The organism is Roseovarius tibetensis, assembly GCF_050896375.1.
In the GTDB taxonomy this organism is placed as follows: domain Bacteria; phylum Pseudomonadota; class Alphaproteobacteria; order Rhodobacterales; family Rhodobacteraceae; genus Roseovarius; species Roseovarius tibetensis.
Genome location: NZ_JBPBBB010000015.1, coordinates 1 through 56200, shown reverse-complemented (window position 1 = coordinate 56200; position 56200 = coordinate 1). Strand labels below are relative to the sequence as shown.

Annotated in this window: 53 protein-coding genes and 1 riboswitch (1 of these 54 cut by a window edge); of the genes, 33 read left to right on the top strand and 20 right to left on the bottom strand. The window is 64.3% G+C overall.

The features are described 5' to 3' along the window. The 3 genes from ACROSR_RS11520 to ACROSR_RS11510 all read left to right on the top strand — a co-directional run. A protein-coding gene (locus ACROSR_RS11520; RefSeq protein WP_432685157.1) for an AMP nucleosidase crosses the window boundary here: on the top strand, nucleotides 1-1104 show its 3' portion. 381 nt of this gene lie to the left of the window's left edge; only the last 1104 of its 1485 coding nucleotides appear in the window; the start codon falls outside the window, past its left edge; it ends in the stop codon at nucleotides 1102-1104. A gap of 133 nt (nucleotides 1105-1237) precedes the next feature. Beyond that, nucleotides 1238-1525: an HU family DNA-binding protein gene (locus ACROSR_RS11515; RefSeq protein ID WP_336417964.1), complete on the top strand. Its 288-nt coding sequence runs from the start codon at nucleotides 1238-1240 to the stop codon at nucleotides 1523-1525. Between the two features lie 221 nt (nucleotides 1526-1746). Next, nucleotides 1747-2619: a DMT family transporter gene (locus ACROSR_RS11510; protein WP_432685155.1), complete on the top strand. Its 873-nt coding sequence runs from the start codon at nucleotides 1747-1749 to the stop codon at nucleotides 2617-2619. A 123-nt stretch (nucleotides 2620-2742) separates the two neighbouring features. On the opposite strand, the gene aroC is transcribed toward ACROSR_RS11510, so the two are convergent. Beyond that, a complete protein-coding gene (gene aroC / locus ACROSR_RS11505; protein ID WP_432685153.1) occupies nucleotides 2743-3846 on the bottom strand; it encodes a chorismate synthase in 1104 nt (367 codons plus the stop codon). Nucleotides 3847-3962: 116 nt separating this feature from the next. Then, on the bottom strand, nucleotides 3963-6443 hold the full coding sequence (locus ACROSR_RS11500) for a penicillin acylase family protein (RefSeq protein WP_432685151.1): 2481 nt from the start codon (nucleotides 6441-6443) through the stop codon (nucleotides 3963-3965). 98 nt (nucleotides 6444-6541) lie between these two features. Between ACROSR_RS11500 and ACROSR_RS11495 the strand changes: the two genes are divergently transcribed. Further along, a complete protein-coding gene (locus tag ACROSR_RS11495; RefSeq protein WP_432685149.1) occupies nucleotides 6542-7414 on the top strand; it encodes an NAD(P)-dependent oxidoreductase in 873 nt (290 codons plus the stop codon). A gap of 84 nt (nucleotides 7415-7498) precedes the next feature. Here ACROSR_RS11495 and ACROSR_RS11490 read toward each other — a convergent pair whose 3' ends face one another. Continuing rightward, the gene (locus ACROSR_RS11490) at nucleotides 7499-8716 is read right to left on the bottom strand and encodes an MFS transporter (protein WP_432685147.1); all 1218 of its coding nucleotides are present in this window, start codon (nucleotides 8714-8716) and stop codon (nucleotides 7499-7501) included. An 86-nt stretch (nucleotides 8717-8802) separates the two neighbouring features. Between ACROSR_RS11490 and ACROSR_RS11485 the strand changes: the two genes are divergently transcribed. The 3 genes from ACROSR_RS11485 (at nucleotide 8803) to ACROSR_RS11475 (ending at nucleotide 10803) form a co-directional block, all read left to right on the top strand. Then, nucleotides 8803-9432 carry a DNA-3-methyladenine glycosylase family protein gene (locus tag ACROSR_RS11485; protein WP_432685145.1) on the top strand — a complete coding sequence of 210 codons (630 nt, stop codon included), beginning with the start codon at nucleotides 8803-8805 and terminating at the stop codon, nucleotides 9430-9432. Further along, nucleotides 9429-10094, top strand: a complete 666-nt coding sequence (locus ACROSR_RS11480; protein ID WP_432685143.1) for an alpha/beta hydrolase — start codon at nucleotides 9429-9431, stop codon at nucleotides 10092-10094. Before ACROSR_RS11485 ends, ACROSR_RS11480 begins: the two co-directional genes overlap by 4 nt. 223 nt (nucleotides 10095-10317) lie before the next feature. Continuing rightward, nucleotides 10318-10803, top strand: a complete 486-nt coding sequence (locus ACROSR_RS11475) for a fasciclin domain-containing protein (protein WP_432685201.1) — start codon at nucleotides 10318-10320, stop codon at nucleotides 10801-10803. Between the two features lie 80 nt (nucleotides 10804-10883). On the opposite strand, the gene ACROSR_RS11470 is transcribed toward ACROSR_RS11475, so the two are convergent. The 4 genes from ACROSR_RS11470 to smpB form a co-directional block, all read right to left on the bottom strand. Next, nucleotides 10884-12068 (bottom strand): amino acid aminotransferase, encoded by a 1185-nt coding sequence (locus tag ACROSR_RS11470; RefSeq protein ID WP_432685141.1) that lies wholly within the window; start codon nucleotides 12066-12068, stop codon nucleotides 10884-10886. Then, the gene (gene sseA / locus ACROSR_RS11465) at nucleotides 12068-12925 is read right to left on the bottom strand and encodes a 3-mercaptopyruvate sulfurtransferase (RefSeq protein WP_432685139.1); all 858 of its coding nucleotides are present in this window, start codon (nucleotides 12923-12925) and stop codon (nucleotides 12068-12070) included. The genes ACROSR_RS11470 and sseA overlap by 1 nt, the downstream gene beginning before the upstream one ends. Nucleotides 12926-13014: 89 nt before the next feature. Beyond that, a complete protein-coding gene (locus ACROSR_RS11460) occupies nucleotides 13015-13305 on the bottom strand; it encodes a hypothetical protein (RefSeq protein ID WP_432685137.1) in 291 nt (96 codons plus the stop codon). A 111-nt stretch (nucleotides 13306-13416) separates the two neighbouring features. Then, on the bottom strand, nucleotides 13417-13893 hold the full coding sequence (gene smpB / locus ACROSR_RS11455; RefSeq protein WP_432685135.1) for an SsrA-binding protein SmpB: 477 nt from the start codon (nucleotides 13891-13893) through the stop codon (nucleotides 13417-13419). A gap of 184 nt (nucleotides 13894-14077) precedes the next feature. Between smpB and ACROSR_RS11450 the strand changes: the two genes are divergently transcribed. After that, nucleotides 14078-14911, top strand: coding sequence for an LOG family protein (locus ACROSR_RS11450; protein ID WP_432685133.1), 834 nt, complete (start codon nucleotides 14078-14080; stop codon nucleotides 14909-14911). 61 nt (nucleotides 14912-14972) lie between these two features. After that, a complete protein-coding gene (locus ACROSR_RS11445) occupies nucleotides 14973-15632 on the top strand; it encodes a hypothetical protein (RefSeq protein ID WP_432685131.1) in 660 nt (219 codons plus the stop codon). Nucleotides 15633-15671: 39 nt separating this feature from the next. Here the strand turns inward: ACROSR_RS11445 and der are convergent, their stop codons facing one another. From der to ACROSR_RS11430, 3 genes are read right to left on the bottom strand one after another with little or no spacing between them, the layout of a single operon-like run. After that, entirely contained in the window at nucleotides 15672-17135 is a 1464-nt protein-coding gene (der, locus tag ACROSR_RS11440; RefSeq protein ID WP_432685129.1) for a ribosome biogenesis GTPase Der, read from the bottom strand. Nucleotides 17136-17185: 50 nt separating this feature from the next. After that, nucleotides 17186-18514 (bottom strand): PQQ-like beta-propeller repeat protein, encoded by a 1329-nt coding sequence (locus ACROSR_RS11435; RefSeq protein ID WP_432685127.1) that lies wholly within the window; start codon nucleotides 18512-18514, stop codon nucleotides 17186-17188. Between the two features lie 48 nt (nucleotides 18515-18562). Continuing rightward, the gene (locus ACROSR_RS11430; protein ID WP_432685125.1) at nucleotides 18563-19252 is read right to left on the bottom strand and encodes a tetratricopeptide repeat protein; all 690 of its coding nucleotides are present in this window, start codon (nucleotides 19250-19252) and stop codon (nucleotides 18563-18565) included. 180 nt (nucleotides 19253-19432) lie between these two features. Here ACROSR_RS11430 and ACROSR_RS11425 point away from each other — a divergent pair, with 180 nt between their 5' ends. Both ACROSR_RS11425 and ACROSR_RS11420 read left to right on the top strand, forming a co-directional pair. Next, complete coding sequence (locus ACROSR_RS11425) at nucleotides 19433-20665, top strand: efflux RND transporter periplasmic adaptor subunit (protein WP_432685123.1); 1233 nt, start codon at nucleotides 19433-19435, stop codon at nucleotides 20663-20665. After that, on the top strand, nucleotides 20662-24447 hold the full coding sequence (locus tag ACROSR_RS11420; RefSeq protein ID WP_432685121.1) for an efflux RND transporter permease subunit: 3786 nt from the start codon (nucleotides 20662-20664) through the stop codon (nucleotides 24445-24447). The genes ACROSR_RS11425 and ACROSR_RS11420 overlap by 4 nt, the downstream gene beginning before the upstream one ends. 185 nt (nucleotides 24448-24632) lie before the next feature. Here ACROSR_RS11420 and irrA read toward each other — a convergent pair whose 3' ends face one another. Further along, entirely contained in the window at nucleotides 24633-25052 is a 420-nt protein-coding gene (gene irrA, locus ACROSR_RS11415; RefSeq protein WP_432685119.1) for an iron response transcriptional regulator IrrA, read from the bottom strand. 178 nt (nucleotides 25053-25230) lie between these two features. Between irrA and fabA the strand changes: the two genes are divergently transcribed. The 4 genes from fabA to ACROSR_RS11395 all read left to right on the top strand — a co-directional run bounded on the left by fabA (nucleotide 25231) and on the right by ACROSR_RS11395 (nucleotide 29325). Continuing rightward, the gene (fabA, locus tag ACROSR_RS11410; RefSeq protein ID WP_432685117.1) at nucleotides 25231-25740 is read left to right on the top strand and encodes a bifunctional 3-hydroxydecanoyl-ACP dehydratase/trans-2-decenoyl-ACP isomerase; all 510 of its coding nucleotides are present in this window, start codon (nucleotides 25231-25233) and stop codon (nucleotides 25738-25740) included. Nucleotides 25741-25851: 111 nt separating this feature from the next. Further along, the gene (gene fabB / locus ACROSR_RS11405) at nucleotides 25852-27081 is read left to right on the top strand and encodes a beta-ketoacyl-ACP synthase I (RefSeq protein WP_432685115.1); all 1230 of its coding nucleotides are present in this window, start codon (nucleotides 25852-25854) and stop codon (nucleotides 27079-27081) included. Nucleotides 27082-27088: 7 nt separating this feature from the next. Continuing rightward, nucleotides 27089-27880, top strand: a complete 792-nt coding sequence (locus tag ACROSR_RS11400) for an enoyl-ACP reductase FabI (protein WP_432685113.1) — start codon at nucleotides 27089-27091, stop codon at nucleotides 27878-27880. Between the two features lie 113 nt (nucleotides 27881-27993). After that, nucleotides 27994-29325 carry a glycine cleavage T C-terminal barrel domain-containing protein gene (locus ACROSR_RS11395; protein WP_432685111.1) on the top strand — a complete coding sequence of 444 codons (1332 nt, stop codon included), beginning with the start codon at nucleotides 27994-27996 and terminating at the stop codon, nucleotides 29323-29325. Between the two features lie 22 nt (nucleotides 29326-29347). On the opposite strand, the gene ACROSR_RS11390 is transcribed toward ACROSR_RS11395, so the two are convergent. Together ACROSR_RS11390 and ACROSR_RS11385 are read right to left on the bottom strand one after the other, a co-directional pair. Beyond that, entirely contained in the window at nucleotides 29348-30112 is a 765-nt protein-coding gene (locus ACROSR_RS11390) for an ADP-ribosylglycohydrolase family protein (protein ID WP_432685109.1), read from the bottom strand. A gap of 73 nt (nucleotides 30113-30185) precedes the next feature. Further along, nucleotides 30186-31061 carry a hypothetical protein gene (locus tag ACROSR_RS11385; protein ID WP_432685107.1) on the bottom strand — a complete coding sequence of 292 codons (876 nt, stop codon included), beginning with the start codon at nucleotides 31059-31061 and terminating at the stop codon, nucleotides 30186-30188. Nucleotides 31062-31174: 113 nt separating this feature from the next. Here ACROSR_RS11385 and miaB point away from each other — a divergent pair, with 113 nt between their 5' ends. The 9 genes from miaB to trmB all read left to right on the top strand — a co-directional run bounded on the left by miaB (nucleotide 31175) and on the right by trmB (nucleotide 39667). Further along, complete coding sequence (gene miaB / locus ACROSR_RS11380) at nucleotides 31175-32500, top strand: tRNA (N6-isopentenyl adenosine(37)-C2)-methylthiotransferase MiaB (RefSeq protein ID WP_432685105.1); 1326 nt, start codon at nucleotides 31175-31177, stop codon at nucleotides 32498-32500. Nucleotides 32501-32701: 201 nt separating this feature from the next. Further along, on the top strand, nucleotides 32702-33241 hold the full coding sequence (locus tag ACROSR_RS11375) for an OmpA family protein (protein ID WP_432685103.1): 540 nt from the start codon (nucleotides 32702-32704) through the stop codon (nucleotides 33239-33241). 12 nt (nucleotides 33242-33253) lie between these two features. Then, a complete protein-coding gene (locus tag ACROSR_RS11370) occupies nucleotides 33254-33559 on the top strand; it encodes a hypothetical protein (RefSeq protein WP_432685101.1) in 306 nt (101 codons plus the stop codon). 143 nt (nucleotides 33560-33702) lie between these two features. Continuing rightward, the gene (locus ACROSR_RS11365; RefSeq protein ID WP_432685099.1) at nucleotides 33703-34710 is read left to right on the top strand and encodes a PhoH family protein; all 1008 of its coding nucleotides are present in this window, start codon (nucleotides 33703-33705) and stop codon (nucleotides 34708-34710) included. A 6-nt stretch (nucleotides 34711-34716) separates the two neighbouring features. Continuing rightward, complete coding sequence (ybeY, locus tag ACROSR_RS11360; RefSeq protein ID WP_432685097.1) at nucleotides 34717-35205, top strand: rRNA maturation RNase YbeY; 489 nt, start codon at nucleotides 34717-34719, stop codon at nucleotides 35203-35205. 41 nt (nucleotides 35206-35246) lie between these two features. Beyond that, nucleotides 35247-36134: a CBS domain-containing protein gene (locus ACROSR_RS11355; RefSeq protein WP_432685095.1), complete on the top strand. Its 888-nt coding sequence runs from the start codon at nucleotides 35247-35249 to the stop codon at nucleotides 36132-36134. After that, complete coding sequence (gene lnt / locus ACROSR_RS11350; protein ID WP_432685093.1) at nucleotides 36127-37653, top strand: apolipoprotein N-acyltransferase; 1527 nt, start codon at nucleotides 36127-36129, stop codon at nucleotides 37651-37653. The genes ACROSR_RS11355 and lnt overlap by 8 nt, the downstream gene beginning before the upstream one ends. 39 nt (nucleotides 37654-37692) lie before the next feature. Beyond that, a riboswitch (SAM-SAH riboswitch) is annotated at nucleotides 37693-37739 on the top strand. 5 nt (nucleotides 37740-37744) lie between these two features. Continuing rightward, a complete protein-coding gene (metK, locus tag ACROSR_RS11345; protein ID WP_432685091.1) occupies nucleotides 37745-38911 on the top strand; it encodes a methionine adenosyltransferase in 1167 nt (388 codons plus the stop codon). Between the two features lie 42 nt (nucleotides 38912-38953). Next, nucleotides 38954-39667, top strand: coding sequence for a tRNA (guanine(46)-N(7))-methyltransferase TrmB (trmB, locus tag ACROSR_RS11340; RefSeq protein WP_432685089.1), 714 nt, complete (start codon nucleotides 38954-38956; stop codon nucleotides 39665-39667). Nucleotides 39668-39702: 35 nt separating this feature from the next. Here the strand turns inward: trmB and ACROSR_RS11335 are convergent, their stop codons facing one another. Together ACROSR_RS11335 and argE are read right to left on the bottom strand one after the other, a co-directional pair. Beyond that, complete coding sequence (locus tag ACROSR_RS11335) at nucleotides 39703-39852, bottom strand: sulfotransferase (RefSeq protein WP_432685087.1); 150 nt, start codon at nucleotides 39850-39852, stop codon at nucleotides 39703-39705. Between the two features lie 253 nt (nucleotides 39853-40105). Then, complete coding sequence (gene argE / locus ACROSR_RS11330; protein WP_432685085.1) at nucleotides 40106-41269, bottom strand: acetylornithine deacetylase; 1164 nt, start codon at nucleotides 41267-41269, stop codon at nucleotides 40106-40108. A gap of 459 nt (nucleotides 41270-41728) precedes the next feature. On the opposite strand from argE, the gene ACROSR_RS11325 reads away from it, so the two are divergent. After that, nucleotides 41729-42292: a L,D-transpeptidase gene (locus ACROSR_RS11325; protein ID WP_432685083.1), complete on the top strand. Its 564-nt coding sequence runs from the start codon at nucleotides 41729-41731 to the stop codon at nucleotides 42290-42292. A 212-nt stretch (nucleotides 42293-42504) separates the two neighbouring features. Beyond that, entirely contained in the window at nucleotides 42505-42711 is a 207-nt protein-coding gene (locus tag ACROSR_RS11320) for a cold-shock protein (RefSeq protein WP_336418002.1), read from the top strand. Between the two features lie 46 nt (nucleotides 42712-42757). Here the strand turns inward: ACROSR_RS11320 and ACROSR_RS11315 are convergent, their stop codons facing one another. Then, nucleotides 42758-43384 carry an arylesterase gene (locus tag ACROSR_RS11315; protein WP_432685082.1) on the bottom strand — a complete coding sequence of 209 codons (627 nt, stop codon included), beginning with the start codon at nucleotides 43382-43384 and terminating at the stop codon, nucleotides 42758-42760. Nucleotides 43385-43436: 52 nt separating this feature from the next. On the opposite strand from ACROSR_RS11315, the gene ACROSR_RS11310 reads away from it, so the two are divergent. Together ACROSR_RS11310 and ACROSR_RS11305 are read left to right on the top strand one after the other, a co-directional pair. After that, the gene (locus ACROSR_RS11310) at nucleotides 43437-44114 is read left to right on the top strand and encodes an ABC transporter ATP-binding protein (RefSeq protein WP_432685080.1); all 678 of its coding nucleotides are present in this window, start codon (nucleotides 43437-43439) and stop codon (nucleotides 44112-44114) included. Beyond that, nucleotides 44111-46633: an ABC transporter permease gene (locus ACROSR_RS11305; protein WP_432685078.1), complete on the top strand. Its 2523-nt coding sequence runs from the start codon at nucleotides 44111-44113 to the stop codon at nucleotides 46631-46633. The genes ACROSR_RS11310 and ACROSR_RS11305 overlap by 4 nt, the downstream gene beginning before the upstream one ends. Before the next feature lie 12 nt (nucleotides 46634-46645). Here ACROSR_RS11305 and ACROSR_RS11300 read toward each other — a convergent pair whose 3' ends face one another. After that, nucleotides 46646-46849, bottom strand: coding sequence for a hypothetical protein (locus ACROSR_RS11300; RefSeq protein ID WP_432685076.1), 204 nt, complete (start codon nucleotides 46847-46849; stop codon nucleotides 46646-46648). A gap of 96 nt (nucleotides 46850-46945) precedes the next feature. Next, nucleotides 46946-47590, bottom strand: a complete 645-nt coding sequence (locus ACROSR_RS11295) for a pyrimidine 5'-nucleotidase (protein WP_432685074.1) — start codon at nucleotides 47588-47590, stop codon at nucleotides 46946-46948. 107 nt (nucleotides 47591-47697) lie between these two features. On the opposite strand from ACROSR_RS11295, the gene ACROSR_RS11290 reads away from it, so the two are divergent. Further along, entirely contained in the window at nucleotides 47698-48342 is a 645-nt protein-coding gene (locus tag ACROSR_RS11290) for a GntR family transcriptional regulator (protein ID WP_432685072.1), read from the top strand. On the opposite strand, the gene ACROSR_RS11285 is transcribed toward ACROSR_RS11290, so the two are convergent. Together ACROSR_RS11285 and carA are read right to left on the bottom strand one after the other, a co-directional pair. Then, nucleotides 48283-50226 carry a glycosyltransferase gene (locus ACROSR_RS11285; RefSeq protein ID WP_432685070.1) on the bottom strand — a complete coding sequence of 648 codons (1944 nt, stop codon included), beginning with the start codon at nucleotides 50224-50226 and terminating at the stop codon, nucleotides 48283-48285. The two genes, ACROSR_RS11290 and ACROSR_RS11285, sit on opposite strands and share 60 nt — an antisense overlap. 293 nt (nucleotides 50227-50519) lie before the next feature. Next, nucleotides 50520-51668 carry a glutamine-hydrolyzing carbamoyl-phosphate synthase small subunit gene (gene carA / locus ACROSR_RS11280; RefSeq protein WP_432685068.1) on the bottom strand — a complete coding sequence of 383 codons (1149 nt, stop codon included), beginning with the start codon at nucleotides 51666-51668 and terminating at the stop codon, nucleotides 50520-50522. 156 nt (nucleotides 51669-51824) lie between these two features. Between carA and ACROSR_RS11275 the strand changes: the two genes are divergently transcribed. The 4 genes from ACROSR_RS11275 to msrQ all read left to right on the top strand — a co-directional run bounded on the left by ACROSR_RS11275 (nucleotide 51825) and on the right by msrQ (nucleotide 55522). Continuing rightward, on the top strand, nucleotides 51825-52283 hold the full coding sequence (locus ACROSR_RS11275; RefSeq protein WP_432685066.1) for a GatB/YqeY domain-containing protein: 459 nt from the start codon (nucleotides 51825-51827) through the stop codon (nucleotides 52281-52283). A 147-nt stretch (nucleotides 52284-52430) separates the two neighbouring features. Then, nucleotides 52431-53924 carry an FMN-binding glutamate synthase family protein gene (locus tag ACROSR_RS11270; RefSeq protein ID WP_432685064.1) on the top strand — a complete coding sequence of 498 codons (1494 nt, stop codon included), beginning with the start codon at nucleotides 52431-52433 and terminating at the stop codon, nucleotides 53922-53924. A gap of 75 nt (nucleotides 53925-53999) precedes the next feature. Further along, nucleotides 54000-54905: a protein-methionine-sulfoxide reductase catalytic subunit MsrP gene (gene msrP, locus ACROSR_RS11265; RefSeq protein ID WP_432685062.1), complete on the top strand. Its 906-nt coding sequence runs from the start codon at nucleotides 54000-54002 to the stop codon at nucleotides 54903-54905. After that, entirely contained in the window at nucleotides 54905-55522 is a 618-nt protein-coding gene (gene msrQ, locus ACROSR_RS11260; RefSeq protein WP_432685060.1) for a protein-methionine-sulfoxide reductase heme-binding subunit MsrQ, read from the top strand. Before msrP ends, msrQ begins: the two co-directional genes overlap by 1 nt. The last annotated feature ends 678 nt before the right edge of the window (nucleotides 55523-56200 follow it).

Below are 56200 nucleotides of genomic sequence, written 5' to 3'. Positions count from 1 at the left end.
CCCATTCCGGTGCATTTCGCCGTGGCGGCCGCTGCCGATCTCACGGTGCCGCAGGAAGGGGCGGCGGAGTTTACCCTGCGTGACATTTTCGACGTTCCGGACCTCGAGACCACCAACGACGATATCGTCAACGGTACCTCGGGCCGGGGTCACGGAGATGCCGCGCCGCTGGCGCTGTTCACGGCGCAGCGGGTGGATTATTCGCTGGCGCGACTGGCGCATTATACCGCGACCGACCCGAAGCATTTTCAGAACCACGTTCTGTTCACCAATTACCAGTTCTATGTCTCGGAATTCGAGGCCTATGCGCGTCGCATGTTGGCCGACAAGGCCAGCGGATACACCGCCTTTGTCAGCACCGGCAATGCCGAGATCACCGAGGCCGAGGCGTCGTTGCCCGTGCCCGACCGGCTGCCGCAGATGCCGACCCATCATCTCAAGCGCGCGGATGGTTCGGGCATCACGCTGGTCAATATCGGCGTGGGGCCCTCGAATGCCAAGACGGCGACGGATCACATCGCGGTGCTGCGCCCGCATGCCTGGGTGATGGTGGGCCATTGCGCGGGGCTGCGCAATTCGCAGTCCCTGGGCGACTTCGTGCTGGGGCATGCCTATCTGCGCGAGGATCGCGTGCTGGATGCCGATCTGCCCGCCTGGGTGCCCATTCCCGCGCTTGCCGAAATCCAGATCGCCCTGCAAGAGGCGGTGGCGGAGGAGACGAAACTCGAAGGGTTCGAGCTCAAGCGCGTGATGCGGACCGGCACGGTGGCCAGTGTCGACAATCGCAACTGGGAGCTGCGCGATCATAGCGGTCCGGTGCAGCGTCTGTCGCAATCGCGCGCCATCGCGCTGGACATGGAAAGTGCCACGATCGCGGCCAACGGGTTTCGTTTTCGCGTGCCCTACGGCACGTTGCTGTGCGTGTCCGACAAGCCGCTGCAGGGCGAATTGAAACTGCCCGGCATGGCGTCGGATTTCTATCGGTCACAGGTGGCGCGGCACCTGATGATCGGCATTCGCGCGATGGAATTGCTGCGCCGGATGCCGTTGGAGCGCATCCACAGCCGCAAGTTGCGGTCTTTCGAAGAGACGGCGTTCCTGTGACTTGGGAAAAAAACCTGCACAAAATACGCGGAAATTACTAGTGTGTGCCCACCAGACGTTGTGTTTCACCACAAAATGTCATTAAATCGCGATCACGGGGCCCAAGAGACGGGCAGTTGAAGGAGACCAAGAAATGGCAAAACCCATGACAAAGACCCAACTTGTGACCGCTCTGGCCGAGGAAATGGGCAGTGACAAGAAAACCGCGGGCAGCGCTCTGGATGCGGTCATCAACGTGATCACGCGAGAAGTGTCCGAAGGTGGGGCCGTGACCCTGCCGGGGGTCGGCAAGATCTATTGCCGCGAGCGTCCCGAACGCATGGTGCGCAACCCCGCCACCGGCGAGCAGATGCCCAAGCCTGCCGATCGACAGGTGAAGGTGACCATTGCCAAGGCGTTGAAAGACAGCGTCAACGGTTGATCCCGGTCCGGGATGCGTCAAGAGGCTGTCCCTTGGGGATGGCCTTTTGGCGTTTTCCCCTTGCATGCGGGCACGGACGCCGGAATGACTGCGACACAGCCGGGCCCGTGGACCCAAGGCGTCGCGCGGGTTCGGGTGCCTCTCATCCGGGCATCAGGGCGCCGAAGCAGGGCGCGTGTCTGGAAGGGGGCGCCACAGGCACTGAAACGGCAGGGGCGTGAATGGATATCCGGGCAATCTTGATGGGGCTGACCTTCGCGGTGATGTGGTCGTCGGCCTTCACATCGGCGCGGATCATCGTGGCCTCGGCCCCGCCGCTAACGGCGCTCAGTCTGCGGTTTCTGTTGTCGGGCCTGTTCGGTGTGCTGATTGCGCGCGCGCTTGGTCAAAGCTGGCACCTGACGCCCGCCCAATGGCGCGCGACCATCATCTTCGGCATCTGCCAGAACGCACTTTATCTCGGGCTCAATTTCATGGCGATGCAGACCGTCGAGGCGGGGCTGGCCGCGATCATTGCCTCCACGATGCCGCTGCTTGTCGGCCTTGCCGGCTGGTTGATCTTCGGCGAGCGGATCGGCGTGATGGGGGTCGTCGGGCTCGTGTCGGGGGTGATCGGGGTGACGATCATCATGGGCGCAAGGCTGGATGGCGGGGTGGACCTGTACGGGCTCGGGCTTTGTGTGGCGGGTGTGATCGCGCTGACGTTTGCCACGCTGGCGGTGCGCGGTGCCACGTCGGGGGGCAACTTCCTGATGGTGGTCGGCCTGCAAATGCTTGTGGGCAGCCTTGTTCTGGGGGTCGTGGCGGTGCCGCTGGAAACCTTCGAGGTGGACTGGTCGTGGACCCTGGTCGCGGCGTTTGTCTACACCACTCTGGTGCCGGGGCTGGCGGCGACGCTCGCATGGTTCTGGCTGGTGAACCGCATCGGCGCGGTCAAGGCGGCGACCTTTCACTTCCTCAACCCGTTCCTCGGCGTGGCGATCGCGGCGCTGATCCTTGGCGAAACCCTGAGCGTGCAGGACCTTGTCGGCGTCGCGGTGATCATGCTGGGTATTCTAGCGGTCCAGCTGTCGCGGCAGAAACGCGTGGTGTGAGGTCAGATTCGGGGCCAACCCCCAAACGCCGCATAATTGGGGGCCAGCCCCCAAACGCTGCATAATTGGGGGCCAGCCCCCAAACCCCCGGGGTATTTCAACCAAGAAGAAACAGCCGCCTTGTCATCCGATCCGGCCGCGCGGCCCGTCGCCCACCTGGCCGCGATGCAGCAGCAGATGGTCGAGGAGCACGCAGGCCATCATCGCCTCGGCCACCGGGACCGCGCGGATGCCCACGCACGGATCGTGCCGCCCCTTTGTGACGACCTCTGTCGGTGTGCCGTCGACGGTGATCGAACGGCGGGGCGTCAGGATCGAGGAGGTCGGCTTGACCGCGAAGCGCACGACAATGTCCTGTCCGGTCGAAATCCCCCCGAGAATGCCGCCCGCGTGGTTCGAGCCGTATTCGGGTCCGGCCTCGCCCATGAAGATCTCGTCGGCATTGGCGCTTCCGGTTAGACCTGCCGCGGCCATGCCCTCGCCGATCTCGACCCCTTTGACGGCATTGATCGACATCATCGCCGCCGCCAGTTCGGTGTCTAGTTTGCCGTAGATCGGCGCACCAAGCCCGGCGGGGGCACCGCGCGCCACGACCTCGATCATCGCGCCGACAGAATCGTGCCGTTTGCGCAGATCCTGCAGGTAGGCTTCCCAGTCCGTGGCGGCCGCTGCATCCGGCAGCCAGAAGTCGTTGCCGTCGATGGCATCCCAGTCGAACCGCGCCCGGTCCAGTTCAATGTCGCCCATGGCGACCATGTAGCCCTTGACCGCCAGCCCGGGTGCAAGCTGGGCAAGCGCCGCGCGGGCCACGCCGCCCGCGGCCACCCGCGCCGCCGTCTCGCGCGCCGAAGACCTTCCGCCGCCGCGGGGATCGCGCAGCCCGTATTTCAGGTGATAGGTGATGTCGGCATGGCCCGGCCGGAAGGTTCGCGCGATGTCGCCGTAATCGCGGGACCGCTGGTCGGTGTTCTCTATCATCAACTGGATCGGCGTGCCGGTGGTCTGTCCCTCGTAGACACCCGACAGGACACGTACCGCGTCGGCCTCCTGGCGTTGCGTGGTATTCTTGTTCTGGCCGGGGCGGCGCCTGTCCAGCCAGTGCTGCAGCGTTCCCTCGTCCAGCGCGATACCGGGCGGGCAGCCGTCCACCGTCGCCCCGAGGGCAGGACCGTGGCTCTCGCCCCAAGTGGTAAAACGAAACAGGTGGCCGAATGTATTGAGGCTCATGCGCGGAACTCCTTTCGCCATGACCTAGACGTGCCAAGGGTGCGCCTCAAGCGATTTTACCCCAACATGCCGCCGCGCGACGATGCTTTTTGCGACGAGGTCCGCGACACTGCCGGTCAGTCCGTCGCCGGCAACATCTCGGTCACGCCCACGGATGCGGCCCGTGCGAGGCCAGGATCAAGGGACATCGGGATGTATTCGCCGCGGCGCCACAACTCGGCGAGATTGTCGTAATACCGGCTCAGGAAATGACCGGACTGACCCGTCGACATGATGAACACGCTGCTGTCGGGATCGGCAAAGTCGTAGGCCCCCCGATAGCCCGCGCCGTGGACGTTCTCGAACGGGTTCGGCCCGTCGCCGCCGCGTGTGCGTCCGCGCATCAGCGTGTTGTCACCGCCGGATGTGGATTGCCGGATGTTGACGAAATAGCGCAGCAGCGGCACGTCGCCGAGAACCTGGTGATCGTGCGTCGCCTGGTGCGCATCCCCCCACCGCAGACTTTCGAGCGATGATCCATAGCGCTCGGATATCCACAAGAGCGCATCGTCAAGCGCCAGGCGTGCAATATCCGAGCAGCGTTCCGTCGCGGCCGACTGGCGCACGTCGCACCACGCCGAGGCGCCGTCCACGTCGCGGAACACGCGTTCGATGAAGACAGGGTCGGGATGATCGAACTCGCGGGCGAGCGGGCCCAGATCGTCGCGGATCAGCCGGTCCATCAATGCGCGCATCCAGGCGGCATATATCAGCGGTTCGGGCAGATGTTCGTTCATCTCGCCGTTCCAGTCGGCCAGAAGGTCCAGCGCGCGCCGGCGCAGTCGCGCCTGGGTGCCCTCGGGGGCGGCCTCGCCGGTGAACCACAGGTCCGCGCCGATAAGCGGAAGCAGCGAGCGCGCGGTAAAACTGACCGTATCGAGCTGGGCCTCGATGAAACTGTCGCGGGTATGCCCGGCGCGATCCTGCATCAGCTTGCGCCAGCGGTTGATGCGCTGTGTGTCGCCCCAGAAATGGCTGACATGCAACGGAAAGGGGCGATCGACCAGCTTGTTGTTGGTGTTGCCAAGTATGCCGCCCCGCGGGCCCACGAATTCGGGGTTGGCGGCATCCGGCAGCATGCCTTGCCAGCGGTTCTCGGGGGCCCATCCGCGTGACGGCATGCGGCCCTCGCTTTCATGCCGGGCGGTGCGTCGTGGCATCGCGCCAATCAGGCGCATGGCGATGGTATCCTGATCAGCCAGTATCAGGTTCTGCGAGGGGGCGATGAAATCGCGGCTCTGCTCCAGCGCGTCCTCGACCGTCTGCGCCCGCATCAGCCCCATGGCCGCGCTCATGGTGGTGTCCGCGCCGCTGAGCGCGGTCCAGGCGACCGAGGCGACGTGGCCCTGCGGGGTCACCTCGTCCAGGTCGTAATGACTGCCGGGCAGGACCGGGCCATTTTCGGTCCAGCGCAGGGTCAGCGTGATCGGATCCGCATCCTTGATCTCGATGATCGTCCGGGCGGTCCGGAACGGCGCCCAGCCGTCCGGCGTGCGGTATTGGTCGGTGTCGTCGGGGTTGACCTCTTCGATATAGACATCCTGATCGTCGAGATACGAGGACGTGATCCCCCACCCCAGCTGCGCATTGCGCCCGGTCAGGATTGCGGGAATACCGGGGATCGTGCCGCCGATGACGCCGCCGGTCTCCAGTTCCAGCCGCGCGAGATACCAGATCCCCGGCGCCGAGAACCCCAGATGCGGATCGTTGGCGACAAGCGTACCCCCCGAGGCCGACCGGGATGTGGCGGCGGCAAAGGCGTTCGAGGCACCGGCAAAGGCGCGCCTGTGGAACGGTGATAGCGGATGGTCGGTCACCTCTGCGGCGGCCGTTGCCGTGTGCCCGAATTCCGAGTCCGGAAACAGGCTGGCATATTCGGGCAGCGCCGCGATCCCGCTGCCCGGTGCAAGCGGAATGATATCATCAAGGCGTGCGGGGTCGTCCAGTTCCAGAGAGGTGCGCGCGAACAGCACCTCGTTGGCGAGGTGCCCCGATAGTTTCACCGCCATCAGCTTGATCAGGGCGATGGAATCGGCGGGCTGCCACGGCGCGATCGGCGCGTTGAACACGAACTGTTCGGGCGCGCCCCGGCCCAGAGCCTCGCGGTTGATCTCTGTCAGGCGCGCGTTCACACCATCGGAATAGGCCCTGAGCGCCGCGCGCGTCCCCGCGTCCTGCGCCGCAACCGATTGGCGGGCCACTGTATAAAGACCAAAGCGGCGCATCGTGGTGTCGATCCTGACCGTGCGCGGGCCGAACACCTCCGACAGGCGTCCTTGCGCCGTGCGGCGCATCGTCGTCATCTGCCACAGCCGATCCTGCGCATGGGCATATCCGAGGCCAAAGAAGCTGTCGGTATCGGTCTGCCCGAACACATGCGGGACGTTCGCGGTGTCGCGCACGATTTCCATCGGGGCATCGATGCCGGTCACCGACAGCGTCTTGTCATATTCGGGCAGCGAGCGTGACAACAGCATGTACCCCGCCAGCACGGCCAGCAGCACCAGCAGCACCGACGCCCCGGCCGCCCGCAAAAGCCATTTCATCACCACTGCCACGGGGTTTGCCCTCTCCGAGTTTCCGCTTGCATCCCTGGCGGGGATAGTCAGAAATCACTGACGTGACAATGAAAACACACGATACGAGGAGGGGAAGAATGACAAAGCTTGCATTTCTGGGGCTCGGTGTCATGGGCTACCCGATGGCTGGGCACCTTCAGGCCGCGGGGCATGATGTCTGTGTCTACAACCGGACCAGCTCCAAGGCGGAGGCGTGGGTCGCCGAGCATGGCGGCCGACACGCGGCCACCCCGCGCGAAGCGGCGGCCGGCGCGGAGGTCGTCATGGCCTGCGTCGGCAATGACGACGATCTGCGCAGTGTCTGTCTCGGCGCGGATGGCGCATTAGCCGGAATGGCCGACGGTTCCATCTTCGTCGATCATACCACGGTTTCGGCCAAGGTGACCGAAGAGCTTTACGCCGGCGCGCGCACCCACGGGGCGAGTTTCGTGGACGCGCCCATTTCCGGAGGCCAGGCCGGCGCGGAAAACGCGCAGTTGTCGATCATGTGCGGCGGCGACGAGAGCGCCTATGCCGCGGCCGAGCCGATCATGAACACCTATGCCAAGCTGTGTCGCCGGATCGGTGACAGCGGCGCGGGGCAGATGACCAAGATGTGCAACCAGATCGCAATCGCGGGACTGGTTCAGGGCCTGTCCGAGGCACTGCATTTCGCGGAAAAGGCCGGGCTTGACGGGCGCGCGGTGGTCGAGGTGATCAGCCAGGGCGCAGCCGGCTCGTGGCAGATGGCGAACCGCTACGAGACGATGCTCGACGACAAGTGGAACCACGGCTTCGCGGTGGACTGGATGCGAAAGGATCTGGGGATCTGCCTTTCGACCGCGGACGAAACCGGCGCGGCCCTGCCGGTGACAGCCCTTGTCGATCAGTTCTACAAGGACGTGCAGAACATGGGCGGTGGACGGTGGGACACCTCAAGCCTGATGGCCCGGCTGCGCAAACTGGGCTGATCTGACAGCATCCGGCGGGGCCTCAGACGCTCCGCCGGTTTCTTCTTGGCAAAAATACCCAAATCCCGCCCGAAAAGCCGGCGATCACGCCTCTCTGGGGCGCATCATCAGCCAGATGAGCGCGCCTCCGGCAAGCATCAGGAATGGGGCCATGGCGATGTTGACGGCCGCCCAGCCCATCTGCGCGCTGCTGCCGGAACAGTTCATCAACCCGCCCGACGCAAGCGAGGCGAAGGTCACGCCCCCGAATACCAGAAGATCGTTGAGCCCCTGCATCCGGCCGCGCTCATGCGCGCCGTGAGCCCCGGCGAGCATGGTCGTCGCTCCGATGAAACCGAAATTCCAGCCCAGACCCAACAGGACCAAGGCGATGAAGAAATTTCCCAGGTCGACACCCTGCAAGGCCACGGCCCCGGCGCCTGCAAGGATCACAAGACCGGTCGCCACGATCTTCTCTACCCCGAAGCGGGCGATCAGGTGCCCGGTGAAAAACGACGGGACATACATCGCCAGCACATGGGCGGTGACGATGTCCGCCGCGTTGCCCTCGTCGAAACCGCAGCCGACGACCGCCAGCGGGGTCGAGGTCATCACCAGGTTCATCAACGCGTAGGACACCATGGCGCAGATCACCGCCACGGCAATGCGCGGGGTCTTCAGAAGCTCGATCCGCGTGCGCCCGCGCGGTGCGTCCTCGGACGGCATCGGCGGCTTGGGGATGTCGAGCATGAGAAACAGGAACGCCCCCACGAGGTTGAGCGCGATCACCGCCAAGTACGTGCCGAAGAACGGGATCACCATTGCCTGCGAGGTGATCTTCACCAGTTGCGGTCCGATGATCGCGCTCAGCAGCCCGCCGGCCATCACATAGGAAATCGCCTTGGGCCGGAACGCCTCGGTTGCCGTGTCGGCCGCGGCAAAGCGGTAGAACCCCTGCGCCGACATGTAGGTGCCGGTAATCAGGCTGCCTGCAAGGAAGATGGGGAAGGACGCGACATACAGCCCGTAGGCCCCGACCGCGCCCCCGAGCGCCCCGGCCATCGCGCCGATGATGAAGCCTGCGCGCCGGCCATAGCGCTGCATCACGTACGAGATCGGCGTCGCCGACAGCATTGATCCCAGCACGATCAGCGAGATCGGCAGGGTCGCGAAACACGGGTTGCCGGCCAGCGATTGCCCCGCCAGACCGCCGACCACGAAGATCATCGGCATCTGCGCGCCGAGGATCGCCTGTGCCGCCACAAGCACACCCACGTTGCGCTTGGCTTGACTGTCATCCTGGTGGAGGGCGGTATCGGTCATGCAGACGTGCTAGCCCCGGCCGCTGTCGGGTGCAAGCGTGATATCGCCCCCTTGGTCTTTGGCCCAAAGCCTCTATGCTCGCCCCCATGACTGGACGCATCATCGAGACCGAAGCCGACGTCGCCGAGGGCGCGCAGCATCTTGCACGCTGCTGCCCGCGCATGGCGCATGCGTATGAAATCACCGGAGAATTGCCCCTGCGCCGCCGCGCCGACGGCTTTGCGGAACTTTTGAACGCGATCATCAGCCAGCAGGTCAGCGTGGCCTCGGCCAACGCGGTTCAGGGCCGGATGGAGACGGCGGGGCTGACCGAGCCGCGCGCGATCCTTGCCGCAAGCGACGAGGCGTTGCGCGCCGCCGGCCTCAGCCGTCAGAAGGCGCGCTATGCCCGCGCGCTTGCCGATGCGGATATCGATTATGCCGCGTTGCGCACCGCGCCGGATGACGAGGTTGTCGCCACGCTGACGCAAGTTCCGGGGATCGGTGTCTGGACGGCGGAAATCTATGCGATGTTCAGCCTGGGCCGCGCCGATATCTTCGCCCCCGGCGATCTTGCGATGCAGGAATCCGCGCGTCTTCTCTACGATCTGCCCGCGCGTCCCAAGCCTGGCGCCTTTCGTGAGATGGCGCAGGCCTGGTCGCCGTGGCGTGCGGTTGCCGCGCGCCTCTTGTGGGCGTATTACCAGAGCGTGAAGGACAGGGAAGGGATCAGATGACACGGGTATTGACGGCGAACCGCAGGGGGCCACACTCGGGCGAGACACGGTCGGCGGTGGTGTTCCTGCACGGCTACGGAGCGAATGGCGCGGATCTGATGGGCTTGGCCGATCCGCTGGCCGAGCATCTGCCCGACACGCTGTTCGTGGCCCCCGACGCGCCCGAGATCATCCCCGGCATGCCGACGGGCCTGCAATGGTTTCCGATCCCCTGGATCGACGGGTCGAGCGAGGAAGAGGCCGAGCGCGGGATGATCGCGGCGGCCGCGGACCTGAACGCGTTTCTCGATGCGTTGATGGTGGACGAGGACCTGTTGCCCGAGCAGGTGGTCCTGTTCGGCTTCTCGCAAGGATCGATGATGGCGCTGCACGTAGCGCCGCGGCGCGAGGACGAGGTCGCGGGCGTCGTCGCATTTTCCGGACGCATCCTGTCGCCCGACATGCTGAAAGACGCCACGCAAAGCCGCCCGCCCATCCTGCTGGTGCATGGCGATGCCGATGATGTGGTGCCGGTGCAATCCATGCCCGAGGCAGCCGAGGCGTTGCAGGAAGCCGGCTGGAAGGACGTCTTTGCCCATGTCATGAAAGGCACGGGGCACGGGATCGCGCCCGACGGTCTGAACGTGGCACTGGCCTTCATGCGTGACAAGCTGGGTCTTTGAGATACCGGCGCTCGGCCCGTGTGCCAAAGCCGCGTTTTTCCGGCCCGCAATCACAAGACCGTGAGTTGATTTTTCAAGGCACCGTGGCTTAGCGCAAGGATCTGCGGCGTCAAACCGCGTCGGCGGGAAACCCCGGTGAACCAACGCGATCGACCGCGCGTATTGTGTTTGATGATGCCGCATCCGGTGTCATCGAAACCGATACTCAAGGGAGTTCAAAATGATGTTTCGCAGAACCTATCTCGCCCTCGCGGCCGCGACACTGATGACCGGTCCGGCCTTTGCCGACAACCACGGAGAGGCGAAGGACATCGTCGATATCGCGGCTGGAAACGAGTCGTTCTCGACCCTCGTAGCTGCGGTCAAGGCCGCGGACCTTGTCGACACGTTGAAGGGGGAAGGCCCGTTCACCGTCTTCGCGCCGACCAACGACGCCTTCGCGGCACTGCCCGAGGGCACGGTCGAAATGCTGCTCGAGCCGGAGAACAAGGACCAGCTGACCGCAATCCTGACCTATCACGTGGTGCCGGGCAAGGTGATGTCCGGCGATCTGTCCGACGGCATGATGGCGACGACCGTGCAGGGCGGTGATGTGACCATCGGCACCGAAGGCGGCGTGACCGTCGACGGCGCGAATGTTGTCGATGCGGATATCGAGGCCAGCAACGGTGTCATTCACGTGATCGACGCCGTGATCATGCCCGAGTGATCTGACCGATCAGCACCATGACGAAGGGGCGGTCCTTGCGGGCCGCCCCTTTTCGTTGCCGATCGCGACTTCGCGCGTATTCAGACACCCACGTCGATCATCGCGCGCGCAAGGATCGGCACGGTCCGGTCATTCAGCCCGGCGATGTTGATCCGGCTGTCGCCGACCATGTAGATGCCGTGCTCTTCGCGCATCTTCTCGACCTGCGCGGGCGTCGCGCCAAGCCGCGAGAACATGCCGCGGTGCTGCGCGATAAAGCCAAACCGGTCCGATCCCGAAAGCTTTTGCAATTCGCCGGCCAGTTGTTCGCGCAGCTTCAGCATGTTCAGCCGCACGTCCTCCAGCTCGGCCTGCCAGTCGGCGCGCAAGTCGTCATCCGTCAGCACCATGCCCACCAGTCGCGCGCCGTGATCGGGCGGGAAGGAATAATTCTGCCGGTTGAGATAGGCGAGATTGCCTTGCGTCACCTTTTGCAGCGCCTTGTCCTGGGCGACCGCCATCAAGATGCCGGTGCGTTCACGGTAGATGCCGAAATTCTTGGAACAGCTTGCCGCGATCAGCGTCTCGGGGCAGTTCGCCGCGACATGACGGACCGCCGCCGCGTCATCCTGCAACCCGTCGCCAAAGCCCTGATAGGCGATGTCGATCATCGGCAGGGCGCCCTTGGCGTTCAGCAGATCGACGACCCGCTGCCATTCGGTCATGTTCAGGTTCGCGCCGGTCGGGTTGTGGCAGCAGCCATGCAGCAGCACCACGTCACCTGCCCGCACCTGATCCAGATCCGACAGCATCGCCTCGAAATCCACCGCGCAGGTGGTGCTGTCGAAATAGCGATAGGGCACCATCTCCATGCCCATATGCGCAAGGATGCTCAGGTGATTGGGCCAGGTCGGGTCGGACACGAAGACGCGCGCACCGGGATTGACCATCTGGACCAGTTCGAACGCCTGCCGCACCGCCCCGGTCCCGCCCGGCGTGGCGATGGTCGAGACCTGATCGCGCGCCACCGCGTCGCCCAGCACCAGCCCCACCATCGCGTCGGTGAACACCGGATCGCCCGCAAGCGCCGTGTAGGCCTTGGTCGTCTCGGCCTCCCACAGCTGTTTTTCGGCCTGCTTGATGGCGCGCATGATCGGGGTCACGCCCTCGGGTGTCTTGTAGACGCCGACGCCCAGATCGATCTTGGTCTCGCGGGGGTCATCGCGGTAGGCTTGACCCAATGCGATGATCTTGTCGGCGGGTTTTTCCTTGAGATGTTCGAACATCATGCCTCTCCTGTGGCGACGGGCAGCGTCGGAAACGCGCCCCATTCGGTCCATGACCCGTCATAAAGCGCATGGTCGTTCTTGCCGATCCGCTCCAGCGCCAGATTTATCACCGCGGCGGTCACACCCGATCCGCAGGACGTGATCACCGGCTTGGACATATCGACCCCGGCATCGGCAAAGACGGCGCGCAGCGCGTAAGGGTCCTTCATCGTCTTGTCGTCGTTCAACAGCGCGGTATAGGGCACGTTCCGCGATCCCGGAATATGCCCGGCGCGCAGCCCCTCGCGCGGCTCCGGCGCCTCACCGCGAAACCGCGCGGCGGCACGGGCATCAAGGATCTCGTGATCGCCCAACTTGGAGGCCGACGACACCTGCGTCACGTCCCGCACCATGTGGTTCTGACGGCGCACGGTCATGTGGCGATCGCGCACGACCGGGGGCAGATCCTCGACGGGGCGGCCTTCGGCCTGCCATTTGGGAAACCCGCCATCGAGGACGGCGATATTGTCCTGTCCCATCAGGCGGAACAGCCACCAGACCCGCGCGGCGGAAAACAGGCCCTTGGTGTCGTAGACCACCACCTGATGCCCGTCGCCGACCCCCATGGCCCGCAGGCGCGACATGAATTTCTCGACCGGCGGCGCCATATGTGGCAGTTCCGAGCGGGCATCGCTGACATCGTCGATATCGAAGAACCGCGCACCGGGAATATGGGCGACCTCATACTCGGGGCGTGCGTTACGATCTTCGTCGGGCATGAACAGCGTGGCGTCCAGAACCCGCAAGTCCGGGTCTTTCAGGTGGGCTGCCAGCCAGTCAGTGGAAACAAGGGTCTTCGGATCATCTGTTGCCATTGGCACCCCCGGATTGCGACACCTAAGTGCTACAGTCTGGGACCGCGAAGGGCAAGACCGCGCCACCCGCGCCAGGCCGTGGCAGGCGCTTATTTGACCAGCCGTTTGCGGATCGCCCCGAGGATTACGAGGATCAGGGCGCCACCGATGCCACCGATGACGAAGGGGCCCATGATCGCGCCGACCTCACCGATCTGTCCGCCCCCGGCAATCCGGGCAAGGGCCGTCGCCCCCAGCATCGACAGGACCTGTGCGCCGATCCCGCCGCCGACGATCCCGGCAAGCGAATTGCCGATCGTGCCAAGGCTATAGCGTTTCAAAAGCCCCCCGGCGACATTGCCGCCGATGGCCCCCGCGATCAGACTGATGATGAGTTCCATGATATCCCATGACCCGATGACTTGCGCGACGCGCGTCGGATGTCACCCCGGCGGCACATCGCCTTGCTACACAAGCCTTTGCTGCCCGTGCAAGCCCCGTGCGGCACCGCGTCACTCGCGCTGTTTCAGCAGCCTCTGCTTCTGGCGGTTCCAGTCGCGCTCTGCCTCGGTGTGGCGCTTGTCGTGCTTCTTCTTGCCCTTGGCGATCCCGATCTTGATCTTGGCGATTCCGCGGTGGTTGAAATACAGAACCAGCGGTACCAATGTCATGCCCTTGCGCTGCGTCGCGTTCCACATCCGGGCCAGTTCGCGGCGCGAGGCCAGCAGCTTGCGCCGCCGCCTGTCGTCATGGCCGAACCGGCCCGCCTGCTCGTAGGGGGCGATATAGGCGTTCACAAGCCACAGTTCGCCATGCTCGACCGCTGCGTAGCTTTCGGCGATGTTGGCACTGTTGACGCGCAGGGACTTGACCTCGGACCCTTCAAGGATGATGCCGCATTCGAGATCGTCCTCGATGTCATAATCGTGCCGCGCGCGCCGGTTCTCGGCGATCACCTTGTAGTTCGGATTGTCCTTTTCCTTGGTCATTCCGACCCTCTATCGCCACGCGCCGGCCCTGTCCAGCGGCGCCGCCCGTTCGGGCCGGGCATCGCATGCGATTGACGGGGTGGATGCCGTGCCTGCTACGGCTTTTCGCAAATCGGTTTGCCTTTTCTTGTCTTTTCAAAGCCGATAGGCGTAAGATCCGAGGCCCAGACAAGGATCCCCCGCGATGCAAGATGACCGACCAAGCCAGTTCCGCGATGCCCAGGCGGATCGGTCCACCGCCGAACAGGTGCCCGACACCGCCCAGACCCGCGCGCCGGCCTATCGCCTTGCCTTCGCCGATGATGATTTCCTGTGCCGTGACGAACTTCGCCCGGTGCGACTTCAGCTCGAATTGCTGAAACCGGAGATGATCCTGAACGAACGCGGCATCCAGAGCACGGTGGTCATGTTCGGCGGCTCGCGCATCCCCGAGCCCGCGCACAAGGCCACGGCCCGGACCGAAACATTGGCCAACCTGTCGCAATACTACGACGAGGCGCGCAAGTTCGCGCGTCTGATGACGGAAAAATCCATGGCAAGCTACGGACGCGAGAACGTGATCGCGACCGGCGGCGGACCGGGCGTGATGGAGGCCGGCAATCGCGGGGCCGCCGATGCGGGCGGCGCGTCCATCGGGCTCAACATCGTGTTGCCGCATGAACAGGCCCCGAACGAATACGTGACGCCGGGACTGTGCTTCAACTTTCACTATTTCGCCATCCGCAAGATGCATTTCCTGATGCGCGCGAAGGCGATCTGCGTCTTTCCGGGCGGCTTCGGGACGCTGGACGAGACCTTCGAGGCCCTGACCCTCATCCAGACGGATCGAATGAAGAAAGTGCCGTTTCTGCTGTTCGGCGAACACTTCTGGCGCGCGATCATCAACTGGGAGGCACTGGCCGAGTCCGGGACCATCAGCGCGGAGGATCTCGATCTTTTCAGCTTCGTGGAAACCGCCGACGAGGCGATGGAGCTGATCCGGACATGGCCCGATCCGGGCATTTGCGATACGGCTTGATGCACCGTCCGGCGTGGCCTATCCGGGCCGGGGACCATACGTCTTGAACTGGAGCTGTCAGATGACCACCGAAACCGTCGACCGTAGTCTCTTGGCCCTGATCGTCCTGACCCTGATCGCGAGCGTGGTGATCGCGCTTGCCGCGCCGCAGTATTTCGACCAGACATTCGCGGCCGAGGATCGGCTGGTGGAATACGGCACGGCCGTGTTCCTTCTGGTGGCCAGTGCCGTGCAGGTCCGACGGGCCGTTGGGCAGGCGCGGCGCGTGGCGTGGGTCGCGGCGGCCCTGACGATGATCTATGCACTTTTGTTCTTTTTCGCGGCGGGCGAGGAAATTTCCTGGGGTCAGCGGATCTTCGACTGGGAGACCACCGAGTTTTTCGAGGAAAACAACGCGCAGGGTGAAACCAATTTCCATAATTTCGTGGTCGGCGGGCAACCGCTTACGCGCACACTGTTCGGCAGCGTCCTGACAACCGCGCTGCTGTTGTATCTCGTGGTGCTGCCGTTGCTTTACCCGCGTGTGGCGCTGATCCGCCGGTTGGCCGATGCGCTTGTCGTGCCGGTGCCGGGGCTGCGGCATGCGGGGTTCGCCGTCGTCGCCAGTCTGGTGATCGCCGTGATCGAGCCGTCGCGCAAATGGGAAGTGTACGAGTTGATCTTCGCCCTGCTTGCGACGTCGATCTTCATTCTGCCGACGAACCGGGACAAGATCGACTGATCGCGGGCGGCGTATGATGCGACATGCGCCGCCGGGCCATCATTTGGCCGATCGTCCCGAGATATGTTTGCGCAGGCTTGACGGTCCGGGCTTTTTCTTTGCCTTGTACGGGTTCTTGGCCGATTGACTGCGCATGTGCAGGCGGATCGGTGTTCCGGGCATGTCGAAATCGTCGCGCAACCCGTTGATCAGGTAGCGTGTGTAGCTTTCGGGCAGTTTGTCGGGATGGCTGCACATCACGACAAAGCCCGGCGGCCGGGTCTTGGCCTGCGTCATGTAGCGCAGCTTGATCCGGCGGCCGCCGGGGGCGGGGGGCGGGTGCTGTTCAAGCATCCCCACCAGCCAGCGATTGAGTTGCGCGGTCGTGATGCGCCTGTTCCAGACGTCATGGGCCTTTTCCACGGCGGTGCGCAGCCGGTCGAGGCCGCGCCCGGTCTTGGCCGAGACCGTCACCAGCGGCGCCCCGCGCAGTTGTGGCAGCAGACGCTCGAACGCCTCGCGCAGATCGCGCAGTTTCCGGTTCTTGTCGGTTTCCACGTCCCATTTGTTCACGGCCAGCACCACCGCGCGGCCCTCGCGTTCGGCCAGATCGGCGATGCGCAGGTCCTGCTGTTCGAACGGGATGGCGGCGTCCAGAAGGACGACGACAACCTCGGCGAACTTCACCGCCCGCAGCCCGTCCGAGACGGACAGTTTTTCCAGCTTGTCCTGCACCCGCGCCTTCTTGCGCATGCCGGCCGTGTCGAAGATGCGCACCGGCAGCCCGTCCCAGTCGATCTGCAACGAAATCGAGTCGCGTGTGATGCCGGGTTCGGGTCCGGTCAGCAGACGATCCTCGCCGAGGATCTTGTTGATCAGCGTGGATTTCCCGGCATTGGGCCGCCCGACGACGGCGATCTGGAGCGGGCGCGCCTCGGTCGGGCTGTGATCGCGTGCATCGAGGGTCTCTCCCTCTTCCGTCACGGCGATATCGGTCTCTGGGGCGTCCGCCTCGGCGCGGGCCTCGAACTCATCGGCCAGAGGCATCAATTGCGCGTAAAGCTCGTTCAGGCCCTCGCCATGTTCCCCCGACAGGCGAATGGGCTCGCCCAGGCCAAGGCCCCAGGCCTCGATCACGCCCGCATCGGCGGCGCTGCCTTCGGACTTGTTGGCCCCGAGGATGACGTGGCCCGATCGTTTGCGCAGGATCTCGGCAAAGATCTCGTCCGTCGGGGTGACACCCGTGCGCGCGTCGATCAGAAACAGGCAGACATCCGCCATGTCGACCGCGTGCTCGGTGAGCCGCCGCATGCGTCCCTGCAGGCTTTCGTCGCGCGCATCTTCCAATCCGGCCGTATCGACCACGGTAAAGCGCAGGTCGCCCAGGCGTGCGTCACCTTCGCGCAGATCGCGGGTGACACCGGGTTGATCGTCCACAAGTGCGAGGCGCCGGCCGACAAGCCGGTTGAACAGCGTGGATTTGCCCACATTGGGGCGCCCCACTATGGCGAGGGTGAAAGACATGGATCAGGCTCCGCTCCGGCGTCAGACAGGTCTCGTACATGATGACGCGGTCAACGGAAAGCCAGCAACTGCCCATTTTTTGAAACGACATACAGCGTGTTGCCGGCCACTACCGGATTCGACGTCGCGCCGCCCGGCAGATCGACAGCGCGCACCAACCGACCCGAGGCGGGATCGAAAAACCGCAACCGCTCGTCGCCGGATGCAAGGATCAGCTGCCCGCCCGCGATGATCGGCCCGTAATGGCCGACGATCTCGGCCTGCCGTTTCGGCTTTTGGTCGGTGAATAGCGGCAGGGGATGACCCCAGATGCGCGCGCCATCATCGGCGTCGAGCCGGACGAGTTCATTCCGGTCCGTCACCATGAAGACAGAGCCGCCCGCGGGCCAGACCGGGTTGAGCGGACCCTCGTTCGCGGTCCAGATGCGCTTGCCGCTGCCAAGGCGCAGCGCCACGACACGTCCCGCATGGCTTCCGGTGTAGACGCGGTCGCCCACGACCACCGGATCCCCGGTGATGTCCAGCACGCGCGCACTTGCGACGCCTTCGCGCTGGCCGGCGATTTGCGCATCCCACAGGCGCAAGCCGCCCCGGCGGAACGCGCCCTGCAACTCGCCCGCGCCGAATGCGAAGATCGCGTATTTGTCGGTGATTGCCGGGGCCGGCCCGCCCAGCACGTTGTGGATGTCGGGTGTGCCGCTCAACTGCCATTGCACGCGACCGGTTTCGGTATCCAGAACCCACGCGACGTCGTCCCCGGCCACCACGTAGACAAGATCGTCATAGACAGCGGGTGCGGCGGTGCCGGGGGCATCGAGGTCCTGTTGCCACAACTGCGCCCCGGTTTCGGGATCGAGGGCCGTCAGCAGCCCAAAGCCCGAGGACACGAATAGCTTGCCGTCGCCAAAGGCCAGACCGCCGCCGCTGGCCTCTTTCGACCGGTCGTTCGGCGGCGTCAGGTCGGTTGTCCACAAACGCGATCCCGAGGTCGAGACCGCCGCGACCGTTGCCTGCGCATCCAGAGTGAACACGCGCCCGCCCGCCACGACGGGATCGGCGGTGATGCGCACCCGTTTGCCGTCACCGGCGCCGATATTCGCCGACCATGCCAGTGTCGGCGCGCTGGACAAGGCGGGATGCGCGGTGCGGGTCGACGGTGTGCCGATGCGCTGCGTCCAGTCTCTATTGACCGTGGGTGCGGGCAGCCCAAGCGCGACGACCCGGTTTTCCGGTGTCTCGTCGATCTGCGCGCGGCGCACGTCGCTTTGCAGTACTTCGCGGATGCCTTCGCGTTCGCCGCTCAGGATCGGCTCATCCTGCGAGCAGGCCGCAAGGGCAAGGGCCGCAGCCAGCCCGAAAATGATCGTTTGTGCCCTCACCGCATCGCCCTCGCTTGTCGTAGTCTGCCGTCTGACCGATGGCTGTTGTTATTGCAGCATGCCCGCCGCGCCGGGCGAAGCCCCCGAAGTGTTCGGCGGATCTTCTCCCAAGGCCACAATCACTTGTGTCGCCCGCCGACGCAAGCCCGCTGTCGCCTCGGCATCCGCGGCGATCGCCGTCAGGCGTTCTAGGGCGGCGCTCCGGTCGCCCGTCTCTAGCGCGATCAGGGCCAGTTGCTCTTCGGCCAGAAGCCGGATGACACCGCCCTCGGATACCAGCGCCTCGAGCCTTTGCCGACGGGTGTCGACGCTCAGCCCGGACTGGGGCAGGGTGACGGCCTTGAGGGTCGCGATCTGCCGATAGACGTCTGCCGTCTCGGCCTGTTCGGTGATCGAAAGCAGCCGCGCGGCCGCGCTTTCGGGGTCGCCTTCGGCCACTTCGCCCGCTGCCAGAAGGTCCACGACCGCCGCGGCCTCGGGGTTGGGGGCGTCGATCTCGGCAAGCGCCGACGCCCGCGCCGCGCGATCCGGTTGGGACAGCGCCGCGAGGATGGAGTCGCCGAACGCCTGCGCCGCATCTTCTGCCTGCGCCTTGCGCCACTCGTTCCAGGCGGCCCCGCCCACAAGCACGAGGATCAGCAGAACGGCGATCCAGCCATAGCGCCGCATCAGCCGGAACAGCCGGTCGCGCCGCACCTCTTCGGTGACTTCTTCTATGAAACCGTCAGTCTCGCTCACGCACTCGGCCTTTCCTCGACATGTCGGGGTCTCTTAACGTGAAGGTCGTCGTCTGCCAAGGGTCCGCGGCGCGGCCCGATGCGGGATGCTTGCGGAGCGCGGGCGCCGCCATTAATCTGAACTGGAGAGTTTAGCGTATTCCTTGTATCTTAATGATGTCTTCCAAGAGAAAGTGCGTTGATGCGCCTTGTTCCGATCCTGATGGCCGTTCTGGTCTCTGCGCTGATCTACGCCTTCGTGTTCGAGCGTGACCGCATCGCGGCGCTCTTGCCGCAGTCACAGGAAGATGGCGACGCGGCGGCTGCGCCGGCGACGGACGAATCAGACCCGCCGGTTGACGGGGCCATGCGCGTCGTCGTTCAACGTTCGACCGCGCGCGAGGTGGACAGCGCAGTGACATTGCGCGGCCAGACCGAGGCCGACCGCGTGGTGGAACTGCGCGCCGAAACCTCGGGCCTTGTCATATCGGAACCGCTGCGCAAGGGCGCCTCTGTCGAGCGCGGGGATCTTCTGTGCCGTCTGGACCCGGCGGCGCGCGCGGCCACCTTGCAGGAGGCACGTGCGCGCCTGTCAGAGGCCAGGGCACGCGTTCCCGAGGCCGAGGCGCGACTGGAGGAGGCGCGCGCGCAGCGGGAAGAGGCCGAGATCAACTACAACGCCGCAGAGAACCTTGCCGGTGACGGATTTTCGTCGCAAAGCCGCGTCGCCGCGACCCGCGCCGCGCTTCGTTCGGCCGAGGCGGCCGTGCAGTCGGCCAGATCCGGGCTGGAATCCGCCCGCGCCGGAATCGAAGGGGCCCGTGCCGCGGTGGCAAGCGCCGAAAAGGAGATCGAGCGGCTGCGCATCACGGCGCCTTTCGCAGGGGTCCTAGAGACCGATGCGGCGGAAATCGGCAGCCTGCTGCAGCCCGGCGCGCTGTGTGCCACCGTGTTGCAGCTTGATCCCATGACGCTTGTCGGGTTCGTTTCGGAATTGCAGGTGGCGCGCGTAGCGTCGGGCGCCGCCGCGACGGCGCGTACCGCGTCCGGACAGGAGGTGTCGGGCGAGGTTAGTTTCCTGTCGCGCGCCGCCGACCCGACGACGCGCACATTCCGGGTGGAAGTGCGGGTGCCAAACCCCGATCTGGCCCTGCGCGACGGCGAGACCGCGGAAATCAGTGTCGAGTCCGACGGCAAGATGGCGCATCTGCTGCCCCAGTCCGCGCTGACGCTGGACGATTCCGGCACCCTGGGCCTGCGTCTGGTGGATGACGATCAGACGGTGACGTTCACCCCGGTGACGATGTTGCGGGATACACCCACCGGGGTCTGGCTGACCGGCCTGCCCGACATGGCCGAGGTGATCGTCATCGGACACGAGTACGTCACGGACGGCGTGCGCGTGCAGCCTGTCTACCAGGATCTCGGGCAATGACCGGGATCGTGGACTGGGCCGCGGCACGGGCGCGGATGGTGCTGGCCTTCATCGTCCTGTCGATCCTTGCAGGGACGCTGGCCTATATCGGCCTGCCCAAGGAGGGAGAGCCGGATATCGAGGTGCCCGCGCTGTTCATCTCGGTGCCGTTTCCGGGGATTTCCGCGGAGGACAGCGAAAAGCTGCTTGTCAAGCCGATGGAGGCCGAGCTGAGCGACCTTGACGGGCTTGACAAGATGACGGGCACTGCGGCCGAGAATTACGGCGGCGTCGCGCTGGAATTCGAATTCGGCTGGGACAAGACCAAGATCCTCGCCGATGTGCGCGACGCGATGGACACCGCGGAGGCCGAGTTTCCCGAGGGCTACGAGAAATACACGCTGAACGAAGTGAATTTCAGCGAATTCCCGATCATCATCGTGAACCTGTCCGGCCCTGTCCCCGAGCGCACGATGTTCCGTCTTGCGGGGGATCTTCAGGACACGCTGGAGGGGCTGGAGCCGGTGCTGGAGGCCGGGATCGCGGGCGATCGCGAAGAGATGGTCGAAGTCGTGATCGACCCGCTCCGGCTGGAGGCGTACAACGTCACAGCAGGCGAACTGATCAACGTCGTGCGCAACAACAACCAGTTGATCGCGGCCGGCGAAGTGGACAACGAGCAAGGCACCTTCGCGGTCAAGATCGCGTCGTCGTTCGAGGAGACGCGCGACATCTACGCGCTGCCGATCAAGACCAACGGCGACCGCGTCGTGCGGCTGGGGGATCTGGCGACGATCAATCTGACCTTCGAGGATCGGACCGGCACCGCCCGCTTCAACGGCGAGACAACCGTTGCGCTGCAGGTGGTCAAGCGCAAGGGCTTCAACATCATCGACACCGCCGACCTGGTGCGCGAGACGGTGGCCGAGGCTGAAAGCGGCTGGCCCGAGGAGTTGCAGGTGGCGGTCAATGTCGGCACCTCCAACGACCAGTCGCGCACGGTGGCGTCCATGGTCAGGCAGCTCGAGGGGTCGGTTCTTACGGCCATCGCGCTGGTGATGATCGTGACGCTTGCCGCGCTTGGCATCCGGCCGGCCCTGCTGGTCGGGTTCGCGATCCCGACCTCGTTCCTGTTATGCTTTGCCTTGCTGGCGGTGATGGGCGTGGCGGTGTCGAACATCGTGATGTTTGGCCTGATCCTTGCGGTCGGGATGCTGGTGGACGGGGCCATCGTCGTCGTGGAATACGCCGACAAGCGCATCGCCGAGGGCGAAGGGCCCATGCATGCCTATGTCGGCGCCGCCAAGCGCATGTTCTGGCCCGTGGTCAGTTCCACGGCGACCACGCTCTGCGCGTTTCTTCCGATGCTGTTCTGGCCCGGCATTCCGGGCGAGTTCATGGGTATGCTGCCGGTCACGCTGATCTTCGTGCTTTCGGCGTCGCTGTTGGTGGCACTGGTCTATCTGCCGGTCCTCGGCGGTGTGACCGGACGGCTGGAACGCTGGCTCAACGACCGCATGGACGCGATCGCGCAGGGGTTCTGGTTGTGGCATGTCGGGATCTTTCCGCTTGCCGCGGGGCTGATCCTTCTGGCGGGGCAGGCGGCGCCTGTCCTGTTTGACGAGGTGGCCGCGCAATTCGCGGCGATGGATGGCGAGAATATCCTGGGGTCTGTCATACCGGTTCTGGCGACGGTTTTTGGCCTGCTTCTGGGGGTGGTCGTGCTCATCGCCGTTGGGGTGGGCAGTGTCGTTCTGTGCCTGTTGGGGCTGATGGCGGGCCCGCGCCGGTTCGGCAATGCGCTGCGCACGCTGCGCGCGGCGCTTTTGCCGCGACGCCGGGGCCGGGTGCATGCGGGCTACCGCCGCTCGGCCTTCGGTCGGCTTATCCACATGGTGGTGGGCAATCCGGTCATGCCCCTGGCTGCGTTCGGCGCGATTTTCGTCCTCGTCGGTTCGGTGCTGATGTTCTACATCTCCAACAACAATGGCACCGAGTTCTTCGTCGAAAGCGAACCGGAGCAGGCGATCGTGTATGTGCGCGGACGGGGCAACCTGTCGCTCGACCAGAAAGACGCCCTCGTCGAGCAGGTCGAGGATGTCGTGCGCGCGCATCCCGGTGTCGAGACGGCATTTGCCTTCGCGGGCGAGGGCGGGCTCGAGAACAATACCGGGGGCGCGCAACCGCCCCGCGACACGATTGGCCAGGTGCAGTTCGAGACGATCCCGTGGGAGGACCGGCCGCGCAGCACGGAAACCTGGTTCACCCTTCCCGTGTTCGACGTGGCGGTGCGGCGCGATGTTGTGACGCCGGCCTATGACGGCGATGCGGTGATCGCGGACCTGACCCGGCAGCTTGAAGAGATTCCCGGCATCAAGATCGAGATCCTGGCACAGGCGCGCGGCCCGGCCTCGGCAAAGCCCGTGCATCTGCGCATCAAGGGCGATGACTGGCAAACGCTGCAGGCCTTCACCCAAGAGGCGCGCCAGCGGTTCGAAGAGACCCGTGGCCTGCGCCAGATCGAGGACACGCTGCCGCTGCCGGGCATCGACTGGCAAATCGACGTGGACGTGGAAAAGGCGGGTCGCTTCGGTGCGGATGTGGCGACCGTGGGGGCGATGGTGCAGCTCGTGACGCGGGGTATCCTGCTGGACACGATGCGTGTGGACAGCAGCGACGAGGAAATCGACATCCGCGTGCGCCTGCCGGAACAGGACCGCGTACTCTCGACGCTCGACAGCCTGAAGGTGCGGACCGAAAACGGCCTCGTGCCGCTGTCGAATTTCATCAGCCGGCAACCGGTAGAGCAATTGTCGCAGATCGACCGCTTCAACCAGACAAGATTTTTCGACATCAAGGCGGCCGTGGCGGAGGGTCTGACCCATACCATCCGCGGAGAGGACGGAACCGAGCAGACGGTACCGATCACCGCCAACGAGCGGATAGAGAGGCTGACCGAGTGGCTCGATTCCGGTGTCGTACCCGCGGGATTGAGTTATGACTGGACCGGGGACGCAGAGGAACAGGCGGAATCCGGCGCGTTCCTGCAAAAGGCGTTCGCGGGGGCGCTCGGCCTCATGTTCATCATCCTGCTGGCCCAGTTCAACAGCGTCTACAACGCGGTTCTGGTCCTTCTGGCAGTGATCCTGTCGACGACCGGCGTGCTTGTCGGCATGCTGGTGATGAACCAGCCATTCTCGATCATCATGACCGGTACGGGGATTGTCGCGCTTGCCGGGATCGTGGTGAACAACAACATCGTCCTGATCGACACCTATCAGGATTATGCCCGCTACATGCCGCGCATCGCCGCGATCACCCGCACCGCGCAGGACCGGATTCGCCCCGTCCTGCTGACCACCACCACAACCATGGCCGGGCTTGCGCCGATGATGTTCGGCCTCAGCCTCGATTTCTTCAATGGCGGGTATTCCTTCGACAGCCCGACCGCGCTGTGGTGGAAGCAGCTTGCGACGGCTGTGGTCTTTGGTCTCGGCATCGCGACGGTACTGACGCTGGTCTTCACGCCGGCCATGCTGGCGCTGCGGGTCTGGGTGGGAACCTACGTCATCTGGGCCGCCCGGTTGATGGCGATGCTGTCCATGGGCCGGTCAAGCCGGGCCGCGCAGGACTGGGCCCTCGCACATGCCGCGCGTCAGGCGCAGCGGGATGAAATCATCTGGCCGGACGAGGGACAGACACCATCGACGCGCGGCGGGACCACCCCCGCCCCGCATGTCGATGATCTCAAGCGCGTTTTGCGAGATCGGGACCCGTCACACCCCATGCGCGCCGCCGAATAGGGCCCGCACGGATCCGATTGTGGATGACACGGTTTTCATCCCGCTGGCACATCGCGTCTGCGCTTGCCGGAATCAGGATATCAGATCGTCCGGTCTGGCCGTGTTATGGTGTCAGTCGTCGTCAAGCGCTGACCCCGCCCCGGATCACGATCAGGTCCATGTGCGGTACTACCCGATGACCGGGATCAGTTATCCCGCCGAAGACGGATCACGACATCGACGGCGCTGATGCTTGTGCCGTCAGGTGCGCGTGGCAATCGCGCGATTTCCAGATCTTCCGCGGGCGCATCGCTTAGCCGGTTGTCCTCTTCCCAGTAGAAATGGGGATGATCGTGCGTATTCGTGTCAAAATGGCTTTTGGCACCGTCGACCATGACTTCCTGAATGAGACCCGCATCGCAGAACGCGCGCAGAGTGTTATAGACCGTTGCCAGGGACACGCTTTCACCGTGGTTCTGCACGTCCGAAAAGAGGCTTTCCGCCGTCACGTGACGGTGCTGACCATCGCCGATCAGAAGTTGTGCCAAGGCTATGCGCTGGCGTGTCGGGCGCAATCCCGCCCCGGTCAGCCAGTCTACTGCCAAAGATTTTGTTTCGACCGTCATTTTCGACCTTTCCACGATTGCTTTACATATAGGGCGACATGCCCCCCGATTTCAAACAAATTTCATGCATCGCGAAACAAGGCCGCAATCGCGCGTCAGGCTTGCAAGCGCCTTTTTCACGATGTTACAGGCTGACGCGTCAAAGGTTTCTTGAACCAGAAATGAAAGGGCCACGCCGATGGCCGACTACCCAAGCAGTTTCGATCGTGACGACCTGCTCAAGTGCGCGCGCGGCGAGCTTTTTGGGCCCGGCAATGCCCAGTTGCCGGAGCCCCCGATGCTGATGATGGACCGGATCACCGATGTCTCGGAGGATGGCGGGGCGCATGGCAAGGGTCACATCACGGCTGAATTCGATATCGATCCGGACTTGTGGTTCTTCAAATGCCATTTCCCCGGCAACCCGATCATGCCCGGCTGTCTTGGCCTCGACGCGTTGTGGCAGTTGACCGGCTTCAATCTGGGCTGGCGTGGCTGGCCGGGCCGCGGCTACGCACTCGGTGTGGGCGAGGTCAAGCTGACAGGCATGGTTCGGCCAGATCGCAAGATGCTGACCTATTACGTGGATTTCACGAAGGCCGTCCAGTCGCGCCGCCTGACGATGGGTGTGGCCGATGGCATCGTCGAGGCCGATGGCGAGGTGATCTACCAGGTGAAGGACATGAAGGTGGCGCTGTCCGAAACCTGACGCATCCGTGCCAGCAGGGGGGCGGATGTCCCGCTTCGCGTCCAGCCTAACCGCTTGCCCCGTATCCCGCCCTGTCCTACACACGCACGAAGGGCGAAAAGGAGAGTGCCTATGCGTCGTGTCGTCGTCACCGGATTGGGGATCGTATCCAGCATCGGCAACAATGCCGAGGAAGTACTGACCTCGCTCAAGGCGGGACGGTCCGGGATCACCGCCAGCGATGAAATGGCCGAGCATGGCTTTCGCAGCCAGATCGCGGGCGCGGTCAAGCTTGATCCGGCCGATCATGTGGACAAGCGCACGCTGCGCTTCATGGGGCCGGGCGCGGCCTATGCCTATATCGCAATGGGTCAGGCCATCGCCGATAGCGGGCTTGAAGAGGCCGACGTCGTCAACCCGCGCACGGGACTTGTCGCGGGCTCGGGCGGGCCGTCCACCAGCGCCATGCTGGCGGCGCATCAAACCGTGCTGACCAGGGGCAGCCCCAAGCGGATCGGGCCGTTCGCCGTGCCCAAATGCATGTCGTCGACGATATCGGCCAACCTGTCGACCGCCTACCAGATCAAGGGCATCAATTATTCCATCACCTCGGCCTGTTCGACCAGCCTGCACTGCATCGGCAACGCGGCCGAGCAGATCATGATGGGCAAGCAGGACGTGATGTTCGCGGGCGGCGGCGAGGAACTCGACTGGACGCTCTCGTGCTTGTTCGACGCCATGGGCGCGATGTCATCCAAGTACAACGACACGCCCGAACGCGCGAGCCGAGCCTTCGACGAGGGCCGCGACGGATTCGTGATCTCCGGCGGCGGCGGTATGCTGGTGCTGGAAGAGCTGGAGCGCGCCCGCGCCCGCGGCGCGAAGATCTACGCAGAGGTTACCGGGTACGGCGCGACCTCGGACGGGTCGGACATGGTCGCGCCCTCGGGCGAGGGCGGCGAGCGCGCGATGCGCGTTGCGTTGTCTACGCTGCCCGAAGGTCGCCGCGTCAGCTATATCAATGCGCATGGCACATCGACGCCGGTGGGCGATGTCGGAGAGGTCGAGGCCGTGCGGCGTATCTTCGGACAGGGCACGACCCCGCCGATCAGTTCCACGAAATCGATGACCGGCCACAGCCAGGGCGCCACCGGCGCACAAGAGGCGATCTATTGCCTGCTGGCGCTGGAGCATGATTTCATCATCCCCTCGATCAATGTCGAGACCCTCGATCCGGCGCTGGATGCAGCCGAGATCGCCACCGACCGCGTGGATGACGCGGGACTGGACACCGTGATGACAAACTCCTTCGGCTTCGGTGGCACCAACGGCTGCATGTTGCTCAGCAGATATGGCGGATGAAACACAAATGACGAATTCGATGCAGGGCAAACGCGGGCTGATCATGGGGGTTGCCAATGACCGCTCCATCGCGTGGGGCGTGGCGCAGGCGATGCATGCCGCCGGTGCCGAGCTGGCCTTTTCCTACCAGGGAGAGAATTTCGCAAGGCGGGTCGAGCCGCTCGCCGCCAGCGTCGGATCGGATATTCTGCTCGATCTGGATGTCAGCGACGATGCCTCACTCGACGCGGCGTTCGAGACACTGGGCGCGAAATGGCCGACCATCGATTTCGTGGTCCATGCCATCGCCTATTCCGACAAGTCGGAACTGACGGGGCGGTTCATCAACACCAGCCGCCACAACTTCAAGCATTCGCTGGACATCTCGGCCTATTCCTTCATCGAGGTCGCGCGCCGGGCCCATCCGATGATGCGCGATAATGGCGGCTGCCTGCTGACGCTGACCTATCAGGGTTCCAACAAGGTGGTGCCCAATTACAACGTGATGGGCGTTGCCAAGGCGGCGCTTGAGGCGACGACGCGATACCTGGCCAATGACCTCGGGCCTGACGGGATCCGGGTGAATGCCATATCGCCGGGGCCCATGCGCACACTGGCCGGCGCGGCGATCGGAGGCGCGCGCAAGACCTTCAAGCATACGGAAATGAACGCGCCGATGCGCGCCAATGCAACGCTCGAGGCGATCGGCGGCACGGCGGTCTACCTTGCGTCGGATGCGGGGGCGTTCACCAGCGGCGAGATCATTCACGTGGATGGCGGTTATCACATCCTCGGCATGCCACAGGCCGAGAACCTCTGACGGACGGTGCGCGCGGTGCCGGCCCAAAAGTGACATCGTTTGACATGAAGATGTGATCGGCGCCGGCTTGGTGCCGCCTTGATGATATTTCAGGCGCTTCCCATGTCATAGGCATGACGTGGCAGGAAACTTCACAGAACCGTTCTCATCCGAACGTGCCGGGGGTGGATCAGTCGGACCGCACCGTGCCGGTCAACTTGAGGCAATCGGGGCCGACGCCGGTGCAGATGCTGATCTCGACCCGCGTTCGCAAATCGCCATTCTGGCATCTGTCGGTCGAGGCGGGCGCGTGGCGCGCGACCGTCTATAACCGAATGTATCATCCCCGCGGCTACGTGAAGCCCGAGGATGGCGGCGCGATGGCCGAATACCGCGCGCTCGTCGGCGGCGTCACGCTGTGGAATGTCGCGGTCGAACGGCAGATCCGTGTCAAGGGTCCGGATGCCGAGGATTTCGTCAATACCGTCATCACGCGCGACGCCACGCGGATCAAGCCGATGCACGGAAAATACTGTATCCTGTGCAACGACAAGGGCGGTATTCTAAACGATCCGGTGCTGTTGCGCTTGGCGCGAGACGAATTCTGGTTCTCGGTGTCGGACAGCGATCTCATGCTCTGGCTTCAGGGGGTGAATACCCCGCGCCGGTGGCAGGTCGAAATCGACGAGATCGACGTCGCACCGCTGCAGATCCAGGGGCCGCTATCCGAGGACATGATGGCCGATCTGATCGGCGAGGATCTGCGCGAGATCCCCTATTACGGCCTGATGGAGGCCGAGATCGGCGGGTGTCCTGTGATCATCAGCCAGACAGGCTTTACCGGAGAGAAAGGCTATGAAGTCTATGTGCGTGACGCTTCCGAGACGGCGGAACGTGTCTGGTACGCCTTGCGCGGCATCGGGGCCCGCTACGGGTTGCGGGTCATCGCCCCCGCGCACCACCGCCGGATCGCGGCCGGAATCCTCAGTTGGGGTCAGGACATGGACGCCGAGACATCGCCGTTTCAGGTCAACCTTGCCTACCAGGTGCCGCGCCACAAGACGACCGATTACATCGGCAAGACCGCCTTGGAAAAACAGCGCGCCCAGATCGACGCGGGTGGCTATCCCTTCACCCTGAAGCTTGTCGGAATGAAGCTGGGCGGTCTGCCGATCACCGATTACGCGCCGGATTTCTGGCTGATCCAGACCGAGGATGGCATCCGTCGCGGCTATGTCACCTCGCCATGGTGGTCGCCCGAGTTGGGCACCAACATCGCGCTTGGATATGTGCCGTGGAACCGGTCTGATGTCGGCACGGAGTTGCGTGTCGAATTGCCCGCCGGGTATTGCGAGGATCCGGACCACCCGGTGCCGGCCGAGGTGGTCGAAGTCCCCTTCAGACCCTCCGTGCATCCAAGCGCGCGCGAGCAGGCGCGCGGAAAGGGACGCGATAGCGACGACTAGCGTCGCGGGCGCGATCCCGCCCTCAGGCGCGTCGGATGTGACTGTCGAACCGGGCGAGCGCCGCACGCAGATCGTCGGTCAGGAAATCGCGCGCGCGCGCCGCCATGTCCGCTGGCACGGCATGACGGGCCTCGGCCACGGCGCCCGCGATGCAGGCCAGCGTATCGGTGTCGCCGCCCAGCCCGACCGCCGTGCGCACGGCGGTCTCCCAACTGTCGGAGTCAAGCGCGGCGGCAAGGGCCGGGGGTACGGTCCCGGCGGTCGAGATGTCGAACGCACCTTCTGACTGCGCGATCCGCGGATCGAGGTCATAGTCGAAACGCGTTTCGAGATCCGTCCTCACGCGGGCCACATCGGTGCCTGTCCGCAAGGCAAGGATTGCGCGCGCCACGGCTTGCGCGCCGGCCACCGCGTCGGGGTGATCGTGGCTGACGCGGGCCTGCGCCGCGGCTTGCCTGTCCACCTCTTCCGCGGTCTCGGCCAGCCAGCCGACGGCGGCGACCCGCATCGGGGCGCCATTGCCCCAGCTGCCATACCCGGTGCGGCGTTCGGACATCGCCCATTGGCGGAACAGGCCGCCATAGCCGCGTCCGGGATGGCGCCGCACAAAGGTTTTCAGCGTTGCCGCGAAGTCGCCCTCGTCCAGCAGCGCCTCTGCCACCGCCAGGGTGCATACGGTATCGTCGGTGAATCGACACGCAGCGTCGAACAGGACGAATCCGGGCTTCGGGGGCGGGCCGCCTTCGAACCGCGAACCGACGATGTCGCCTGCAATTGCTCCGATCATGCCGTTTCCTTCCTTGGTCGATGAGACTAGGCGCCGGGGGCATCCGGGTGTGACCCACCCTCACGAACCTGGGTCAGAACCACTGCCCCGGTTCCATCAGGCCCATGTCCAGCAACTGCCGCGAGTGCCACGCGAATGGCGTCGAATTGTGCCAGCGAAAGCTGTCGATTTCGAAGGTCGAACCGGGATTGCGCTTGAGCGCCTTTGCGGTGCGAAAAGACGCGATCGCCGCCGTGAGGTTGTTGTGCCAAGGACAGGCGTAGGTGTTGTATTCCTCGTCGGAAAACGTGTGATCGTCCCGCAGGCGCAGCCCCGGCTTGGCCTTGAACAGCGCGATCCGGTCGATCTTGCGCCGTGCGGCGGGGACGTGTTCCTCGTAGCGCCACCGCAGCCCCCCGAAGAAATCGAGCTGCCGCTCCCTTGGATGGTCGTGGTTGTCGGGGTCTTTGCGGGCAAGGGCGTAATAGCCCGATCTGTCGAGAAGCGCGTCGTCAAGCGATACGCCATCGGGGTGTCGTCCCAAGTCGGCGGCATACAGATCGACCACGTAGGTCAGCATGGCGCCGCGTCGTTCCTCGCTGTGGAAGGTCAGCATTTCCCCCACGCTGCGGGTCTCGCAGAAGGGGTGGAAAAGATACTCGGCATTGTAACAGTAATACATCCAGACGCCCGGTGCCGCCTCGATCATCGCGTTGACGGCATCGGTCAGCCTGTCGCCCGTGGCCAGATCGAAGGCGACGCGATACAGGCCTGGATCATCGGCGATGTCCGGTGCCAGATTGAAAGCGTCGGGCGCGAACAGGACCGTCGCCTTGAACCCCGATGCGATGTGGTGACGCAAGGTCGAGTCCAGTTCGACCTGATCCTCGGCGAAAATCAACGCGATCGGTCCTGTGGCAAGAGCCGGTCGGGGCGAGGCGAGAAACTCCGTCAGGGTCGGGGCGGTCACGGGGTGCTCCATCCTGTAGTTGTGGCCAAGGTCCGACAAACAGGCAGGCATTGCAAGTGCCCCCGGGGGTGATGTATTCCATACCTTCGCAATCAGGGGTGAAGGTCAGGCGCATGACGGATACCAAGAAACTCTATGTCAAAACCTATGGCTGTCAGATGAACGTCTATGACAGCGAGCGCATGGTCGAGGCCATGGGCGGTGCCGGGTATGTCGAAACCCAAAGCCCCGACGACGCCGACATGATCTTGCTCAACACGTGTCACATCCGCGAGAAGGCGGCGGAAAAGGTCTATTCCGAGCTGGGCCGCTTTCGCGGCCTGAAAGAGGCGAATCCCGATCTCAAGATCGGTGTTGCCGGCTGCGTGGCGCAGGCCGAGGGCGAAGAGATCATGCGCCGTCAGCCGCTTGTCGATCTGGTGGTCGGCCCGCAAAGCTATCATCGCCTGCCGGATCTCGAGGCGCGCGCGCGCGACGGTCAAAAGGCGCTGGATACCGATTTTCCGCTCGACGACAAGTTCGAGACGCTGCGCACGCGCCCCAAGGCGCGGCGTGGCCCCTCGGCGTTCCTGACCGTACAGGAGGGGTGCGACAAGTTCTGCGCGTTTTGCGTGGTCCCCTATACCCGCGGGGCCGAGGTCAGCCGCCCCGTGGACCGTGTGCTGGAAGAGGCGCGCGGCCTTGTCGATCGCGGCGTTCGCGAGATCACCCTTCTGGGTCAGAACGTCAACGCCTATCACGGGCCGGGCGAGGGGGGCGACTGGAGCCTCGCACGCCTGATCTGGGCGCTGAACAAGATCGACGGGCTGCAGCGCATCCGCTTTACCACCAGCCATCCCAACGACATGAGCGACGACCTGATCGAGGCCCATGGAACCTGCGAAAAGCTGATGCCCTACCTGCATTTGCCGGTGCAATCGGGCAGCGACCGCATCCTCAAGCGGATGAACCGCAGCCATACCGCCGACAGCTATCTGCGCCTGATCGAGCGTATCCGCGCCGCGCGGCCCGATATCCTGATCTCGGGGGATTTCATCGTCGGCTTTCCCGAGGAAACCGAAGAGGATTTCCAGGCGACGATGGATCTGATCGAGGCGGTGGGGTACGGCTATGCATTCTCGTTCAAGTATTCCACGCGCCCCGGAACCCCTGCCGCGGAACGTCAACAGGTGGACGAGGCCGTCAAGACCGAGCGTCTTCATCGTCTGCAGGCGTTGCTCACCAAGCAGCAGCGCGCCGCGCAGGATGCGATGGTCGGCCAGCGGATCGGGGTTCTCTTCGAAAAACCGGGGCGCATGCACGGACAGATGGTCGGCAAGTCCGATCACTTGCACGCCGTTCACGTGACGGGGGCCGACCTGAGCCCCGGAGATCTGAGACAGGTCGAAATCGTGGAGAGCGCCGCGAACTCTCTGGCCGGACGGCTAGTGGATGCCTGAGGGCCTGGTCAGATCAGGCCCTGTGCCTGTCGTGCCTGTCATCCGCTGAAATGACGCGTGATACGATGGAATATGCTTCACACGTGGCTTTTTGTTGATAGTTTCGTATCAAACTTCGGTCACACTTCATCACTGTATTGGAAAGTGACGACATCAGGAAAGGCCAACAGCGTGACAAGAGATTTCATGATGCTGAACGGAATGGCACTCGCTGGACGTGCGGCGGTCGTGGCGCTGGTCGTCAGCGCCGGGGCGGCGCAGGCCCAGGACGCCGCACCAACCGGGGAACGCTACGAACCGGCCATATGGATCGATCCGGATGGATGCGAGCATTGGGTGATGGACGATGGCGCCGAAGGGTTCATGTCGCCGCACCTGACCCGACAGGGGTTGCCCGTGTGCCACGAACAGAACCTTTGCGGCACGGTGCAGGGCGACCAGACATTCGGCACCGACAGCGCCCAGATCAGCACGGCAAACCGGAAAAGCCTGCGAGAGTTCTTCGAGAATTCGGATGCGGTCGCCTACACGATCGTCGGTCACACCGACGATCGCGCATCGCATGATTACAACATGGACCTGTCCCAGCGTCGCGCGAACGCGGTCGCGTCTGTCGCGCGCGACGCCGGGGCACGCTTGTCGGACGTGCGCGGTCACGCCGCGCAATTCCCCAAGGCAACGAACGAGACCGCTGATGGCAGGGCGCAGAACCGCCGTGTCGAAATTCTGTGCTGGCGCTGAAGGAACGAAACGATGGTAACTTTCAAGATATCCCTGACGCTGCCCGTCATCGTCCTTCTCTCGGCCTGTGTGGACGGTGCCGTCGGCCCGGACAAGACCCGTGATCGCGGGCTCGATGCCAAGCCGCTTACGGAACTTCAGGCGGGCATCTGGGTGGACCCCAACGGCTGCGATCACTGGATCATCGACGACGGCGTGGAGGGATACATGTCGCCGCGTCTCGACAAATATGGCAAGCCCGTCTGCTCTGGCGTGGCCGCCCCGAACGTCGCGACCGGCGATTTCAAGAAGGGAAGCCCGTTTGCCGACGCGATCTGACCCGAGGGGTCGATGTCAAAAGCGTGCCTGCGCGATCCGGCCCGCGGTTATTCGCCGCAATGGCGACAGTTTGCCCCGGCTCCTTGCGCCCGGTGCCGTCACTTGGCATTATAAGGTAACGCGTCACGCAGTTGGAGACATGCTTGGTTCATAGCGCACCGCCCCCAGATCCCACAGTGGCCCCGGGGCACCAAACCGTTGTGGAATTTCCCGATAATCGTCTGCTGATCGACCTGTGCGGTGAATATGACCGCAATCTTGTTGACATAGAGAAAAATCTGGGTGTGCAAATCCTGCGACGCGGCAATCAACTGGCCGTGGTCGGCGAGGCAGGCGCGCGTGAAGAGACGGCAGGCGTGCTCGCGGCGCTTTACGAACGGTTGGAAAACGGCAAGCTGGTAGAGGCTGCCGATGTGGACCGCGAATTGCGCATGGGGCAATCCGAAGAGGCGAAAGATGGCTTCGACGGCGATCAGCTCGAAATGTTCAAGGGCGGCGCGGTCGAGATCAAGACCCGCAAGAAACTGATCGAGCCGCGCACGGATGCGCAGAAATCCTACGTTACATCGCTGTTCGCGCATGAACTGTCGTTCGGGATCGGTCCGGCAGGCACGGGCAAGACATACCTCGCCGTCGCGGTCGGCGTGAACATGTTCATCGAAGGCCATGTCGATCGAATCATCCTTGCCCGTCCCGCGGTCGAGGCAGGCGAGAAGCTTGGCTATCTGCCCGGCGACATGAAGGACAAGGTCGATCCTTACATGCAGCCCCTCTACGATGCGCTGAACGATTTTCTACCCGCGAAACAGCTGGCCAAGCTGATCGAGGAAAAGAAGATCGAGATCGCGCCCCTGGCTTTCATGCGGGGCCGCACGCTGGCCAATGCCTTTGTCGTGCTCGACGAGGCGCAGAACGCCACATCGATGCAGATGAAGATGTTTCTGACCCGTCTTGGCGAGGGCTCCCGCATGGTCATCACCGGGGATCGTACGCAGATCGACCTGCCGCGCGGCGTGCCGTCGGGGCTGTCGGATGCCGAGCGGTTGTTGAAGTCCATTCCGCAGATAAGCTTCAACTATTTCACAGCCGCCGACGTCGTGCGTCATCCCCTTGTCGCGGCCATCATCGACGCCTACGAGGCCGATGGCTGAGCACGCATGGTGACCGAGGTTCTGTTCGAGGACGACCGCTGGATGGATGCGGACCTGAAGACGCTGGCCGAGACCGGCGCGGTCGCGACGCTGACATATCTGGGCCTTGATCCATCCGACTGGGAAATCGGCATACTCGCCTGCGACGATCCGCGTATCGCGGCGCTCAACGGCGACTTCCGTGACAGGCCGCAGCCGACCAACGTGCTTAGCTGGCCAAGCGAGGAGCGAGGCGCCGACCCGCCCGGCACGCCGCCGGATTTGCCGGTGCCCGGCTGTGATCCCGATCTCGGGGACATCGCCATCGCCTACGACACCTGCGCCCGCGAGGCCGAGATGGGCGGAAAAACGTTCGGCGATCACGTTCTGCACCTGATCGTCCACGCGGTCCTGCACGTGCTGGGCTATGATCATGTCCGTGACCAAGATGCCACTTTGATGGAGGCGACCGAGGTCGCGATACTTGGCAAACTGGGTGTTTCTGATCCATATTAGCAATCAAGGGGCTAGTGCCCCTGTCATCTGGAAAGAGTGGAATGGACGACAGCATCGAAGGATCTTCTAGAGCAGCGCAGGGCGCGCCAGCAGAGGATCACACGGAAACGGACGACTCGAATGGTTTCTTCCGTCGTGTCATGGACATATTCAATCCCGGCGAGGACAGCGACAACGACCGGGTCGGCGGCAAGGATCTTGGCAATGGCGCGCCGGGCATAGGCAACCTGCGCCACATGGCCGTAGAGGATGTGGCCATCCCCAAGGCCGAGATCGTGTCGGTACCCGCCGATATCAGCCAGGATGATCTCGTGCATGTCTTCCGCGACAGCAGCATGACGCGCCTTCCGGTCTACGAGGGCACGCTGGATACGCCGATCGGGATGATCCATCTCAAGGATTTCGCGCTCAAGCACGGGTTCAACGGCGACAGTACCGACTTCTCGCTCAAGGGGATGTTGCGTCCGCTTCTTTTCGTGCCGCCATCCATGCCCATAGGCGTTCTGCTGCAAAAGATGCAGGCCGAACGGCGTCACATGGCCCTCGTGATCGACGAATATGGCGGGGTCGATGGCCTGTTGACGATCGAGGACCTGATCGAGCAGGTCGTGGGCCAGATCGAGGACGAGCACGACATCGACGAAGGCAACTACTGGTCCGAGGAAAAGCCGGGCTGCTACGTGGCATTAGCCAAGACCCCCCTGGACGAGTTCGAGGCCGAGATCGGACAATCGCTCACCGACGTGGATGAGGTCGACGAGGAAGAGATCGACACGATTGGCGGGTTGGTTTTCATGCTTCTGGGCCGGGTGCCGGTGCGTGGCGAGGTGATCGAGCATCCCGCCGGCCCGGTGATCGAGGTTATCGAGGCGGATCCGCGGCGGATCAAGCGCGTGCGCGTGCGTCTTGTCGAGTCGGCGAGTGGCTGACACCGGCCGCGTCGCGAAGACTGTCCATCACGTTCTTAGGCTGCCGCGGTGGCAACGCGCCGCGATACTGCTGATCACAGGGGCCTGCGCGGCCTTGGGGCAGGCCCCGGTGGGTGCCTGGCCCGTTACCGTGCTGGCCCTCGCCGTGGTTTTCGGTCTTTTCCGGCATGTCGAGGGATGGCGCGCGGCGGCCTGGCTGGGATGGATCGTCGGTACCGGATATTTCCTTTTGTCCCTCAACTGGATAGTCGAGCCGTTCTTTGTCGATCTGGCGCGCCACGGATGGATGGCCCCGTTCGCCCTGCTGGGGCTGTCGGCCGGAATGGCGCTGTACTGGGCTGTCGGATTGGCGGCGGGTCAGGCCGTCGGCGGCGGGCTTGCCGGGTTCGTGGGCGGTCTCGGTCTTGCCGAACTGGCGCGCGGATACCTTTTCACCGGTTTCCCGTGGGCGCAGCCGGGGCATGTGTTGATCGACACGCCGATCCTGCACTGGGCGTCATGGCTGGGGGCGCCGGGGCTGGTTGCGTTCGTTCTGACCGTGGCGGCCGCACTCTGGTACGCGGTGACGGCGCGGCACGTGCCCTCGGGCCTGGCGCTTGCAGGGGCCGCATTGCTGTGGCCGCTTGCCGCGTGGCTGACACCGGACCCCGCTGTCGAACCCGACGCCCCGACCGTTCGCTTGATCCAGCCCAATGCGCCACAGAACGAAAAGTGGGATCCTGACAAGATCCAGACGTTCTACGAGCGGCAGTTGATGTTCACGTCCGCGGGCGACGGGGCAGGGCCCGACCTTGTCGTCTGGCCCGAGACGGCCGTACAGGTCTGGCTGAATCACGCGGAGTCGACGCTTGCGACAATATCCGACGCGGCAAACGGCGCACCCGTCGTCCTCGGCCTGCAACGCTTTGAAGGGCCGAGGTTTTACAACTCGCTCGTGCATGTCGAGGCCGGCGGCAAGGTGTCGGCCGTGTACGACAAGCATCACCTCGTGCCGTTTGGCGAATACATGCCATTTGGCAATCTTCTGTCGGAATGGGGCATTCACGGTCTCGCCTCGAATGCGGGGCGGGGCTATTCGGCGGGGCCCGGCGCGCGACTGATCGACATGGGGGATTTGGGGCGCGCGCTGCCGTTGATCTGCTACGAGGGCGTTTTCGCCCGCGATCTCCGCGCGGCCCCCGATCGCGCGGATTTCCTGATCCTGATCACGAATGACGCCTGGTTCGGCAGGATTTCCGGCCCGTATCAACACCTTGCGCAGGCGCGCCTGCGCAGTGCCGAGATGGGCCTGCCGATGATCCGGGTGGCCAATACCGGCATTTCGGCGATGATCGACGCGACCGGGCGCGTGATGGCGCGAATTCCGATGGGGCGGGCTGGCTGGCGTGACGCGCCCCTGCCGCCCGCCTTGCCACCGACCGTCTATGCGCGGGTGGGGGACATCCCCATGATCGTTGTGTTTCTCGGATTTTTGGGCATGTCATTTGCCCGGCACAGGCGGCGCCGCACGCCGAGATAGCCGTTGACGTGCTATGCCCGGCGGCGTATCGACGCCGGATCCCCGGCACAACGGCTTCCTGGCGTGTCGGATGCATCAATGGAGCGGCTTCATGACACGACAGGACTACCTTTTCACCTCCGAATCCGTATCGGAGGGGCATCCCGACAAGGTGTGCGACCGCATATCCGACGCCATTCTCGACGCTTTCCTGACCCAAGAGGACAAGGCGCGGGTCGCCTGCGAGACATTTGCGACCACGAACTGTGTGGTCGTCGGCGGCGAGGTGGGCCTGTCCGATCCGGGCCGCCTGCAAGACATGATGGGCGGGGTCGAGCAGATCGTGCGAGAGTGCGTGCGTGACATCGGCTACGAGCAGGACGAATTTCACTGGAACACGCTGACGTTCCACAATTACCTGCACAAGCAATCGGCCCATATCGCGCAGGGCGTCGATCGTGACGGGGCGGGCGACCAAGGGATCATGTTCGGCTATGCCGTGGACGAGACACCCGAATTGATGCCGGCACCGATCCTGTTTTCGCACGCCATTCTCAAGACCCTCGCCGAGGCGCGCAAGTCCGGAGCAGAGCCGATGCTGGGCCCTGATGCCAAGTCCCAACTGACCTTGCGATATGAAGGCGGCAAACCGGTCGAGGTGACGCAGCTTGTGCTTTCGACGCAGCACACGGATGTGACCCAGACAAGTGATGACATCCGCGCGATCGTCGAGCCCTACATTCGACAGGTCGTTCCGGATCAATGGCTTACGGAAAAAACCGAATGGTGGGTCAACCCCACCGGCACCTTCGTGATCGGCGGGCCGGACGGTGATGCGGGTCTGACCGGGCGCAAGATCATCGTGGACACCTATGGCGGGGCGGCCCCGCACGGGGGCGGTGCGTTTTCCGGCAAGGACCCGACAAAGGTGGACAGATCAGCGGCTTACGCGGCGCGCTACCTTGCCAAGAACGTCGTCGCCGCCGGGTTGGCGCAGAAATGCACCCTGCAATTGAGTTACGCGATCGGCGTGGCGCGGCCCTTGTCGATCTACGTGGAAACGCACGGCACTGGTCAAGTTCCGGAAACCGAGATAGAAAACGCCATCTCCAAGGTGATGGACCTGACCCCGCGCGGCATCCGCGAGCATCTGGGGCTGTTGCGCCCGATCTATGCGCGCACGGCGGCCTACGGTCATTTTGGACGCGCACCAGAGGCGGATGGCGGCTTCAGCTGGGAGCGGACCGACCTGGTCGAGGCATTGAAAAAGGCGGTATGATCAGACAGGTGGCGAATGATCGTCACGCAAGGGTGGTGCAATATGAGCGGTGACACATCCCCGCAGGCTGCGCCGTGGCGCAATTTTCACGGCCGGCTGAAAGGCAAGGCGCTGCGTCCCAGTCAAGAGGTCTACCTGGCCGAGGATCTGGGCAAGCTATCGCCCGGCCCGGTCGACTGGGACGTGAACCCGGATCGACATCCCATTGATCTGAAGAAGTATTTCGGCGATCGAGAGGTCTGGCTGGAAATCGGGTTCGGCGGGGGCGAACACATGGTGCATCAAGCCACCCGACACCCCGAAGCGGGAATCATCGGGTGCGAGCCGTATATCAACGGTGTGGCGATGCTCTTGGGCAAGATCCGCGATGCAAAGACGCAGAATATTGCCGTTTATCCCGGTGACGTTCGAAACATGTTTGACGTTCTGCCGGAAAATTCCATCTCGCGCGCGTTCCTGCTCTATCCGGATCCATGGCCCAAGACGCGCCACCACAAGCGGCGTTTCGTGACCGCAGAGCATCTGGAGCCTTTGGCGAAGTGCCTGAAAAAAGGTGCCGATTTCCGGGTTGCGACGGATATTCCCGACTATGTACGCCAGACCCTCGAAGAGGTGCCGCAGCATGGCTTTGATCGTCTGACCGAGGGCCCCGATGATTGGCGCACGCCGTGGAGTGACTGGATTTCAACACGTTACGAACAGAAGGCCCTGCGGGAGGGGCGCGTGCCGCATTACCTGACATTTCGCAAGACCTGACACGCGCATCGCGTGCGGCCCGTCATGGCGTTGGTTCAGACGGGTGCGCCGCCGAAATGCGCCCAGAACCCGTCGCGGTAATGGCTGCGTGGGAAGGGCGCGTCGGGCACGGGCACACCGAGGACCGCGCAGAGCGGGCCCACCCGCCGGACACGCGACAGGTCCGCTTGTATCTGTTCGCGCACCACCGCGTTATTACGGCGATGGCACAGCCGCAATCAGGGTGGTCGGTGAAGGTCTCGTTCAGGAAACAGCCCTGCATAGTGACGAAGATCTCGCGAACATGCGGCGGCAGGTCCATATTTGGGGGCGTTGGTGAAGACCTTGCCGATGGTGGTGTTGAAGCTGCGCCACAAGTTGGTCTCGTCGCAGTCGGTAGGAATGACATGTGCGTCGGTCAAGGCGTGCATCGTATGCGGCCACACTGCGCCACCGCGATCACGCTGCGAGCTTGTCGCCCAGACGGTCCAGCATGTCGAGGCATTGCTGCAACTGATCGAGCGAGACATACTCGTCCGCCTTGTGTGCCTGCTCGATCGAGCCGGGGCCGCACACGACCGCCGACATGCCGTAATTCTGAAAGAGCCCGGCCTCGGTTCCGAAGGGCACCAGCTCGGCGTGGTTGCGACCGGTGAGTTCCATCATGATGTCACGGGCTTCGTTCACATCCGTCGGCTCCAACCCGTCGACCTCGCCGATCACCTCGGTGCTGATCGTGGCCTCCGGATGGATCTTGCGCATCCGCGGCAGCAGCATTTCTTCGCAATAGCGGCGCAGATCCTCCTTTACGAATTGCGCGTCGGCGGCTTGCACGGGGCGCATTTCCCACTCGATCGTCGCGTTCGAGGCTATGACGTTATGCGCCACGCCGCCCTTGAGCGAGCCGGTATTGATCGTCGTCCAGGGGGGCTCGAACCTGCTGGTCTCGGGCGCGCGGGCGCGCAGGGCCTCTTTCAGCTCCAGCAGGCGGTTCACATAGCGCACCGCGTATTCCACCGCGTTCACCCCGCGCGACGGTGCGGACCCGTGCCCGGCAAGTCCGCTGAAATGGGTGGTGTATTCGTAACAGCCCTTGTGACCTTCGATGATGCGCATCGACGTCGGCTCGCCGATGATCGCCACGCCGGGGCGGATGCCGCGCGCGCGCAGGCTTTCGACCAGGGCCTGACCGCCGAAGCACCCCACCTCCTCGTCATAGGTGAAGGCGAAATGCACCGGCCGGTCGCGGACCCGTTCGGCAAATATCGGGGCCATTGCGCAGGCGGCGGCGATGAACCCCTTCATGTCGCAGGTGCCGCGCCCGTAAAGATGTCCGTCTTCTTCTATCAGGTCGAACGGATCACTGGCCCAGTTCTGTTCCGTGACGGGCACCACGTCGGAATGACCCGACAGCACGATTCCGCCATCCACCTCTGGACCGATGGTCGCAAAGAGGTTCGCCTTGTGCCCGATCTCGTCATGGAAAATGTCCACCCGCGCGCCGTGCGATTCGAGCCTGTGCGCGAGATAGGCGATCATGTCCAGATTGCTGTATTCCGAAATTGTCGGGAACGCGATCAGGTCACGCAGAAGGGCGACGGTGTCGGCGAGTTTTGTTATCAACTGGCGGGTCCTTGATGGTTCGAGGCGAGGGTGTCGAGCAACGAAGTGAGCATGTGAAGGCGGCTGTGTAACGTCAATACCCTGTAAGGGGTTTTCTGCCACCCTTGTCGGGGAAAGGGGTGCTTGCCCGCACCGTGTGCAGCCCGGAAGTGGCCTGCGGGCCGGTCACGCACCCGCTGACGTGTTTTCACTCCGTGTCCAGCGGGGATGTTTTCGCGCGGTATCGGCACCAGATTGAGGGTAAGTCAACGCATGAATGCGGGGATCAAGACATATATCGGGAAAGCGACCTCCGCGAGGATCAACGCCGCTGGACGGGTCGCATCGGCGCGATCTACGGCGATCCGACGTGATGGTATGGCCACAGGCCGACCGTTGCGTGCGGACGCATCGGTTTTTGACCTCCACCCCGGCGCATCGCGCGCCTATACAAGCACAGGTTTTGCCATGAGGTGTTCAATGATAAACAGACGTCACGCCATTCTCGGCGGGTTTGCCGCGCTTGGCCCGGCCCTTGTACCCGGAGTTGCGCGGGCGATCGAGCTCGCCCCGAAATTCACACCGCAAGAGGTAAGCTTCGATCCCCGGTACAAGGCCGGACAGCTTGTCGTCCTGCCGCGCGCGCATTTTCTCTACCTTGTGACCGAACCGGGCCGCGCGCGGCGCTATGGCGTGGGCGTCGGACGCGCCGGGCTGGATTTCACCGGCACCGCGACGATCGCCGTCAAGAAGAAATGGCCCACCTGGCGGCCCACCGACGAGATGATCGCGCGCGAGCCGCAGACCTATGCGCGGTTCAAGGGCAATGACTATGTGCAACCCGGCGGCGCGGACAATCCGCTTGGATCGCGGGCGCTGTATCTGTTCCAGAACGGGCGCGACACCTATTACAGGATCCACGGCACAAACGCCCCGAATTCGATCGGACGCTCGGTGTCGAACGGGTGCATCCGCATGCTCAACGCGCATGTGCAGGACCTGTACCAGCGCGTGCCGATCGGGACCGTCGTCACGGTTCTGTAACCGGCTGCGCCGTGGTATCGCATGCGGTGTGACCCGGTATCGCAGGCTGTCTTTGCCCTTGATTTTTTCGACAACTCGCGGCATCTTTTTCGTGCGACGTTAAGGCTATCGACCATCTGCTGCTCTTTCACGGCTCAGTCACTCGATCTTGCACGACAGAGCCGGGCTGCCGCAGGTCCGCGGGCAGCGACAAACTGAAGGAGATCAGAACGATGGCTTCTGGCACCGTAAAATGGTTCAATTCCACCAAAGGCTACGGCTTTATCGCACCGGATGGCGGCGGGAAGGACGTGTTCGTCCATATTTCCGCGGTCGAGCGTGCGGGTCTGACCGGTCTGGCCGACAATCAGAAAGTGAATTTCGACGTCGAAGCCGGCCGTGACGGCCGCGAATCGGCGGCCAATCTCAGCCTCGCCTGAGGGTTGAGGCAACATGGCAAGGAATGGGGCCCTTCTTGGGCCCTTTTCATTTTGCGGCCTCGACCAATCGGCGGACGTGCGGGCCCAGATCCTCGACGATTCGCGCCACGCCTTCGGCGTTTGGGTGAATGCCGTCATCTTGAAAATACGCCTGAAGCTCGGACGGAGAGCCGTCGCCCAGACCGGCAAAGAAATCCGGGGCGTAAAGCGTGTCATACGCCTTTGACAGGTCCGGATAGATCGCGTCGAAGGCGGTCTTGTACTCTGCCCCGTAATTGCCCGGCGCATCCATGCCCACAAGCAGCACCGCAACATCCTGCGCCTGTGCCGCCTGCAGGATTTTGTCAAGATTGGCTCGGCTGACATCCGGGTCGATGCCGCGCAACAGGTCATTGCCGCCAAGGGCGACGATCATCGCGTCGATTTCGGGGGTGAGGCTCCAGTCCACGCGCGCCGCGCCGCCCGCGGTGGTGTCACCCGACACGCCCGCATTGACGATCTCCGCCTCGACGCCCTGCGCGTCCAACCAGTCGCGCAATTGCGGCACGAACCCGTCCTCTTGCGGCAGGCCGTAACCCTGCGTCAGGCTGTCGCCGAAGGCCAGCACAGTGACCGCGTCGTCGGCATGAACCGGCCCGACCAGCGTGACGTAAAACGCAAGGGCCTTGCCCATCCACCGCAATGGCCCATATGTCGAAAAACCCTTACCCATCAGGCACAAACGCATGACATCTCCTATCCTGTCCCTCGATGACGCAAGTCTCACCCTGGAGGGGAACGCCGGTCTTGTCCGGATACTCCACGGGATCACGCTGGATGTCCAGCAGGGCACGTCGGTCAGCCTTGTAGGGCCGTCGGGATCGGGCAAGTCGTCGCTGCTGATGCTGATGGGCGGTCTGGAACGGGCAACCGGCGGTAATGTGCACGCGCTTGGTCATGATCTGGGCGGGATGCACGAGGATCAGCTTGCACGGCTGAGGCGCGACAATTTCGGGGTGGTGTTCCAGTCCTTCCACCTGATTCCGACGATGACCGCGCTGGAAAACGTCGCGACGCCGCTGGAACTGGCCGGGGTCCGCGATGCGATGACCCGCGCGCGGGCCGAGCTTGCGGCAGTCGGGCTTGCCGACCGCGCCGGGCACTACCCGTCGCAACTGTCGGGCGGCGAGCAACAGCGCGTCGCGCTGGCCCGCGCCGCCGCCCCGCGCCCGGCGATCATCCTCGCCGACGAGCCGACCGGCAACCTCGACGGCGTCACGGGCGAGGCGATCATCGACATGCTGTTCGGCCTGCGCGACCGTCACGGCGCGACGCTGGTGCTTGTCACCCACGATACCGAACTGGCCGCGCGCTGCGACCGGGTGATCAACCTGCGTGACGGCGCGTTGGAGGCCGCTGCATGAGCGTGGCCGTCGCGGCAAAATTCGCCCGGCGCGAGCTGCGCGGCGGGTTGCGCGGGTTCCGCATCTTCCTGGCCTGCGTCATCCTCGGCGTCGCGGCCATCGCCGCCGTGGGCACCTTGCGCGAGAGCGTGCGCGCGGGGTTGGCCGATCAGGGGGCGGCGCTGCTGGGAGGTGATGCCGAGATCGAGCTGACCTACCGATTCGCCACCGAGGCCGAGCGTGACTGGATGGACGGCGTCGCGAGCGCGGTGTCGGAGATCGCCGATTTCCGGTCGATGTCGCGCACGGATGACGGCGCGCGCGAGCTGACGCAGGTCAAGGCCGTCGACGATGCCTACCCGTTGGTGGGCGCGGTAGAGCTGTCGCCCGATATCGCGCTGGAGGCCGCGCTGGCCGGGACGGACGGCCTGCCCGGCGCGGTGATGCAGCCGCTCTTGATATCCCGCCTCGGGGTCGAGGTGGGCGATACGGTGCGTCTGGGCGCACAAGACTTTCGCCTGATGGCCGAACTGGTGCGTGAACCCGACCCCTCGCGTGCCGGCTTCGGGTTGGGGCCGCGGACCATCGTCGCGCGGGATGCGCTTGACGGGTCCGGGCTGCTGTCCGAGGGGTCGCTCTTTTCCTCGAAGTACCGGCTGGATCTGCCCCCCGGCACCGACCTGTCGGCGCTGGAGGCCCGCGCACTGGATCAACTGGAGGGCAGTGGCGCACGCTGGACCGATGCGCGCAACGCCAGTCCGCGCGTCGCGGAATTCGTCACCCGGCTGGGTGCGTTTCTGGTGCTGGTGGGGCTGTCAGGGCTGGCCGTGGGCGGTGTCGGCATCTCTGCGGCGCTGCGCAGTTATCTCGCCGGCAAGGTGCAGGTGATTGCCACATTGCGCAGCATTGGCGCGGACCAGCGGACGATATTTCTGACCTATTTTTTCCAGGTCGGTGTGCTGGCTGTGCTGGGCATCATCGGCGGGCTGATACTGGGTGTCGGTGTGCCGATCGCGCTGGGTCCCGTGATCTCGGCGCGGCTGCCGGTCCCGGCGGTGTTTGCCGTGTACCCCGCTCCGATGATCGAGGCCGCGCTCTATAGCGTGCTGAGCGTGCTGATCTTCACCCTCTGGCCGCTGGCGCGCGCGCGCGAAGTGCGCGCCGCCGCGCTTTACCGCGAGGCGGCTGGAGGGCGGCATGGCTGGCCCGGTTGGCGCTATGTGGCCGCGACGCTGGGGCTTTTGGGCGTGCTGTTGCTGGCTGCGGTTCTGTTTTCGGGCAACTTTCGCCTGACGCTTTGGACGGCCAGTGGCATCCTCGGCGCGCTGGGGTTGCTGACGCTGGCCGCGATGGCGGTACAGTGGGCGGCGCGACGCCTGCGGCCCCGCATGACCGGTCGCCCCGCCCTTGGGTGGGCGCTGGGCGCCATCGGCGGGCCGGGGACGACCGCCGGTCCGGTGATGCTGTCGCTGGGGCTGGGGCTGTCGGTGCTGGCCGCCGTGGGTCAGATCGACGGCAACCTGCGCCAGGCCATCGCCGGCGACCTGCCGGAGCGCGCGCCGTCGTTCTTCTTCGTCGACCTGCAAAAGGACCAGATGCCGTGGTTCCTGGACCGGCTGGAGGACGACCCGGCCGTGAGCCGGGTCGATAACGCGCCGATGCTGCGCGGGATCATCGCCCGGATCAACGACCGTCCCGCGCGCGACGTGGCGCCGGGGCACTGGGTGGTCGAGGGTGACCGCGCCGTCAGCTACGCCGAGGGTCTGCCAGAGCGCACGACGCTGGTCGCCGGCAGTTGGTGGGGCGACGACTATTCCGGCCCCCCGCAACTGAGCTTTGCCGCCGAGGAGGCGCGCGAAATGGGAATCGGGATCGGTGACGAGATCACCGTCAACATCCTGGGCCGCGACATCACTGCGCCGATCACGTCGTTGCGCGAGGTGGACTTCTCCAGCGTCGGCATGGGCTTTGTGCTGTTGATGAACCCGTCGGCGGTCGAAGACGCGCCGCATACCTTCATCGCCACCGTCTATGCAGACACCGTGGCCGCCGAAGAGGCGATCCTGGGCGATGTCACCGACCGCTATCCCAACGTGACCGCGATCAACGTGCGAGATGCCCTCGGCCGGGTGACCGATCTGCTGGCAAGCCTTGCGTCGGCCACGTCCTGGGGGGCGGCCGTGACGCTTTTGACCGGGTTCCTGGTGCTGATCGGGGCGGCGGCGGCAGACAGCCGCGCGCGCACCTACGAGGCCGCGATCCTCAAGACACTGGGGGCGAGCCGTGCCCAGATCCTGTGGAGCATTGCGCTGCGCGCGCTGATTCTCGGGGCCGTTGCCGGGGGTGTCGCGCTGGCGGCCGGGATCGGCGGCGGCTGGGCGGTCAGCCATTTCGTGATGGACACGCCCTATGCCGTGATCTGGCCGTCGGCACTGGGGATTGTCGCGGGCGGGGTCGTGGTGACGCTTCTGGCAGGGTTGGCCTTTGCGCTGCGCCCGTTGCGCGCCTCGCCGGCACGCACGCTGCGGGCGCAGGAGTGAGACACCGCCACGTCAGCCGCGCGAGCCGAGCACCATCAGCACGTAAATCACCGGCACCAGCAGGACAGCCGGGATATACAGCCCCGGAATGCCCCAGATCACGACACTGCCCGCCCAGGCCGCGAGGAAAAGCAGCACGCCGACCAGCAGGATGATCTCTGCCTTGCGATCCGATTTTTCCGTGTCGGTGTGATTGGTTTGGTTGTTGTCAGTCATGTTGGGTCCATTGTTGAAAGGTGATCCGTCTGCGCGGGTTATCTGTCCGCAAAGAGCGTGACAGGACAGGCTTTGATGACACTGGTCCTTAGCATATCACACAAGTTGCGCCAGGAAACCGCCCAGATCGTCGGTGTGATGGTGGATGTGCGGGGCCGGTTCGGGGGCGTCTGCCACGTGAACTGTGCGCATCCCCAGGGCGTGCGGGGCTTCCAGGTTGCGCGCCACGTCCTCGAACATCGCGGCGGCCGACGGCGCACTGCCGTCACGCGCCAGCACCGCCTCGAAGGCGCGCGCTTCGGGCTTGGGGCGGTAACCTGCGTGCTCAACCCCGTAGATCGCGTCGAACACCCCCGCCAGCCCGCGCCGGTCGATCACCCGTTCGGCATAGGGGGCCGAGCCGTTGGTATGCACGATCCGTCTGCCCGGCAGCCTTGCGATGGCGGCGCGCAGGCCCGGATCGGGGTCGAGATGATCAAGCGAGATGTCGTGCACCTCGGTCAGGTAGGGGCCCGGATCAAGATCGTGCACCCGCATCAGCCCGGCCAGCGTCGTGCCGTGATCGCGCCAGTATGTCGCGCGCAGCCTGTCTGCGTCGGCATGGTCGAGGCGCAGTGTCTTCATGATGTAGGCGGTCATGCGCGTGTCGATCTGGTCGAAGAGCCGCGCCGAGGGTGGGTAGAGCGTGTTGTCCAGATCGAACACCCAGGTCGTGACGTGGGAAAAATATGATTTCGGCATGATCCCGATATTAGGCGCGCGGGGCAGGGCGCGCAATCGGCGAAGGCTTGATCCATGCCGCAAAGCGCGTAATGTCGCATGTGTGCGTGACAGGAGACCCAGACCAGATGAAACCGCCAACCACCGATGCCTATGCCCTGCTTCTCGAAGCGATCGATGTGGGCATTTTCAAGCCGGGCGACCGGCTGGTGGAAAGCGATCTGGCCGAACGGTTTGGGGTGTCGCGCACGCCGATCCGCGAGGCGCTGCAACGGCTTGAGACGCAATCCATGCTGACCCGTGACGGGCGCAGCCTGATCGTGGCCTCGCTCGATTACAACCAGTTGGCCGAGCTGTACGTGGTGCGCGCCGAACTCGAGGGGCTGGCCGCACAGCTTGCCGCCCGCCACGCCACCCCCGAGGAGGTTGGCGTGCTGCGCGACATGGTCGAGGAGGATCGGTCGCTTCTGGGCCAGCCCGCAGAACTGGCGCGCGCCAACCGGCGGTTTCACAAGCAGATCCATCTGGCCTCGCATAACCGGTTCCTGGTGCAGCAGCTTGACCTCGTGCACCGGTCGATGGCGCTTCTGGCGACCACGTCGCTGGCCGCAGTGGGGCGTGACACGGATGCGTTGCGCGAACATGGCGCGATCGTCAGCGCGATCGAGGCCCGCGATGGCGAGGCCGCCGCGAAGGCGCTGCGTGATCATATTTCAAAGGCCTTCGTGACCCGGCTGAAGCTTGATTCCGGCGAGGTCCGGACCGCCCTCTGAGCGGTGCCGCCCGCGCGCCGCGACCGACAGGCCATGCGCCGTCTTGTCCCAGAAGAACGGTTTGACCAGCAATTCGAACAGTGCCTTGTAGGCGGCAATGGCCGCAAGCGGCGCGTAGAAATGCATCAACGGCACCCAGGGTAGCAGATGGCGGTGTTTGGGGCGCGACACCGACCCGGCATAGATACCGATATTCATCACCTCGACCGCGAGGAACAGTGTGCCGAGACCGACCAGTGCCGCGCGCGGCAAGACCGGATCAAGCGGATGCGGCAGGCCGAACATCACCAGCCAGAAACTCCACAGCACGGGGGCCAGCAGAACCTGCGACAGCGCACTGATGAAATGCGCCTGAAATCCCCAGAACTTGCGCGACCCCATCTGGCGCCACAGCCGGCCCGGATGGCGCATATGCACGAGATAGGTGGTCATGTACCCCTTCAGCCAGCGTGAGCGCTGCTTGATCCAAGGCCAGGCGCGGCAGTTGGCCTCTTCCTCGGTGACGGTGCCGACCATTTCCGTGCGGTAGCCGTGGCGCGCGAGTCGAAAGCCCAGATCGGCGTCCTCAGTCACGTTATGCGCGTCCCAGCCGCCCAAGCTTTCCAGAACGTCACGGCGAAAATACAGCGTCGTGCCCCCCAGCGGGATCGCCAGGCCGAGTCGCGCCATGCCCGGCAACATTGTGCGAAACCACGTGGCGTATTCGATGGTGAAACAGCGCGCCAGCCAGTTTTGCCGCGGGTTGTAGTAGTCGAGAATACCCTGAAGGCAGGCGACATCGCGCGGCACCTGCTGAAAGCGGCGGGCGATCTTGGTGATCTGGTCGGGGTCGGGTGCGTCCTCGGCGTCGAAAATGCCGATGATGTCGCCCTGGCAGAAATCCAGCGCGTAATTCATCGCGCGCGGTTTGGTCCGGGGCTGGCCGTCGGGCACGACAACGGGCCGGATCCAGGGCGGCAGGTCGATTCCGGCCAGCGTTCCTTGGGTGAGATGATCCTCTTCTTCCAGAACGAGGATCACGTCGAGCAGGCACTTGGGATAGGTCAGCCGCGTCAGCCGGGCGACGAGCGCGTGGGCGATTTCCGTCTCGCGAAAGAGCGGCACGAGGATCGACACGCGGGGCAGGGGGCGCATGACGGTCGGTTCGTGATGTGGCAGGTCGGTGTCGTCGGTCACATGCGCCACGGCCGCGGCGATCTTGAGCATGGCCGCCACCCCGAGTGTCAGAGCCGCCCAGCCGGCGAGCATCCCGAACACCGCCACGGGCCAAAGCGCGCAAAGCAGCGCGATAGCGCAGAGCGCCGCCAGGGTCAGCCCGATGCGTCGGTGCATCGACGCGCGCCAGGTGCGGCAGCTTTCGATCTCGGGGACGCGGGTGACGGCCATGTCGCGCAGCGTATCGCGGTGATCGCGGGCGATTCGGCCCTGCACGGCGTCGCGCGGGGCCACGGCCAGCTTTGCCAGCGACATGTCCGCCGGCAGCGCGCGGCGCAGCGGCAGAAGGCTGTCGGCGCCATTCGAGGCGATCCGCGGCGCGCCGGTCTCGTCGCGGATCACCGTGGCCCCGTGGCGCAGCAGCACGCGCGGGTCGAGCCCGGTATCAATGGGCGGAGCATTTGCAAGCACATCGGGCGCGATCTGCCGCGCGGACAGCCGGCGGGCATGGGCGCTCAGCAGGTCGTCGTCGCTGGCAAGCCCCTCGGCGCGCAGGATCCGATCGAACGAGCTGTCGCATTGGCGCTGGACGAGCGTTGCGAGTGCGGCGTCCGACCGGCTGATCTTGCCCGCGCGGATCAGTTCGCGCCCCAGCGGATCGACGGGTACCGCCGGTGCATGCCCCTTGCCGGCACGCAGCCCGCTTTGACGAAGTTCCGAGATACCCATACCGCACCCTGCGTCCTACCCCTGTGGATAAACGCTAGAGACCGGATAGTTAACGATGTTTTAACGAGTGGTTAATGAGAGGTGAAAAAGTTCGGGGGCTGTCGGGATTTCGGGTTGGTCCGCAAGGCGGATCTCGTTCCCGGTATCGCGCCGGGGCTTTAGCCGCGATATCCGATCACGGCCGATAAACCGCGTCTCTCCCTCTGAATCACATCGCCGCCCAGTTCTCAACGCCGATCTGCCACTAACGGCCGCGCAGCCAATCCGATAGGATATGCCGCCGCAGCCGGGGCTCACTTCGTCATTGATGCCGTAAACCGCTCGAACAGGTAGAAGCTGTCTTGGGGGCCGGGGCTGGCCTCGGGGTGTTGCTGCACCGAAAAGACCGGGCGGCCCTGCAGGCGGATGCCGCAATTCGACCCGTCGAAGAGCGAGACATGCGTTTCGATCACGCCCTCGGGCAGACTTTGCCCGTCCACCGCGAAGCCGTGATTCATCGAGGTGACCTCGACCTTGCCTGTGTCGAGATCCTTGACGGGATGATTGGCGCCGTGGTGGCCGTGGTTCATCTTGACGGTCTTGCCGCCGACCGCGAGCGCCAGCATCTGGTGCCCGAGGCAGATCCCGAACATCGGCAGCCCGGCGTCGAGCACGCCGCGGATCATCGGTACGGCATACTTGCCCGTCGCCGCCGGGTCGCCGGGGCCGTTCGACAGGAACACGCCGTCGGGTGCGTGGGCCAGAACATCTTCGGCGGTGGCGGTCGCGGGCAGCACCGTCACCTCGCATCCCGCACTGGCAAGGCAGCGCAGGATGTTGCGCTTGGCACCGTAATCGACCGCAACCACCTTGTGCCGGGGCGCGTGCTGACGGGTATAGCCTTGGGGCCACGCCCATCTCATCTCGTCCCAGCGGTAGGACTGGACGCAGGTCACGTCGCGCGCAAGGTCCATACCCGTCAGCCCGGCGAAACCGCGGGCCCGGGCGACAAGCGCCTCGACGTCGAAATTGCCGTCGGGGTCGTGCGACAGCGCCACATGCGGTGCGCCCTGCTGGCGGATCGCGCGCGTCAGTCGCCTTGTATCGACCCCGCCGATCGCGATGCGTCCGCGCCGCGCCAGCCAGTCCGACAAGGGCTGTTTGGCGCGCCAGTTGCTGGGCTCTGTCGGGTCCCATCGCACCACCATGCCCGCCGCGACCGGATCCACGGTCTCGTCATCGTCGGGGTTCACGCCGGTATTGCCCACATGCGGAAAGGTGAAGGTAACGATCTGCCCGGCATAGCTGGGATCGGTCATGATCTCCTGGTAGCCGGTCATCGCGGTGTTGAAGCAAAGCTCGGCCGTGGTGTCGCCCACGGCGCCGAAGCCCTGACCGTAGAACAACGACCCGTCGGCAAGCGCGAGACAGGCGGTCGGGCGGGGGAGCGGCGCGTGGTCCATGTGCAGATATCTCCGATAAGACTCAGCGCGAGGTAAGCGGGCTTGCGGCAAGGGTCAAGGCCCGGCGACACGAGGTCGGGCCCGGCGCGGTGGTTGTCTTGACCGTGTGCGATGGCTATCTGTAGCCCCTGTCACTGACCCACGAGGATGGAACCAATGGAATTGCGCGACCGGATCGCCCAAGCACTCAAGACGGCGATGAAGACGCGGGACACCAGCCGCCTCGCGACCCTGCGCCTTATCAACGCTGCGATCAAGGATCAGGACATCGCCGGGCGCAGCGCCGATGGCGTGACCTCTGTCGGGGATGCCGAGATCACCGCGATCCTTGCCAGGATGATCAAGCAGCGCAACGAAAGCGTGCGCGCGTATGAAGAGGCCGGCCGGCTGGACTTGGCCGAGCAGGAACGCGGCGAGATCGCGGTGATCGAGGATTTCCTGCCGCGCCAGATGACCGAGGCGGAGATCACGAAAGCGATCGACACCGCGATTGATGAGGTCGGCGCAAACTCGGTGCGCGACATGGGCAAGATCATGGGCAAGCTCAAGGCGCGGCATGCCGGCCAGATGGATTTCGGCACGGTGGGGCGCAAGGTGAAGGCCCGGCTGGGCTGACCGGCCGAGGTCTATCCACAGCAGGTGGCGACGTGGTGTCAGATCCGTGTGGGATCGTGCGCCACGTCTTGCCGGTGCGCCGCAGGCCGGGCACACCCTGAATAACGGCCCGACGCGGGGCTGTCCGAAGCGTTGAAAGGGGGCGGGATGGATTACGTGACGCAGATCGTGCTGTGGCTGGCGCTTGCTTTCGTGGTGGCACTGGCCTGTCTTGTCTTCACCGTGCTGATCTTCTTCGTGATCGACAGGACCCAGACCGGCGACGCGATCCGGCGTAATTACCCGGTGATCGGACGATTCCGGGGGCTGTTCTCGAAACTGGGTGAATTCTTCCGACAGTATTTCTTTGCGATGGACCGCGAGGAGATGCCGTTCAACCGCGCGCAGCGCGACTGGGTCAGCCACGCCACCAAGGGTCGTGGCAACACCATCGCGTTCGGATCGACCCGCAACCTCGATGTGCCGGGCACGCCGATCTTCGTGCCGGCCGCATTTCCGCCGCTTGACGGACAGTTCGCCGCCACCGAGCCGATGGAGATCGGGCCGACCGCCGCCATACCGTACAAGGCACGCTCGATCTACAACATTTCCGGCATGAGCTATGGTGCGATCTCGCGTCCGGCGGTCGAGGCGCTGAGCCGGGGTGCCGCGCAGGCCGGGATCTGGCTCAATACCGGCGAGGGCGGGCTCAGCCCGTTCCATTTGTCTGGCGATTGCGATCTGGTCTACCAGATCGGCACCGCCAAATACGGCGTGCGCGATGCACAGGGCAATCTGAGCGATGCAAGGCTGCGCGACGTGGCAGGCCACGCCCAGGTGCGCATGTTCGAGCTGAAGCTGGCACAGGGCGCGAAACCCGGCAAGGGCGGCATTCTGCCCGGCCAGAAGGTCAGCGCAGAAATCGCCGCGATTCGCGGGATCCCGGAAGGACGCGACAGCATTTCGCCGAACCGCCATGCCGACATCAACGATTTCGGCGAGCTTCTGGATGTCATCGGACACATCCGCGCTGTCACCGGCAAGCCGGTCGGGTTCAAGACGGTGGTCGGGTCGTCGCGCGCGTGGGAAGAGATGTTCGAGCTGATCGTCGCGCGCGGCGCGGATTGCGCGCCGGATTTCATCACCATCGACGGTGGCGAGGGCGGCACCGGGGCCGCGCCCATGCCGCTGATGGATCTGGTCGGGATGCCCATTCGTGACGTGCTGCCCCGCATGGTGGATCTGCGCGACCGGTACGGACTGAAAGAGCGCATTCGCATGATCGCCAGCGGCAAGCTGATGGTGCCCGGCGATGTCGCCTGGGCGATCTGCGCCGGTGCCGACTTCGTGACATCCGCGCGCGGGTTCATGTTCTCGCTTGGGTGCATTCAGGCGCTGAAATGCAACCGCAACACCTGTCCCACGGGCATCACCACGCATGACCCGCATCTGCAGCGCGGGCTGGTGATCGAGGACAAGTACCGGAAGGTGGCCAATTACGCACGCTCGCTGATCGCCGATGTCGAGATGATCGCACATTCCGTGGGCGTGGCCGAACCGCGCCAGATGCGCCGCCGGCACGTGCGGATGGTACAGGCCGACGGATCGTCCATCCGGCTCAACGAGACGCGACCGAGTTACAACACGAACGCGGCCTTGTGATCGGTCGCGATGAAACTCGCGGCTGGCAAGGGACGTGTCTTCCTCTACATTCAAGGTTCGATACAGGAGGATGATATGGCACATCGCTGGACCAACACGCTGCGCGACCGGGACGTCACCCCCGAGGCTTGCTTTCTCAACCGGCGGCAGTTGATCGCCGGGGCGGCGGGCCTCGGGCTGATGGGCGGTGCCGGGGCGGCGCGCGCGCAGGATGACACGCTGGAGCCCAATGACTGGGACGACATCACCACCTACAACAATTACTACGAATTCGGCACTGGCAAGAACGACCCGGCCCGCTACGCCGATGCGCTGACGGTCGAGCCGTGGAGCGTGCGGATCGACGGCATGGTGGACCGGCCCGGTGATTACGCATTCGACGAGATCATGGCCAAAATGACGATCGAAGAGCGGCTGTACCGATTCCGCTGTGTCGAGGCGTGGTCGATGGTCGTGCCGTGGAACGGGTTCGAACTGGCCGATCTGCTGGATCTGGCGGGGGTGCAAAACGGGGCGAAACACGTCGCCTTCGAAACGGTGCTGCGCCCTGACGAGATGCGCGGCGTGGCCTATCCCGTCCTTGACTGGCCCTATGTCGAGGGATTGCGCCTTGACGAGGCGATGCACCCGCTGACGATCACGGCGACGGGCATTTACGGCCGGGACATCCCCAATCAGAACGGCGCGCCGCTGCGGCTGGTGGTGCCGTGGAAATACGGGTTCAAATCGATCAAGTCCGTGGTGCGCGTCACCCTGACCGACAGCGAGCCGCCGACCAGCTGGAACAAGTCGAACCCGCGCGAATACGGCTTCTACTCGAACGTGAACCCGGAGGTGGATCACCCGCGCTGGTCGCAGGCGACCGAGCGGCGCATTGGTGGCGGGCTGTTTTCCTCGCGTATCCCGACCCAGATGTTCAACGGGTACGAGGAAGAGGTGGCGTCGCTGTACACGGGCATGGACCTGACAGAGAAGTTCTGATGCTGCGTGACGGGATCAACGGTGCCGTGCGCCGGGTGCCCGTGTGGCTGATCTGGCTGATCCTCGGGGCGCCGTCGGTGTGGTATTTCTACCTCGGTCTCACCGGCGGTCTCGGGGCAGAGCCGATCAAGGCGCTGGAACGTGCCTTGGGCGAGGTGGCCCTGCAACTTCTGGTCGCCGGCCTCTGCGTGACGCCGCTACGGCGTTATGCGGGCATCAACCTGTTGCGCTTTCGCCGGGCGATCGGGCTGCTGACCTTCAGTTACGTGGCGCTGCACCTGCTGGTGTGGCTGGTGCTGGATGTCGGGATCGTCGCGCAGATCTGGGCCGACATTCTCAAGCGGCCCTACGTGACTGTCGGCTTCGTTGCGTTCCTGCTCATGATTCCGCTCGCGATCACCTCCAACAACCTGTCCTTGCGCCGGCTTGGTCCGCTGCGATGGCGGCGGTTGCACATGCTGACCTACGTGGTGGCTGTTCTGGGGGCGGTGCATTTCATCTGGCTTGCCAAGGGATTCCAGGTCGAGCCGCTGATTTATCTTGGCATGATTCTGATGCTGCTGGCCCTGCGGGTGCGCCTGCCCCAGCGTTTTCGCCGCGTCCGAGTCGGATCGTAGGGGTGACTCGGCGGGTTGAGCGGCGTGAGTCTGGGGATAACCTTGGGGATAACTCCGGATAGTTGTGAAAAGCCCGGTAATGGCTGCGGCTGACGCTTCCAAAATTGGCCGACATTCGATAAAGCCACATCGCAAACTACTGATCATAAACGATAATAGGAAGACATGTAAAAAATGTGACGCAAGATGCAAAAAGGGGTTGCGGCACCGCCGCACTATCCGTAAATACCCCTCTACCGGCGGCGCTGAGGTGTTGTTGGTAGGTTTAGCGGCGAGCGACGCGAAGGTTTGGTTGCTGCGACTTTGACGACTTTGGGGTTTGATTGGCGGGTTGCGCTAAGGATTAGCGCTTCCGGTTGATTTGTCTCTGCGCTCTTTGAAAATTTGTAATCTGAAGAGATATGTGGGCGGTTTGGTTCGTTTCGATGGATCAACGTCTGTATATCAACGCTGGTAGGGTTTCGGCCCGATGACCAGTGTCAGCTTCACTGTCTTGTATGGACTTCGTTTTTTCGGAAACGATGTGCATCAGACAGATGACTCTTGATTGTACCCTTTCCCTAGCCGGGTGGGGGTGGCTGTCTTTTCGTGCTCAAGTAGTCGAATAGGCGGTAGCACAATCAAGGATGTGCAGAGGTTCGACGTCAAGGATACGCTGGTAACGGCGTTTCAACTTGA

What these genes read in the sequence shown, in the direction of transcription:
- smpB (WP_432685135.1), bottom strand. Translation starts at nt 13,893, where the DNA reads ATGACCAAGGAAAAGGACAATCCGAACTACAAGGTGATCGCCGAGAAC.
- ACROSR_RS11275 (WP_432685066.1), top strand. Translation starts at nt 51,825, where the DNA reads ATGGAATTGCGCGACCGGATCGCCCAAGCACTCAAGACGGCGATGAAG.
- fabA (WP_432685117.1), top strand. Translation starts at nt 25,231, where the DNA reads ATGGCCGACTACCCAAGCAGTTTCGATCGTGACGACCTGCTCAAGTGC.
- ACROSR_RS11355 (WP_432685095.1), top strand. Translation starts at nt 35,247, where the DNA reads ATGGACGACAGCATCGAAGGATCTTCTAGAGCAGCGCAGGGCGCGCCA.
- trmB (WP_432685089.1), top strand. Translation starts at nt 38,954, where the DNA reads ATGAGCGGTGACACATCCCCGCAGGCTGCGCCGTGGCGCAATTTTCAC.
- ACROSR_RS11450 (WP_432685133.1), top strand. Translation starts at nt 14,078, where the DNA reads ATGCAAGATGACCGACCAAGCCAGTTCCGCGATGCCCAGGCGGATCGG.
- ACROSR_RS11285 (WP_432685070.1), bottom strand. Translation starts at nt 50,226, where the DNA reads ATGGGTATCTCGGAACTTCGTCAAAGCGGGCTGCGTGCCGGCAAGGGG.
- ACROSR_RS11325 (WP_432685083.1), top strand. Translation starts at nt 41,729, where the DNA reads ATGATAAACAGACGTCACGCCATTCTCGGCGGGTTTGCCGCGCTTGGC.
- ACROSR_RS11420 (WP_432685121.1), top strand. Translation starts at nt 20,662, where the DNA reads ATGACCGGGATCGTGGACTGGGCCGCGGCACGGGCGCGGATGGTGCTG.
- msrQ (WP_432685060.1), top strand. Translation starts at nt 54,905, where the DNA reads ATGCTGCGTGACGGGATCAACGGTGCCGTGCGCCGGGTGCCCGTGTGG.
- ACROSR_RS11460 (WP_432685137.1), bottom strand. Translation starts at nt 13,305, where the DNA reads ATGGAACTCATCATCAGTCTGATCGCGGGGGCCATCGGCGGCAATGTC.
- ybeY (WP_432685097.1), top strand. Translation starts at nt 34,717, where the DNA reads ATGGTGACCGAGGTTCTGTTCGAGGACGACCGCTGGATGGATGCGGAC.
- ACROSR_RS11475 (WP_432685201.1), top strand. Translation starts at nt 10,318, where the DNA reads ATGTTTCGCAGAACCTATCTCGCCCTCGCGGCCGCGACACTGATGACC.
- ACROSR_RS11300 (WP_432685076.1), bottom strand. Translation starts at nt 46,849, where the DNA reads ATGACTGACAACAACCAAACCAATCACACCGACACGGAAAAATCGGAT.
- carA (WP_432685068.1), bottom strand. Translation starts at nt 51,668, where the DNA reads ATGGACCACGCGCCGCTCCCCCGCCCGACCGCCTGTCTCGCGCTTGCC.
- ACROSR_RS11490 (WP_432685147.1), bottom strand. Translation starts at nt 8,716, where the DNA reads ATGACCGATACCGCCCTCCACCAGGATGACAGTCAAGCCAAGCGCAAC.
- ACROSR_RS11290 (WP_432685072.1), top strand. Translation starts at nt 47,698, where the DNA reads ATGAAACCGCCAACCACCGATGCCTATGCCCTGCTTCTCGAAGCGATC.
- ACROSR_RS11370 (WP_432685101.1), top strand. Translation starts at nt 33,254, where the DNA reads ATGGTAACTTTCAAGATATCCCTGACGCTGCCCGTCATCGTCCTTCTC.
- msrP (WP_432685062.1), top strand. Translation starts at nt 54,000, where the DNA reads ATGGCACATCGCTGGACCAACACGCTGCGCGACCGGGACGTCACCCCC.
- ACROSR_RS11425 (WP_432685123.1), top strand. Translation starts at nt 19,433, where the DNA reads ATGCGCCTTGTTCCGATCCTGATGGCCGTTCTGGTCTCTGCGCTGATC.
- ACROSR_RS11390 (WP_432685109.1), bottom strand. Translation starts at nt 30,112, where the DNA reads ATGATCGGAGCAATTGCAGGCGACATCGTCGGTTCGCGGTTCGAAGGC.
- irrA (WP_432685119.1), bottom strand. Translation starts at nt 25,052, where the DNA reads ATGACGGTCGAAACAAAATCTTTGGCAGTAGACTGGCTGACCGGGGCG.
- ACROSR_RS11320 (WP_336418002.1), top strand. Translation starts at nt 42,505, where the DNA reads ATGGCTTCTGGCACCGTAAAATGGTTCAATTCCACCAAAGGCTACGGC.
- der (WP_432685129.1), bottom strand. Translation starts at nt 17,135, where the DNA reads ATGTCTTTCACCCTCGCCATAGTGGGGCGCCCCAATGTGGGCAAATCC.
- ACROSR_RS11295 (WP_432685074.1), bottom strand. Translation starts at nt 47,590, where the DNA reads ATGCCGAAATCATATTTTTCCCACGTCACGACCTGGGTGTTCGATCTG.
- ACROSR_RS11315 (WP_432685082.1), bottom strand. Translation starts at nt 43,384, where the DNA reads ATGGGCAAGGCCCTTGCGTTTTACGTCACGCTGGTCGGGCCGGTTCAT.
- ACROSR_RS11485 (WP_432685145.1), top strand. Translation starts at nt 8,803, where the DNA reads ATGACTGGACGCATCATCGAGACCGAAGCCGACGTCGCCGAGGGCGCG.
- ACROSR_RS11515 (WP_336417964.1), top strand. Translation starts at nt 1,238, where the DNA reads ATGGCAAAACCCATGACAAAGACCCAACTTGTGACCGCTCTGGCCGAG.
- fabB (WP_432685115.1), top strand. Translation starts at nt 25,852, where the DNA reads ATGCGTCGTGTCGTCGTCACCGGATTGGGGATCGTATCCAGCATCGGC.
- ACROSR_RS11270 (WP_432685064.1), top strand. Translation starts at nt 52,431, where the DNA reads ATGGATTACGTGACGCAGATCGTGCTGTGGCTGGCGCTTGCTTTCGTG.
- ACROSR_RS11510 (WP_432685155.1), top strand. Translation starts at nt 1,747, where the DNA reads ATGGATATCCGGGCAATCTTGATGGGGCTGACCTTCGCGGTGATGTGG.
- ACROSR_RS11445 (WP_432685131.1), top strand. Translation starts at nt 14,973, where the DNA reads ATGACCACCGAAACCGTCGACCGTAGTCTCTTGGCCCTGATCGTCCTG.
- ACROSR_RS11495 (WP_432685149.1), top strand. Translation starts at nt 6,542, where the DNA reads ATGACAAAGCTTGCATTTCTGGGGCTCGGTGTCATGGGCTACCCGATG.
- ACROSR_RS11395 (WP_432685111.1), top strand. Translation starts at nt 27,994, where the DNA reads ATGACGTGGCAGGAAACTTCACAGAACCGTTCTCATCCGAACGTGCCG.
- sseA (WP_432685139.1), bottom strand. Translation starts at nt 12,925, where the DNA reads ATGGCAACAGATGATCCGAAGACCCTTGTTTCCACTGACTGGCTGGCA.
- metK (WP_432685091.1), top strand. Translation starts at nt 37,745, where the DNA reads ATGACACGACAGGACTACCTTTTCACCTCCGAATCCGTATCGGAGGGG.
- aroC (WP_432685153.1), bottom strand. Translation starts at nt 3,846, where the DNA reads ATGAGCCTCAATACATTCGGCCACCTGTTTCGTTTTACCACTTGGGGC.
- ACROSR_RS11310 (WP_432685080.1), top strand. Translation starts at nt 43,437, where the DNA reads ATGACATCTCCTATCCTGTCCCTCGATGACGCAAGTCTCACCCTGGAG.
- ACROSR_RS11470 (WP_432685141.1), bottom strand. Translation starts at nt 12,068, where the DNA reads ATGTTCGAACATCTCAAGGAAAAACCCGCCGACAAGATCATCGCATTG.
- ACROSR_RS11400 (WP_432685113.1), top strand. Translation starts at nt 27,089, where the DNA reads ATGACGAATTCGATGCAGGGCAAACGCGGGCTGATCATGGGGGTTGCC.
- ACROSR_RS11305 (WP_432685078.1), top strand. Translation starts at nt 44,111, where the DNA reads ATGAGCGTGGCCGTCGCGGCAAAATTCGCCCGGCGCGAGCTGCGCGGC.
- ACROSR_RS11375 (WP_432685103.1), top strand. Translation starts at nt 32,702, where the DNA reads ATGGCACTCGCTGGACGTGCGGCGGTCGTGGCGCTGGTCGTCAGCGCC.
- miaB (WP_432685105.1), top strand. Translation starts at nt 31,175, where the DNA reads ATGACGGATACCAAGAAACTCTATGTCAAAACCTATGGCTGTCAGATG.
- ACROSR_RS11480 (WP_432685143.1), top strand. Translation starts at nt 9,429, where the DNA reads ATGACACGGGTATTGACGGCGAACCGCAGGGGGCCACACTCGGGCGAG.